Genomic DNA, 57,671 nt, shown 5'->3' with positions numbered 1-57,671 from the left:
CAGTACCGCTATCCCCGCTAACTCCGCATTGAACTCCTCTAGCAAGTTGATCATGCCATTCACGGTACCGCCCGCTTTCATGAAGTCATCGACGATCAGCACCTTCGACCCCTCTGCAAGGCTCCGCTTTGATAGCACCATTGTCTGGATTCTTTTTGATGAACCTGAAACGTAGTTGATGCTTACAGTCGAACCTTCAGTCACTTTGCTATCTCTTCTGACAATCACTACAGGAACATTCAATTGGCTGGCGACTGCATACGCAATTGGTATTCCCTTTGTCGCCACGGTCATGACAACCTCAATATCCTTTTCAGCAAAAGCAGAAGCGAGCAGCCTCCCGACTTCCTGCACAATTACTGGATTGCCAAGGATATCGTTCATGAAAAGATAGCCGCCCGGCAGCAAGCGGTCAGGACTTGCCATGATGGTACACAGTTCATCGATTGCCTTCCGTGCTTTTTCCTCGCTGACATGAACGTGGAACTTCACCCCGCCGGCCGCGCCTGGCACGGTCTGCAGGACACCGATTCCCCGCTGTTCAAATGTTTCTTTGATGATTCCGAGATCTTCACTGATCGAGGACTTAGCTGAACCATACTTCTCGGCAAAATAGGTTAACGGTACCAATTGGCGCGGATGTTCCAGTAAATAAGTCGTCATATCGATCAAACGCTCGCTGCGTCGAAATTTCATTCAAGAACCTCCAAAATCCGAATATTTAAGGTTAATATACCACCATTATACGGATTTAATCAAGGGTATGTCGCTCTCCAAGCATTCTTACTGCAAATACCTGGTCACAAAAACCTCGCAGACCGTTATAAATTCGATGCATTCGCGAATCATGTGCCACAAGGCTGAATACTGTCGGGCCGCTTCCGCTCATCAAGACTGCATCGGCGCCGAATCGCTTCATTTGGTCCTTTATTTGCGCCACTTCAGGATATAGCGATAGCGTCACATCTTCCAAGACATTTCCGACACTATTGCAGACTCCATTGAAATCTCCATTTTCAATAGCGGAAATCATTTGCTTTGTAAGCGGATGCTGAACCTTTTCAACATTAAGGCGGCGATATACCTCCGCAGTCGATACACCGATAAACGGTTTGGCTAATACAACCCAGCACGTCGGTGGTGCTGGCAGTTGCTCGATTATTTCCCCTCTGCCTGTAGCAAGCGCCGTTCCTCCGTACACACAGAAAGAAACATCCGAGCCAATTTCCGCGCCAAGCACTGCCAGCTCGTCCAATGACAGACCAAGCTTCCAAAGCTTATTCAAGCCCCTTAATGTAGCCGCTGCATCACTGCTGCCGCCCGCGAGGCCTGCTGCCACAGGAATGGTCTTCTCGATTCCTATGAGGACTCCTTGCTTCACCTGGAACCTCTCCTTTAACAGATGCGCTGCCTGGTAAGCAAGATTCCGCTGATCATCCGGAACAAAACGATTATGGGAATGGATGACAATCCTGTCTTCTTCTAATAAACTAAGTTCAATGCGATCAGCCAAATCAATCGTCGTCATGACCATTTCCACCTCATGGTAACCGTCCGGACGTTTGTGCAAAACATCCAATGACAAATTGATCTTTGCCGGCGCCTTCACTAAAACCTTCACAACTTCCACCTACTTTAACGAATTCCACATTTTGTCCTATTTTACCACAAAAAGAAAAGAAAAGCGCAAGCACCTTGGTCAGTCCGGACAAGCGCTGGAGGGCCGACCAGTGAAGTCGCTCTTTGACTTCATTGGGCGGACCGAAGCGACTCGAGGGGCTAGGTGCTGGAGCTAGACAAAGAAAAGCGCAAGCGCCTTGGTCAGTCCGGACAAGCGCTGTTTGTCATTTTTTAATAACTCTTCCTTGGGTAAAATAAGTTAGACTCTCCTGCAAGAAACATTCCTTTATTTTATCATTTGCATAATAGCGAATACAGTGATTTCACAAAGAATTAGAAATGCAGAAGGCTACATGGCAGCTCCACTCCGTTTTACCCCATTAAAAAAGGCCGGAGCAATTAGCCCCGGCACCGCGATGGATCTGAATTTTATTGGCAACTGTGTGAAAACAGCTGTGTGGCAGTCTCTAAAGAATTTTTATCTGGGTCAGCGGTTCTGGTTCGCAAGCTGCTGTTCGGCCAGCTCGATCGCTCGCTTCACCATATTTCCTGCATCCTTGGCCTTTATGCCGCCCCATCCCTCATTCTGGACGACATCATAGAAGCCAAGTTCTTTCGCAAGCTCTTCCTTCAACCTTTCAGACATAATCCCTCTTCTTCTGCCCAATGCTACCATCTCCTTTCACCATCGCGGTTACCTTAGTATTTTTGAAAAAGGAGACTTTCATGTGCGCCTTATTTATCCTGTCAGTTCTTAAAAAAGGCAAAATAAAAAGCAGCTAACCCGAAAGTTCACTGCCTGTACCTCATTGAGCCAAAAATCAGCTCAAAGCTATTGATCCTGTTGTATCTTCAAAGAAGGTAATTTCCACTGTTTCAGTTAGAACATCTGCGTAGCTGTACGAAACACGTTCAAAAGCATTTTCATCCTGGTCAAGCTCGATGACGAAAACTGAAGGATAAGTTTCCGCTAACACACCAGAACGTTCAATCGTCTTTCTCCGTCCTCCGTTGGCCTTTAGCATGAGTCTTTTTCCTAAGTTTGAATCAAGCGCTTTTTTGATATCCGATAATGTTTTTGGCATTCGGTCCACCTCACTGTGTAAAGTATAACACGCTGACACTATTTAGTCAAACAAAAACATAAATTATAACAGTACTTAAATTTAAAAGTCAATATATTTCGGTCTTCTTTTTCCTCTAAATTTCAACAATTTTAGAGTAGCCTTTAATGCGTTAAAATATGTACCAAAATAATAAAAAAACGCCAGACCGTATTTTATTCAGTCTGACGAATTTTTATTATATGGCATTCCTGTCCTTAAAACACCCTTTGTTTCTATGCCGCCAAGCCCCTTCTCCCCAGTCAATGTATTGCGAAGTACATCCCACACGTTGATTCGCTCCATGAACGGGGTAAAACTGATTTTAGCGACGATATAGACCGGATCGAGTGCATGTATATTTACTCTTGCAGGAGAACTGGCAAAGTTGGCCCCGGCATGGATCAATGACTCAAAATGGGATTGGCATGCTCCGGCAAAAATGACCAGCTGATCCAGATGGGGAACTTTCTTTCGAGCCTCTCTTACTGTCTGGACGAAATGCTTGGAGTGTCGATAAGCATTGATATCATCCATAGTCCCTTTTGACTTCGAATAAGCATCGTGCCCGGTGATGACCAAAATATCAGGCCGATAATAATCAAGCAGCATCCCGACTTTGTCCGGCATTTCCTTTTCATTGCAATGGAACCCATACACCGGGACCCCGACTTTCTCATATAGGGTCAGGCACTTTTTTAAATAATTCGGATCTCCATCAATATGGAGCACCTTCCCAGGCATCTGAAAGTAGTTATAAGACTTGCTATACCCTTCTGTAGCTTCATATTCTTGTTTTTGCTGCAATAAATCAACATCCTGCCTGAAAAGCTTATATGACTGTTCTTCAAGTGACCGGAATTCCTGTGTCAGCCTCATGCGCATACCCGGATCGATTTTGATTAAATCTTCATAGGGCGCATCCGCAATCAATCGGAAATCCTCACCATATAATATCGCAATTTTTTTTCCATGTTTCTCTCTGATATCGATAACCCGGAACATTATATCGCATTGATGCGAAACCCTGCCGACGATATCCATGAGGTTAATATTCATCATCCTCACTCCAATTGCCCCGCACACAGGCTGCGCTGAATGGTATTCTTACATAAAATATGCAGTTACCCATAGACATGTGCTTTTTGAAGCTGTGGAGGATAGTCACTGTGGTTCATTTGGGAAGGATATTCCTGAGTCCGGCTAATTTAATCCTTAGATTCTTGATATACTCCTGAGTCGCAGGACTATTTTCCGGAAAAATAGATTATATTCCTTAATTCCGCTTTTTATTACCAAACATCAAAAAAAGCCCGGAATTTTCCGGACTTTAATGTTGCCTATTGATCCTCATGGAAAGAGCTTTAATGAAAATATGGATACAACGCATTGCTCAATTGCGCAAATTCATCAATCGTCAGAGTTTCTCCCCTGCGCGATTCTTCCACTCCTGCCTGCTGAAGCGCTGCCTGTATACTTTCTTTCTTCTGCTTTCCGTCCGGCAGCTGGCTGGTCAGGTTATTTAAGATGGTTTTACGGCGCTGGGCAAAACTTGATCTGGTCACTTGGAAGAAAAACTTTTCATCCGTTACTTTTACTGGCGGCTCTTCATGCAATGTCAACCGGATGACAGCCGAGTCCACATTTGGCTGTGGCATGAACACAGTTTTCGGGACAATCATCACAGTTTCGGCTTTCGTATAATACTGGACTGCAATCGACAATGAACCATATTCCTTCGTTCCCGGCTTGGCTGAAATCCTGTCGCCAACTTCCTTTTGCAGCATGCAAACAATCCCTCTGATTGGCAGCCTTTCCTCAAGGAGCTTCATCAAGATAGGCGTTGTGACGTAATATGGCAGGTTGGCCACGACCATGACGTCCTCTTGTTTCCCAAACTCCTCTTTCATCACAGCCTGAACATCTGCTTTCAGTACATCGCTATGGATGACCTTGACGTTTGGGTAGGGGGACAGCGTATCCTCCAATATCGGCAGCAACCGCTGGTCGATTTCGAATGCAACTACCTTTTCGGCTCTTTTCGCCAGCTGCTCTGTCAACGCACCGATTCCAGGTCCAATTTCGATGGCACCGCTATGGTCGGTCAATTCTGCATGGTCGACGATACGGTTCAGGATATTCGTATCGATCAAGAAGTTCTGTCCGAGGCTCTTTTTAAAAGAAAAGCCGTATTTATCAAGTATTTCCTTCGTTCTCACCGGGGTCGCAATATCTTTATGCATTTTGTTCCTCCTTAAGGATTTCTGCCAGTGCCGCTGCGAAATCCTGTCTTTTCACTTGAAACATCATCAAGCGCTTGTGCAGCTGCTTGCCATTTGTATACCCGATCTTCAGCAGCCTGCCAAGCTTTTCCCGTCTTTCCTTCGATCCGGGACCGCCAATGAGCCCAGCTACAAGCAAGTCCTCCTGGGTGATCTCCTCGACGGCCTCTGCATCCATTACCTGGGCATCTTTCAGTGCTTCACGTATCACCTCGGGAGATGCGTGTTCAACACCAAGACCCCTGCCAGATTTAGGCTTGGCCAATTCCTTCGGGATAAAAGCGTGTTTACAGCCAACAACCTGCTCAGAAATCGTTTTGCGAATTTTTTCGCCAGGAAAATCCGGATCAGTAAAAATAATGACCCCCCGCTTTTCATGAGCATTCCGGATTTTCTCGATGGTTTCGGCATTGATCGCCGACCCATTCGTTTCAATTGTATCCGCATCAACGGCGCGCCTGATCGCCGTCGTATCATCCTTACCCTCAACTACAATGATTTCCTTTAATTTCATGGTTCCTCCATTTGAAAGCGTAAGCGCCTTGGTCAGCCCCGACAAGCGCTGGAGGGCCGACCGGTGAAGTCGTTCTTTGACTTCATTGGGCGGACCGAACTCGAAAAGCGAAGGCGACTGCCCAACTCCGACAAGCGTTGGAGGACCTGCCAGTGTAGTCGCTCTTTGACTTCATTGGCAGGGCCGAAACGTCTCGAGGAGTTAGGAGCAGCAGCTAGACAAGCGTCTCGATGGGTTAGGCGCTGGAGCTGGACATTCCTCTAAGTGTAATGTTTATTTATTGATTAGCTCAAACAGTTGAATGGGCTGTATGTAAGGCCCTTCAATTTTTTATTAAAAAACTTAAAAAGAAATAAGTTTTCTTTGAAATAAATGAAACATTTTTGAAATATAATCGTCTATATAGATGTAAACTTTTTTAAGCGATTATGCTTTCTTATTATACCTTAAACGTAAAATGAAAAAACAAAAATGCAGAGGAAGGTTCCCCTGCATCCATGAATTAATTTAGGATTTTAATTTTGACTTTCTTTCGGCCCCATCGATAGGCATCCGATTTAGATGCGAAAAAGACATCGATTTTATTGCCTTTGATAGCTGATCCTTTATCTGCAGCAATTGCATAGCCGTAGCCTTCAACATATACCTTTGTGCCTAAAGGAATGACACTTGGATCCACTGCGATGACCTTTATGTTAGGATTCGCTCTTAGATTGATGCCGGTTGCTGTATAACCGGAGCAGCCGTTGCAGTTAGCAGTGTAGGCTGTGGATGAAACATAGAATTCCTTCCCTGCCGGTTCACTTGAACCACGGGAAACTTGAGCTACGATGACCTTCGTTCCCATTGCCACGACTTTATCCTGTTTTTCTTTCAATTTCTTTTCACTGATCAGTTTTCTTGATACTTCCTTGCCGTTTTCAAGGACGACTTCATATTCCTTGGAAAGTAGGCCTTCCTGACCTTCTGTTACGACTTTCTGTTTCCCTTTTTCCAGTTTGCTGTCATTTTTCGTAACGACTGCATAGCTAATTGGTTCTTCCACTACATCGGTGACTTTTTCAACGCGAATGACATTAATCATGGCATCTTTTGTGACTGTCTGCTTTAATCCAGGTTCAACACGGTCCAATTCGTTCAGTGTGATTCCTTGCTGTGATAAAAAGTCAGCGACCGTAGTCGAAGTCGACCATACATCTTGCTCTTTTCCGCCTACTACAAGCTTGAGCGGGAAAGCTCTTTGAATGGCAATCTTCAAATCTTGCTTTAATTTAGCGTCTGGGTTTGGGTTTAACTTGTCGTGTTCATTTATAGCGATATTCTGTTCTTTCAGGAACTCTTCTACAGTATCGGCTGCTGTCCAATACGTTTTCTTTTCCTGATCTTGTATCAGCTCTACCTGTTTTGCCGGCTTCCACACGATTGATAGGTTGTTTTTCACCTCTGTGTCTGCCGCCAGCGATAAATAATCCTCTGAGCGCAATGAAATTTTGAGATCATTAAATATATCTTGGATTGTATTTGCGTGTGTCTTAATGACTCTTTCTTCGCCATCCAGCGTCAATGCGACTGTCTTTTTGGTCCCTTCATACATGAAGATCCCAAGAGCAGCGGCAAAAACTAGGAAACTAGCAGAAAAAATCACCAGTTTCTTTTTACTCAAAGTCTTGGAAAACAGGTTTTTCATACTATTAATCACGATGAAAAACGCCTCCTCTTCTCGGAGTGATTATAAAGATATTGTTGCCGACTTGTCAACCCAGACACCCTTGCCAAGCGTAGTCCCTATTATGCAAGATGCTCCATAAAAAGAAAAGCAAGAGTTATCGACACGGTTATCCTATGTCGCTAGAGAGACATGTAGAACTTTTTAGAAACATAAAAAGTTTGGACAACCTTGCTGAAAAATCGACAACATTCTTTATCACTTTATGCCGAATAATTTTTTTGCATTTTTGGCAGTTTCGCCTGCAACTTCTTCGAGCGTTAACCCTTTCAGTTCTGCAATCTGTTCGGCCACCAATTTTACATAAGCTGGTTCATTTCTCTTACCGCGATAAGGATGCGGTGTCAGGTAAGGGCAATCTGTTTCAACCAACAGCCGTTCCATTGGAATCGACTCCGCCACTTCCTTCGGTTTTTTTGCATTTTTGAAGGTAACCGGTCCGCCAAGCGAAATATAGAAGTTCATATCGATGCATTCAAGCGCGGTTTCCACACTGCCACTGTAGCAATGCATGATCCCGCCTACTTCACTTGCATTTTCCTCTTTTAAAATTTCAACTATGTCTGCGGTTGCCTCTCGATTATGTATGATGATAGGAAGCTGGACTTCTTTTGCCAGTTTGATTTGCTTGCGGAAGACTTCTTTCTGGATTTCCTTCGGTGACTTGTCCCAGTAATAATCAAGGCCCATTTCACCGAGTGCCACCACTTTCGGATGGCCTGCCAGTTCTCTCAGCCATTCCAGATGTTCCTCTGTCATATCAATTGCATCGACTGGATGCCACCCTACGCTTGCATAGATAAAATCATAGCCTTCAGCGAGTTCTATCGCTTTTTTGATCGTTACCTCATCGAATCCGACAACGACCATGTTCGTCACACCCTCAGCAAGCCCCCGGTCAATGACCTCCTGGAGATCCTCATTGAATTGTTCTGCATTTAAGTGTACATGTGTATCAAAAAGCATTTCAAAACTCCTTTGCTGGTGCCTGCAGCTCCATTCTATCCCTGCATTATGAAGATTTGAATAGATCCACTGCGATGTTCTTATTATTGCGATAAAGTTGTGTCGATATCATAACTTTTTTTCAATGTCCAGGTCAAATTTTTGCATTCGGTTTCATGAAAACCCGTCAATTGTCGGGAATGCTTGCTGTCTAACTTTCTTTCTATCATAAATCACTCTTTTAAAAAAATTGCCTTTTTAACACAAAAAACCTGAAAATGTTACACATGAAACATTTCCAGGTTCGTATTGTATTATTTTACTTTTGCTCCGATTGAGAGTGAATCATCAACTGTTGCTAATGACATGACGCCATCCTTTTCACCTGCAAGAATCATTCCCTCGGAAAGCTCTCCGCGAAGTTTGACAGGCTTCAGATTTGTCACGCAAATCACCTTTTTGCCGACAAGGTCTTCCGGTTTATAATATTTCGCAATCCCGGAAACGACCTGTCGCTTTTCATAACCAAGATCCAATTGAAGCTTCAGCAGCTTATCAGCCTTTTTAACAGGCTCAGCATGTACGACTTGAGCTACTCGCAGATCGACTTTCATAAAGTCATCAATCGTAATCTCATCCTGGACTTCAGGTTTTTCTTCCACAGGTGCAGAAGCTGGAGCCGATCCCTGCATTTTTTCTTTGATGAATTCCACTTCATCCTTCAATTCAAGGCGAGGGAAAATCGGTTCACCTTGAACGACCTTTGTTCCTGCTGGAATCTGGCCGAATTCTTCAAGGCTTTCCCAGGTTTGAAGTGCTTCAGAAGCGACATTCAGCTGGGCAAAGATTTTATCTGGTGTTCTTGTTAAGAATGGTTTCAGAAGGACAGCCACTCTTCTCAATGATTCAGCAAGGTGAACCATTACGTCTGCCAAAACTGCTTTCTTTTCTTCATCCTTCGCCAGCACCCAAGGCTGTGTCTCATCGATGAACTTATTGCAGCGGCTGATCAGCTGCCATACAGACGTAAGCGCCACGGAAAATTCCATCTTCTCCATTGCGTATTCGTACTTCTGGACCGTCTCTTTGTTCATTTCGAGCAGCTGCTTCTCAAACTCGCCTTCAGAGCCATTGTAAGCTGGAATCTCGCCGCCGAAATACTTATTGATCATTGCAACCGTTCTGTTCAGCAAGTTTCCAAGGTCATTCGCAAGGTCAAAATTGATCCTTTCGACAAATCCTTCAGGCGTGAATACTCCATCAGAACCAAATGGAACTTCACGAAGCAGGTAGTAGCGAAGAGCGTCAAGGCCATAACGGTCAATCAGCGTAACTGGGTCGACTACATTTCCCTTGGATTTCGACATCTTTCCATCCTTCATTAAAAGCCAGCCATGGGCAAAAACCTTTTTAGGAAGCGGAAGGTCAAGCGCCATCAGCATGATTGGCCAGTAAATAGTATGGAAGCGGACAATTTCTTTTCCGACAAGATGGACATCCGCAGGCCAATAGTTCAAATACTTGGAATCATCATCCGTACCATAGCCAAGTGCGGTGATATAGTTGGATAACGCATCAATCCATACATAAATGACATGCTTCGGGTCGCCGGGGACCTTCACGCCCCAGTCAAACGTTGTCCGTGAAACGGCCAAATCTTCAAGTCCAGGCTTGATGAAGTTGTTGATCATTTCATTCTTGCGGGATTCCGGCTGTATAAATTCAGGATTCTCTTCATAGTACTTCAGCAGCCTGTCTGCGTATTTACTCATTTTGAAGAAATAAGACTCTTCCTTCACTTTTTCGACAGGACGGCCGCAATCCGGGCAATTGCCATCTTCAAGCTGTCTGTCTGTGTAGAAGGATTCGCATGGAGTACAGTACCAGCCTTCATATTGATCAAGATAGATATCACCCTGCTCCAGAAGCTGAGCAAAAATCTTCTCAACAATTTGCTTATGGCGATCCTGGGTCGTACGGATAAAATCATTATAGGAAATATCCAGCTTGCCCCAAAGCTCCTGGATGCCTTCGACAATTTCATCTACATATTGCTGTGGAGTGATGCCCTTTGCCTCAGCATTACGCTGGATTTTTTGACCATGCTCATCCGTCCCTGTCAAATACATGACATCATAGCCGCGCAGTCTCTTATAGCGCGCCATTGCATCACCAGCTACTGTCGTATACGCATGGCCGATATGTAAATTGCCGCTCGGATAATAGATCGGGGTTGTAAGATAAAAGGTTTTCAATTTCTCTTCCATGAAGATCCTCCTTAACTAAAACTGCTAGTTCATACTAATAGTAGTTATTATACCAGCTAATGCCCTTTGTTTCATAACACTTTAACGATGCTTATGGTTGGTTTTCGCCTTTGTTTTTCACATCATTCTTTTTAAAGGCATAGAAATAAGAAATCTCTTAAAAAAATTTCCTCGACTACGGACATTCTCCCTATAAAGTTTACGTATTTTGTCAGTAGGGAATTTATTTGGCCTAGGATCCTAACAGATTTTATCAAAGGCTACTAAGAATAGACACTTATCAAAAAAGCCCCGCCTCAGAGTTTGGCAGGAGCTGCGATTTTAAAGTGAAAGCCTGATATTCTTCATAATAAAATCATAACCAAATCTACAAATAGAATATACCTGATTACAAAATTATGTACATATTATCAAGAGTATGTCGAATTTGTGACATTTTGTCGAAATGGATTGTAGAAATTTGTCGAATTACGCGGTATTTACTATTCTCCAATAATATTTATTTTGTATCCTCTGATAGAGAAAACCGCATCATTCCTTATCCCCTCTTGTTTTTTTCGTCTATAACCCTTGATATGAAAAGGTTTTCGTTTGGTGTTAAATTTTGTTAATAGAAGAAAAATAAAATAATTGACGGTTATTGGAATCGCTGGTATTATAAAACCAATAAGAGAAAAATGTCGAAAAATGACGAACTTAATATAAGGGAAAATGAGAGGAGATTAGAGATTATGAAATCTACTGGTATTGTACGTAAAGTTGACGAGCTTGGCCGTGTGGTAATTCCAATCGAACTTAGAAGGACTCTTGGCATCGCAGAAAAGGATGCTTTGGAAATTTATGTTGATGATGATCGCATCATCCTTAAAAAATACAAGCCGAACATGACTTGCCACATCACTGGTGAAGTTTCTGATAACAACATCACATTGGCAGGCGGCAAGCTGATTCTTAGCCGTGAAGGTGCTGAACAGCTTCTTAAAGAAATCCAAGGAAACTTCGAACCTGTAAAAGCTTAATTATCATACTCAAGGCCGTGGAGAAATCCACGGCCTTTTTATTTGCTCTATTCATTAATATGATATGCCTGGTAAACTTCCCGCTTTTGCAAGCCTCTATCTTTCGCTGCTTGCTTGATTGCATCTTTAGAGTTCATTTGTTCCTTGGAAATATAATGTTCTACATGTTCTTCAATGCTTAACCTTTCCCACCACTGGTTCTCTTCATCGGCCATTGCATCAGGTGAGGCGCCTTCGATGACCAATACAAATTCCCCGCGGATTTCTTCTGACTCTGCCCATGCCAATGCTTCAGCGATCGTTCCCCTCAAGAACTCCTCATATTTTTTCGTCAGCTCACGACATAGGACGATTTTCCGGTCTCCAAGACCATCAAGCATTAACGAAAGTGTTTCCTTCAGACGGTGGGGAGACTCATAAAGAACGATTGTTGCAGTCTGCTTCCCCAGCAGTTCAAGTTCCTTTTTCTTATCCTTTTTTCCCCTCTGGAGAAATCCATAATAGTAAAACGGCTGAGGAAGAATTCCAGAAGCAATCAAAGCCGTCAACGCTGCATTTGCCCCTGGAAGCGGAACGACAGTCAGCCCCTCGACAATTGCTTCGGCTACCAGCTCCGTGCCTGGATCAGAAATGGTTGGCATACCCGCATCGCTGACAAGCGCCACTTTCGCTCCCTCCCTGATCTTTTCAATCAATTTATATCCGCTGCTTTCCTTATTATGTTCATGATAGCTGGTCACGGGTGTTTCAATCTCAAAATAATTACATAGCTTTTTCGTGTTCCTCGTATCCTCCGCCGCAATCAAATCAGCTTCCTTCATAATCCTGATTGCCCTGAATGTCATATCCTCAAGGTTCCCGATCGGCGTCGGTACGAGATAAAGAATTCCCTTTTCATGTTCCCGTTCGAAGCTTTTCTGCTGTTGCATGCCAAATCACCCGTTTCTGTGCTTATTTGCTTCCATATAACATCTCTTTTATCACTGGCGTATACTCATTATTTTCATCATAAACCGTCAGTGGCTCCAGGATTTTAAGGTCAGGACTTCCGTCTTTAATCGCCTCCACCAACAGTGTATTTGCTTCCTTTCCGGCCTTAGGATATACAAACTGGATTCGCTTAGGCTCAAGGCGGTATTTCCTCATGATTTCAATGATATCGATCAGCCTGCCTGGACGGTGGACAAATGCAACCTTCCCGCCCTGCTTGACCAGCTGGCTCGATGACTTGATTGCATCCTCAAGTGTGCAGAGGATTTCATGGCGTGCAATCGCCAGGTGTTCATTCACATTTATTTCTTCATTTGATGGTGTAGGAAAATAAGGAGGATTGCAGGTGACAACATCATACTTCTCGTAGCCAAGCTCTTTTGGCGCATCCTTAAGATCGCCATGAATCATATGTAATCGTTCTTCCAGATCATTATACTCAATACTCCGGACAGCCATATCATATAGCCGCTCCTGGATTTCCACTCCGGTGATTGTCCCCTTTGTCCTTGCACTTAAAAATAGCGGAATGACCCCATTCCCGCTGCAAAGGTCGACAATCTTTCCTTTTTGGATCGGCACCCAGACAAATCTGGCCAGCAATACAGCATCCAGTGAAAATGAAAATACATTCGGGCTTTGGATGATTCTTAAATCCTCAGCCAATAAGTAATCCAATCGTTCATCTTCCCGTAAGTTAACCATTATAAATCGTTCCTCCATGCATATATGTTCACTGCACCTGCCCCTGTGGCTTTTTCATCTTATAAAAATAGCCTTCCCTATTAAGGAAGGCTGCCAATTATTTTTTATTAAGAAAGGATAGGCAGAACAGACAATCCTCTTTGCGCGGGCTTCCGAAATGCAGGTTGCAGATATGGAAGCCTTCCTGATACAGACGGGCAAGATTATCGTAGCCTTCACCGATATCGACCACGTTTTTATCACCCTGGGGCTGATTGCTGTTTCCCTTACCGTTATTCTTAATGGTTGGATCCTTTTTACCAATAGTTTGATCCAGACGGCGTCTTATATGCTCATTTTCCAACTTTAATGCATTATTCTCTTCCAGAACCTCTGCTAAATGCTGTTTTAACTCACCAAGCTGACGGTATAAATCACCGATCTGCGATTCCATATTACTTACTGAGTCAAAGATATCTTTTTTATCCACCTGTTCCACCTCATTAATCTGTGGATGATTGCAACGATACAGCTCCTGCTTCCTGTATTTCCTCAAGTGTATATTCCAGCACGCGTTCCTGTCCAGGTATATTGACTTGCATGACTCGTTCCAGGATGTTCAACCCGACAACCTTTCCTGTACCATCAGGTGTAACAATCGTTTCACCCAGGTCAGGCAGCTGTTCTTTCGCTGTTTCATATTCGTCGTTCTCATATTTCAAACAGCACATGAGCCTGCCGCAAAGGCCGGAAATCTTCGTTGGATTAAGGGAAAGGTTTTGATCCTTGGCCATCTTGATTGAAACTGGATCAAAGTCCCCGAGGAATGTTGAACAGCAAAGCATTCTGCCGCATGGTCCTATCCCGCCAAGCATTTTCGCTTCATCCCTGACGCCAATCTGACGCAGCTCGATCCTTGTCCGGAAAATGGAGGCCAAGTCCTTGACCAATTCCCGGAAATCAACGCGGCCATCAGCCGTGAAGTAGAAAATGACTTTATTGCGGTCAAATGTATATTCAACATCAACCAGCTTCATATCCAGCTGATGTTCATTCACTTTTTCACTGCAAACATCGTATGCTTCCTTTGCAGCCGTTTTGTTCTCTTCGACAATGAGACGATCCTTCTGATCTGCAATTCTGACTACCTTTTTCAGAGGCAGGACAACATCCTTCTCGCCGACCTGCTTACGGGGAGTTACCACTCTTCCGTACTCAACGCCCCTTACAGTTTCGACAATGACGAATTCGTCCTTTTGAATTGAGAGATCGTCGGGATCAAAATAATAAATCTTTCCCGCTTTCTTGAAGCGGACACCTACTACATCATACAAGTGTAGATCCCTCCTGCAATTTTAACACCAGCTCTTCCATGAGCAGCTGGGGATTCATATTGGCATGCAGCTTCCTCTTCGCCTCCAGAATGGCTGCCATTTGTTCGGTAAGACGCCGTCCGGATGTCTGTAGTGCAAACTGTTCTAAACGTGAGCTTTCGTTTAGATATACAACCTGGTCTTTCTTGCCAAGCTGAATGTATAGTAAATCCTTAAAAATAAGAAGTAATAAATCCAAACCTCGATCGATTTGTTCTTTCTCTTTAAAGTGCATGAACCAGTTCTCCTGAAGCGCGACCATAGCTTCGAGCGGATTCTTTTTCAGCACTTCATATAATTTTAACACTATTTTTTGTGCTTGTGCAAACCAATCATCATGACTTATCTCTAAAGCTTCTTCCAAATTATTGGTTAGCTGTGCCAAAAGCGGTGCCATTTGTGGTTGTATCCCATTGGCGATCAGTTGTTCAGCCATATTTTTCGGTGATAATGGCGTAAAATTGATCAGCTGGCATCTAGATAAAATCGTTGGCAGCATTTGCTGTGCCTGCTCGGTGATCAACACGGCAACAGTCCCCGCATGAGGTTCCTCAAGGAACTTCAGCAAGCTATTCGCTGCATTTGTCGTCATTCGATCAGCATGGACAATCGTGTAGAGCTTATTTTTTGACTCGACACCTGTTTTTGAAAACTCCTCCTGCAGCTGCTGGATCTGCCCTTTTTTGATCGACAGGCCATCAGGTTCGACAAGATGGATATCAGGATGGTTGCCATGGTTGATCCTTTTGCAATTCAAACAGCTTTCACAAGGTTTATAGCCATCGACCGGCGCCTGGCAATTGATGCTCTTTGCAAGAAGAATACTAATCTCCTTTTTGCCAGTGCCCCTCATCCCTTCAAATAGATACGCATGGGCGATTCGATTTTTCTGGATGCTGTTTTTAATCATCTTCAAAACATTCGGCTGAAGTCTTTCCAGCTCGTCCCACGTCTTTGCCAATGGTATCACTCACTTACGTATATAAATTGATCAACAAGCCTTTGATTTCCCCTACTCTCCCTAGGATATCAATCTGTTCATCTTTATTATCCATCAACTCTTCTGTCAACTGTACGAGCTTGTCATCAATGGTTTCTACAAGCTTCAAAGACCTGCCTTCGCCATATTGGTTCCAGCTATGCGAGTGCTTTAGTTCCATTCCAAAGTTGACAGTTTCTTTTACAAATTGCTTAACCAGTGTCTTGAACTTGGCCAGGTCCTTGAAGGTCCTCGACCGGGCAAGCCTCTCACCGGCAGACTCGACTTGCTTCATTAATTGCTGAAGCTGTCCGAGCTGCAATTTATGTTCTTGTTTCTCCACGAGTTCATTGAACCTGATTCCGCCCCCAGGCTGTTGTTTCTGATCCTGGCGAACTTTATCTATATTAAGGCGCATATCCTGATTAATCTTCATCTCTTGCTAGACCTCCGGGCATTCCCGTTAAAATTGATGAAACTGCTCAACAGGCAATACGAATACAGTCGCTCCGCCAACCTCGACTTCCACCGGATAAGGAACATACGAATCCGCATTCCCTCCCATAGGAGAAACAGGCGCTACAAGCTGGTCACGTGACTTACAGTTAACCCTGATGACCTCCAATGCCTTTTCCACTCTGATGTCTTCTGTTCCTATGATAAAAGTGGTGTTTCCGGACTTCAGGAATCCACCCGTACTGGCCATCTTCGTTGCGCGGAAATTATGGTCAACCAATGCATTGGATAGGCGGTTGCTATCCTGGTCCTGGACCACAGCTAATATTAACTTCATTCATTCTCCCCCTAGGCTTTTTTTTATAGACTCGCTGATATGACATCAGCAGTTCATTCCGTAGCTTTTGTATTTTCATTATAACAGGATTCATGTGACAAGACATGATATAAACGTAAAATTCCATAGGCTTCCAATTGAGATCACTTGCTCCTACTATGCTAAAAAACAAGCCTGATCGTAATCAAGGCTTGTTTCGGAATCTTCACGAATTGATTAACTCTTTAATTTGAGCTTCAGCTTGTTCGTAAACTGTATCGAGATCCTTTGAAGCATCGACTTTAACGATTCGCTCGGAGAATCGATCGGCCAGGATCATATAGCCTTCTCTTACTTTTTGGTGAAATTCGAGCTTCTCCAGGTCCAGTCGATTGACTTCGCGTCCCTTATTTTTATTGATTCTTTCCAGCCCGATCTCCGGTGCAACATCAAAGTATAGAGTCATTTCCGGCATCATGTTTTCAATCGCAAACTGGTTAATTGAGTAAACTTCATCAATGCCTAAGCCTCTTGCGTATCCCTGGTAGGCAAGTGAACTATCAACAAAGCGGTCACACAAGACAATTTTTCCGTCTTCCAGAGCAGGCTTCACTTTTTCCGCAAGATGCTGCCTTCTCGCCGCTGCATATAAAAGTGCTTCCGTACGCGGGTCCATCGCTGTATTTTCCGGATCAAGAATCACTTTCCTGATTTGCTCGGCAATCTCGATGCCCCCAGGCTCCCTTGTGGCCACTACTTCATATCCTTCATTCACGAGATTTTGAGCAAGCATCTGAAGAATCGTTGTCTTGCCAGAACCATCCGGGCCTTCTATTGTAATAAAAATTCCCTTTTTCAATTTTAAATCCCCCAACTCTTGAACACTTTTATTTTACCAGCATGCAAATATTCTCCACCCTGGATCTTTGCTTCGTTTTCTTTTAAAAATAGGATTGTTTCAATATCATCTTCTGTCAAAACTTCTCCTGGGAGACTAAGTGGAATTCCCGGCGGATATGGAATGATTTGCTCGGCACTAATTCTTCCCGCAGCATCCTGCAACAGGACAGATTCTGTCTTCTGTTTCTCCATCTCACTGTAGCTGATTTCCAGTTTAGACATACCTTTTTTTATGACCTTGGCCTCAGGTTTATTTTTTCCAACAGGCATGGTCCTTACTGCTTCGGCAATCGTTCGTGCCGCTTCCTGCAAACGATGCTTCATGCCATTCTTAAGCATTGGAAGTACGAGCAGCACATTATAAGGATCAGCTAATTCCGCAAAGATCCCCTTTGACTCAAGTCTTGTTTGCAGTTCGAAACCGGATGATGATTGAATGGTTAGCTTCAATGGATCATCCCCAGGCAAAACTCGAAGGGATTCGATTCCCTCTAGTTTTTCTTTGAATTTTTCCAGTTCTGATTTCAAATATGACAAGTCTTCCTTATTATATGTACCCAGATAGCTTCGGGCCAAATCCAGCGATGCCATCAAAGGATAGGAAGGACTGCTTGATTGCAGAGCCTGCAAGTAAAACTTAAGCTTGCTAAGCGATACCCGATTCGACTGATAATGAAGAAATGCTCCCATTGTCATCGCCGGCAAGGTCTTATGAGCAGACTGGACAACCAGGTCGGCCCCAAGTTCCACGGCCGAAGCAGGGAAATAATCCCCTGCGATAAAATGGACTCCATGAGCCTCGTCCACCATTACCGGAATATGATGAGCATGAGCCAAATCTATAATTCCCTTTAAATCATAAGCCAGCCCATAATAATTAGGATACGTTAAAATAAGTGCTTTTGCATTCGGGTATTGGCTGATTGCCGATTTAACACTATCTCGGTCTAATCCAGCCGCCACTCTGAATTTTTCATTATATTCCGGACTGATGAAAACCGGCTTTGCCTTTGCGAGTTTTAAAGCATTCATGATTGATTTATGACAGTTACGCTGGACAAGGACCACATCATCTTCATCAACCGCAGCAAGGACCATCGCAAGATTTCCAACAGTCGATCCGCCTATTAAGAAAAAGCTTTTATCTGTTCTATATAAATCCCTAAGTAATTCCTCAGCTTCAAATATAACTCCCTCGGGTGAATGAAGATCATCCAATCCCGTTATTTCAGTTGCATCCAATTTTAAGATTTGCTGAAAGAATGCTCGTCCCTCTTCAGGAAAAAAAGCCCCATTTTTGTGTCCCGGTACATGGAACGACAGAGGATTTCCGGTTGAATGCTTCACCAATTGAGAGTACAAGGGTGTTTTCGATTGTTCCATAGTCTCACCTATATATATAAATTCACACCTATCCATTCTAACACTGTTTTTCAGCAAAAAAAATAAAAGCTCAAAATGAGCTTTTAACTGTAAATTCCGGGTTTTGTTACTTTCCTTAACTTTTCTACGTAATATTTATATTTAGGATCACTCGTGTCTGTCTTGATCATGATGCTCTCACAGTCTGCACATATAAAAGAAGTATACAGGTGTATGCCAGCCTTTTTCGTCTGTTCGCAAATCACACAGTTCTCTCCAATTTGATTTTTAGCTAAAAGCGAACCCAAATTCTCCACCTCCGTACACCTATTGTTGCCAGGAACGTTTTTTTGTATACAATTTTCCGAATAATATTTTCGAAAGTTTAGTTGTTTTATATTTTATGATTGACATACGGTTTCCTTGTATGTCTTATAACAATTTAGGTTGGTTTATTCTATAAAATACTTTTGAAGAGAAGGGAATGTTGATCATTAAGGGGGCTGAATAGGATGCTGAAGGCATTCAGGATTGCATTTTGAGTTTTTCTGTATACTGGCTGAAGATGCTGTAGGTTCGGACAACTTTTTGTGCCTTTACCTTAAAACTTGTGCGAAGTTGCACTAGGTTCGAACAGCTTTTTGTTGTTTTCCTATAAACCTGTCTGAAGTTGCCTTTACTTCTGACAACTTTTCCTGCCTTCTTTCTAAACCTGTCCGAAGTTGCATCAAGTTCTGACAACTTTTCTGCTTTTCCCTCCAAACTTGTCCGAAGATGGCTCTACTTCTGACAGCTTTTCCTGCTTTACCTTCAAACCTGTCTTAAGATGGCTCTACTTCTGACTACTTTTCCTGCTTTTCCTCCAAACTTGTCTGAAGTTGCCTCTACTTCTGACAACTTTTCCTGCCTTCTTTCTAAACCTGTCCGAAGTTGCATCAAGTTCTGACAACTTTTCTGCTTTTCCCTCCAAACTTGTCCGAAGATGGCTCTACTTCTGACAGCTTTTCCTGCTTTTCCTCCAAACCTGTCTAAAGACGGCTCTTCTTCTGACAACTTTTCCTGCCTTCTTTCTAAACCTGTCCGAAGTTGCATCAAGTTCTGACAACTTTTCTGCTTTTCCCTCCAAACTTGTCCGAAGATGGCTCTACTTCTGACAGCTTTTCCTGCTTTACCTTCAAACCTGTCTGAAGTTGGCTCTACTTCTGACTACTTTTCCTGCTTTAGCATCAAACCTGTCTGAAGTTGGCTCAGGTTCTGACAACTTTTCCTGGTTTAGCACCAAACCTGTCCGAAGCCAATGCGTATCTGATCAGCCGCTGCACCATTTCCGGCACCTTTTATAAAATCGCACAAAAAAAAGAACAGCCATTACAGCTGTTCTTTCGTTTGCCCGGCGGCGTCCTACTCTCACAGGGGGAAACCCCCAACTACCATCGGCGCTGAGAAGCTTAACTTCCGTGTTCGGTATGGGAACGGGTGTGACCTTCTCGCCATCGCCACCAGACTATTTGATTGAAAGAAAAGTATTTATTCCTTCAAAACTAGATAATGTTGTAAGAAGAATTCAAGAAGAACGAATGATCAATTTGGTTAAGTCCTCGAACGATTAGTATCAGTCAGCTCCACACGTCACCGCGCTTCCACCTCTGACCTATCAACCTGATCATCTTTCAGGGTTCTTACTAGCTTGCGCTATGGGAAATCTCATCTTGAGGGGGGCTTCATGCTTAGATGCTTTCAGCACTTATCCCGTCCGCACATAGCTACCCAGCGATGCCTTTGGCAAGACAACTGGTACACCAGCGGTGCGTCCATCCCGGTCCTCTCGTACTAAGGACAGCTCCTCTCAAATTTCCTGCGCCCACGACGGATAGGGACCGAACTGTCTCACGACGTTCTGAACCCAGCTCGCGTACCGCTTTAATGGGCGAACAGCCCAACCCTTGGGACCGACTACAGCCCCAGGATGCGATGAGCCGACATCGAGGTGCCAAACCTCCCCGTCGATGTGGACTCTTGGGGGAGATAAGCCTGTTATCCCCGGGGTAGCTTTTATCCGTTGAGCGATGGCCCTTCCATGCGGAACCACCGGATCACTAAGCCCGACTTTCGTCCCTGCTCGACTTGTAGGTCTCGCAGTCAAGCTCCCTTGTGCCTTTACACTCTGCGAATGATTTCCAACCATTCTGAGGGAACCTTTGGGCGCCTCCGTTACTCTTTAGGAGGCGACCGCCCCAGTCAAACTGCCCACCTGACACTGTCTCCCGCCCCGATCAGGGGCGCGGGTTAGAATTTCAATACAGCCAGGGTAGTATCCCACCGACGCCTCCACCGAAGCTGGCGCTCCGGTTTCTCAGGCTCCTACCTATCCTGTACAAGCTGTACCAAAATTCAATATCAGGCTACAGTAAAGCTCCACGGGGTCTTTCCGTCCTGTCGCGGGTAACCTGCATCTTCACAGGTACTATAATTTCACCGAGTCTCTCGTTGAGACAGTGCCCAGATCGTTACGCCTTTCGTGCGGGTCGGAACTTACCCGACAAGGAATTTCGCTACCTTAGGACCGTTATAGTTACGGCCGCCGTTTACTGGGGCTTCGATTCAGAGCTTCGCGTGAGCTAACCCCTCCTCTTAACCTTCCAGCACCGGGCAGGCGTCAGCCCCTATACTTCGCCTTGCGGCTTCGCAGAGACCTGTGTTTTTGCTAAACAGTCGCCTGGGCCTATTCACTGCGGCTCATCCGGGCTATTCACCCAAATGAGCACCCCTTCTCCCGAAGTTACGGGGTCATTTTGCCGAGTTCCTTAACGAGAGTTCTCTCGCTCACCTTAGGATTCTCTCCTCGCCTACCTGTGTCGGTTTGCGGTACGGGCACCATTTATCTCGCTAGAGGCTTTTCTTGGCAGTGTGGAATCAGGAACTTCGGTACTATATTTCCCTCGCTGTCACAGCTCAGCCTTCACGCAAGCGGGATTTGCCTCACTTGCAGCCTAACTGCTTAGACGCGCATATCCAACAGCGCGCTTACCCTATCCTCCTGCGTCCCCCCGTCGCTCAAACGATAAAGAGGTGGTACAGGAATATCAACCTGTTGTCCATCGCCTACGCCTTTCGGCCTCGGCTTAGGTCCCGACTAACCCTGAGAGGACGAGCCTTCCTCAGGAAACCTTAGGCATTCGGTGGATGGGATTCTCACCCATCTTTCGCTACTCATACCGGCATTCTCACTTCTAAGCGCTCCACCAGTCCTTACGGTCTGACTTCAACGCCCTTAGAACGCTCTCCTACCACTGACATCTAAGATGTCAATCCACAGCTTCGGTGATACGTTTAGCCCCGGTACATTTTCGGCGCAGAGTCACTCGACCAGTGAGCTATTACGCACTCTTTAAATGGTGGCTGCTTCTAAGCCAACATCCTGGTTGTCTAAGCAACTCCACATCCTTTTCCACTTAACGTATACTTTGGGACCTTAGCTGGTGGTCTGGGCTGTTTCCCTTTTGACTACGGATCTTATCACTCGCAGTCTGACTCCCACGGATAAGTCTTTGGCATTCGGAGTTTGTCTGAATTCGGTAACCCGATGAGGGCCCCTAGTCCAAACAGTGCTCTACCTCCAAGACTCTTACAACGTGAGGCTAGCCCTAAAGCTATTTCGGAGAGAACCAGCTATCTCCAAGTTCGATTGGAATTTCTCCGCTACCCACACCTCATCCCCGCACTTTTCAACGTGCGTGGGTTCGGGCCTCCAGTTGGTGTTACCCAACCTTCACCCTGGACATGGGTAGATCACCTGGTTTCGGGTCTACGACCACATACTCATTCGCCCTATTCAGACTCGCTTTCGCTGCGGCTCCGTCTTCTCAACTTAACCTTGCATGTAATCGTAACTCGCCGGTTCATTCTACAAAAGGCACGCCATCACCCATGAACGGGCTCTGACTACTTGTAGGCACACGGTTTCAGGATCTCTTTCACTCCCCTTCCGGGGTGCTTTTCACCTTTCCCTCACGGTACTGGTTCACTATCGGTCACTAGGGAGTATTTAGCCTTGGGAGATGGTCCTCCCAGCTTCCGACGGGATTTCACGTGTCCCGCCGTACTCAGGATCCACTCAGGAGGGAACGAAGTTTCAACTACAGGGTTTTTACCTTCTCTGACGGGCCTTTCCAGACCACTTCATCTACCCCGTTCCTTTGTAACTCCATGTAGAGTGTCCTACAACCCCAAGAGGCAAGCCTCTTGGTTTGGGCTATGTCCCGTTTCGCTCGCCGCTACTCAGGGAATCGCGTTTGCTTTCTCTTCCTCCGGGTACTTAGATGTTTCAGTTCCCCGGGTCTGCCTTCAATACCCTATGTATTCAGGTAAAGATACTGTTCCATTACGAACAGTGGGTTTCCCCATTCGGAAATCTCCGGATCAAAGCTTACTTACAGCTCCCCGAAGCATATCGGTGTTAGTCCCGTCCTTCATCGGCTCCTAGTGCCAAGGCATCCACCGTGCGCCCTTTCTAACTTAACCTAAAAGGTCATTTCTCTAATTTAATAGAGAGAAAACTAAAATGGCGATCACTCGGTTTTTCTTGGTTCTTCTTACTTACGATTATCTAGTTTTCAAGGAACAAATATGCACTTTGAAAGCGACATGGTGGAGCCTAGCGGGATCGAACCGCTGACCTCCTGCGTGCAAGGCAGGCGCTCTCCCAGCTGAGCTAAGGCCCCGTTATGAAAGATATATGGTGGGCCTAAGTGGACTCGAACCACCGACCTCACGCTTATCAGGCGTGCGCTCTAACCAGCTGAGCTATAGGCCCATATATCATATATAGAGGAATTACTCCCTCAAAACTAAACAAACAAGCTAATCAACAGTACGAATCGTAAGATTCGCATTCCGATTGCCATTACGGCAATATCCTTAGAAAGGAGGTGATCCAGCCGCACCTTCCGATACGGCTACCTTGTTACGACTTCACCCCAATCATCTGTCCCACCTTAGGCGGCTGGCTCCAAAAGGTTACCCCACCGACTTCGGGTGTTACAAACTCTCGTGGTGTGACGGGCGGTGTGTACAAGGCCCGGGAACGTATTCACCGCGGCATGCTGATCCGCGATTACTAGCGATTCCGGCTTCATGCAGGCGAGTTGCAGCCTGCAATCCGAACTGAGAATGGATTTATGGGATTGGCTCGACCTCGCGGCTTCGCGACCCTTTGTTCCATCCATTGTAGCACGTGTGTAGCCCAGGTCATAAGGGGCATGATGATTTGACGTCATCCCCACCTTCCTCCGGTTTGTCACCGGCAGTCACCTTAGAGTGCCCAACTGAATGCTGGCAACTAAGATCAAGGGTTGCGCTCGTTGCGGGACTTAACCCAACATCTCACGACACGAGCTGACGACAACCATGCACCACCTGTCACTCTGTCCCCCGAAGGGGAACGCCCTATCTCTAGGGTTGTCAGAGGATGTCAAGACCTGGTAAGGTTCTTCGCGTTGCTTCGAATTAAACCACATGCTCCACCGCTTGTGCGGGCCCCCGTCAATTCCTTTGAGTTTCAGCCTTGCGGCCGTACTCCCCAGGCGGAGTGCTTAATGCGTTTGCTGCAGCACTAAAGGGCGGAAACCCTCTAACACTTAGCACTCATCGTTTACGGCGTGGACTACCAGGGTATCTAATCCTGTTCGCTCCCCACGCTTTCGCGCCTCAGCGTCAGTTACAGACCAGAGAGCCGCCTTCGCCACTGGTGTTCCTCCACATCTCTACGCATTTCACCGCTACACGTGGAATTCCGCTCTCCTCTTCTGCACTCAAGTTCCCCAGTTTCCAATGACCCTCCCCGGTTGAGCCGGGGGCTTTCACATCAGACTTAAGGAACCGCCTGCGCGCGCTTTACGCCCAATAATTCCGGACAACGCTTGCCACCTACGTATTACCGCGGCTGCTGGCACGTAGTTAGCCGTGGCTTTCTGGTCAGGTACCGTCAAGGTACCGGCAGTTACTCCGGTACTTGTTCTTCCCTGACAACAGAGCTTTACGACCCGAAGGCCTTCATCGCTCACGCGGCGTTGCTCCGTCAGACTTTCGTCCATTGCGGAAGATTCCCTACTGCTGCCTCCCGTAGGAGTCTGGGCCGTGTCTCAGTCCCAGTGTGGCCGATCACCCTCTCAGGTCGGCTACGCATCGTTGCCTTGGTGAGCCGTTACCTCACCAACTAGCTAATGCGCCGCGGGCCCATCTGTAAGTGACAGCCGAAACCGTCTTTCAGCTTTCCTTCATGTGAGGGAAAGGATTATCCGGTATTAGCTCCGGTTTCCCGAAGTTATCCCAGTCTTACAGGCAGGTTGCCCACGTGTTACTCACCCGTCCGCCGCTGATCTTCAAAAGCAAGCTAATGAAGATCCGCTCGACTTGCATGTATTAGGCACGCCGCCAGCGTTCGTCCTGAGCCAGGATCAAACTCTCCAAGAAAGAGTTATGAGTTAGCTCATAAAGTTAAAACGTTGGCTCATGATCTTCTATAATAGAAGCCATGAAAATTTATTGTTTGTTGACGCTTGTTTGTTTAGTTTTCAAAGAGCAATTTTTCGTGTCACCCGTAGGCGACTTAAATAATATATCATGTTGTCGTTGTTTCGTCAACACTTTTTTAAAAAGTCATTAACAGCTGTCCAACAGCAACGTTTAATATAATAACAACTTCTGCTTGCTTGGTCAATAGCTTTTTAGAAAAAAATAAAACGCCGCTTCAAAAGCGGCGTTCTCTCATTCTTCTTTCTTTATATAATCCACATCTGGACGGCAACAAGTGCAAACACACCAGGTATTCCTAATAGTCCGGAGACAGCTGCGGTCGCGATGTTGATCGGCACATAAATCCCGAAACTGGTTCCGAAGGCGTTAAGAAAAAATAAAAAGATGGCTCCAATCAAAATCTTCACAGCACTCTGGCCGATAAAACGGAGCGGTTTTGTCGGCGCACCTATGATGAGCAGCAGAAAAATCAACCCGCCGAGGATCGATATGACAACTATAGGATCCATACTCTTCCTCCTTACTTCGAATGTCTTGTACATTTTTATGTACAAGTTATCGAAATAAGACCTTATTGTACGGAAAAAACATCACTTCGTCTTAATCGTGATTTTCCTGTGCTTGGCTTCCTTAAAAAGAAAGAAGTACTTGGCTTCGGCAATTTTTGCTTCAGTGATGAACTCTTCTGAGGGGTCGAAGCTTCTTTCAACCAATAGCTTTTGATTATTCCAGTTCCTCTTCATGCTGTCCAGCTGTTCCAATAGTTTATGGTCGAATTCTTTTCTAAGCCATTTCTTTTTACGAAATAACATGACTTTCCTCCAGTAGAGTTTCTTCTTATATAATGGAGTTAAACTTCCCTGCGGCCTTCCAGCGCTTTCGACAGCGTGACTTCATCCGCATATTCAAGATCCCCGCCGACCGGGAGACCATGTGCGATCCTTGTGATCTTGATTCCTGACGGCTTCAACAGCCTTGAGATATACATGGCCGTTGCTTCCCCTTCGATATTCGGGTTAGTCGCAAGAATGACCTCCTGGACCGTCTCATCCTGCAATCTCTTCAATAAGTCCGGGATATTGATATCTTCAGGCCCAATCCCATCCATAGGAGAAATCGCACCATGAAGGACGTGATAAAGGCCATTGAATTCCTTCATTTTTTCCATCGCGATAACATCCTTAGGATCCTGTACAACGCAAACCACACTGCGGTCGCGACGCTGGTCTTCACATATATAGCAAGGGTCCTGGTCGGTTATATGGCCGCAGACGGAGCAATAAGTCAGGTTTCGTTTTGCGTTGACCAATGCCTTAGCGAAATCCAATACAGTTTCTTCTTTCATGCTTAAAATGAAAAAAGCCAGACGAGCAGCCGTTTTTGGGCCGATACCTGGCAATTTCATAAAGCTGTCGATCAGCTTTGATATTGGTTCAGGATAATGCATTCTGTTATATTCCTCCTAGAACATTCCCCCAGGAAGGTTCATTCCTTTTGTGAATTGTCCCATTGTTTTACTTGAAAGTTCTTCTGCTTTTTTCAGTGCATCGTTGGTTGCAGCAAGCACTAGGTCCTGCAGCATTTCAACATCATCAGGATCTACAACTTCCGGTTTGATTTGAACGTCGACAATTTCCTTATGGCCAGTGACAATAACTGTTACCATGCCACCGCCGGCAGTACCTTCGATTTTCTCTTCTCCAAGCTGGACTTGAGCTTCTTCCATTTTCTTTTGCATCTTTTGCATTTGCTTCATCATGTTTTGCATATTACCCATTCCACGCATCATATTAACGTCCTCCATTACTAGTCTTGTATTTGTATTAATTCATCGCCAAATAATTTTTTAGCTTCAGCAATCAGCGGGTCTTCTGCCGCAGCAGCTTGCCCCTCCGATGCTCCGTCGCCTCTCTGGCTGATAAAGTTTTCCCTTATTTTAAGCCACTGGTCTTCAGGCACACCAATCACCTGTATTCTTTTTCCGGTGTAGTCATTCATCGCACCGCTGACAGTTTCAGTGAATCTGGTGTTTTCCATTGCCATCTGACAGTGAATTTCATATTTGAATTTAATCACGACTGCCTCATCCGAAGCAGCAACCGGTTCCGCTTCATTCAACAACGCAGCCTGCGAACGCATTTGGTTTGCAGCCAGCATTTCAAGAAGGTCTCCCCAGCGTCCCTTAATTGTATGGAGATTTGTCTTGGTAGCACTTTTCAGTACCTCGTTAATCTTGCCTGTCGGAGCCTGGAAGCCTTTACGATTGGTACGAGGCGCTTTTTTAGCAGCTGCAGCCGGTTCACCTGCTGCCGCCATACCAGGATTTTGCTGGAACTGTGCGAGTTTTTCCTCAAGCTGCTCGATCCTTCTAAGTAAAGGCTCAACCTGTACATTACTGGAAGGTTGCTGAGTTTCCAGCTGACAGAGCTTGACGATTGCTACCTCTAGGAAGATACGAGGATGGTTTGTCCAACGCATCTCTTGCTGTGCTTTATTCAAGACTTCGATCAATTCATAGATTTGAGCAGGTTCAACTTGATTGGCAAGTTCCTGGAAATCGTCATCCAGCATCACTCGCTCCATTGATTCTTCCAATGCCGGCGCTGCTTTATACAGGAGCATATCACGGTAAAAGAAAATCAGGTCCTCTATGAACCTTGCCGGATCCTTCCCTTGTAAAAGAAGTTCTTCTAAAGCTTCCAGTCCAGCTGCCGCATTCCGTTCATGAATCGCCCTGGCCAGCTGGTTCAGGAAATTCTGTGATACGGTACCCGTGACCGTTAATGCATCTTCAATCGTCACTCGATCCTGGCTGAATGAGATAGCCTGGTCAAGCAGGCTCAATGCATCACGCATTCCGCCTTCCGCAGCCCTGGAAATAATCTGCAGGGCTTTATCATCGCAATCCACTCCAGATTCCTCAACAATTTGCTTCATCCTGCCAACGATTGCCTGCGCAGTGATCCTCTTAAAATCAAATCGCTGGCATCGTGAAATGATTGTGAGTGGAATCTTATGGGGCTCGGTCGTAGCGAGGATAAAGATGACATGCTTTGGAGGCTCTTCAAGGGTTTTCAGCAAAGCGTTGAACGCTCCGATGGAAAGCATATGCACTTCGTCTATGATATATACTTTATACTTCACGACGTTCGGTGCGTATTTCACCTTATCACGAATATCCCGGATTTCTTCGACACCGTTATTGGAAGCAGCATCTATTTCAATCACATCAGGAATCGATCCATCGGTTATCCCACGGCAAGCGTCGCATTCATTGCAAGGCTCAGCCGTTGGAGCTTTTTCGCAGTTAACCGCTTTTGCCAAAATTTTCGCAGCACTCGTCTTTCCAGTTCCCCTGGGGCCGGAAAAAAGATAGGCATGTGATATTTTTTGTTGAAGCAGAGCGTTTTGCAGTGTCGTTGTGACATGTTCCTGCCCGACCACATCAATGAACTGCTGTGGACGCCAGACACGATATAAAGCTTGATAGGCCAATGACACCGCTCCCTTCGGTTATATTATCTTTCCTATTATAACGCAAATATCTCTCAATTTCACTTTTACAAGTGGAAGTTTTTATTGTATTAAACGACAAAAAACTCATCTCCGTATAAGAGATGAGTTGAATGTATCATATTTAACTGCCGCGCACCTTCCGTCGACTGAATACCATAAGCGTTACTTAAGCAGTTAGCTCGGCCCAGGCAACCCTGCGGCACATGGGAGCGTCCACTTAATGCTGCTTCCTTCCGGACCTGACATGGTTCATGGATTCCCATTGCGCAGGACCCGGGCGTCAACACCACTTGCTTAAGGCAGACCCTACAGTAAATCAGCCTCAGGAAGGGATTCATCCCCGCTAGAGCGGATTGCGGGTACAGGGCACCGCTACCTCCCCGACTAGCACGGCAAAATTGAAACCTTATTTAGGTGTGTCTCAAGGACACATACATAGTATACTAACTCACGAAGCAAAAAGCAATGCTTATCCCCTGTCAATTCCTGTCTGTTGTTCCAATTCCTCTTTTACCTGCTTCTTTTTCAGCTTCTTTTTTTCCCGCAGCTTCCTGAAAAAGTCGGACAACAATGCTCCGCATTCTTCTTCCAGTACGCCAGTCACCACTTCACTTTGGTGGTTGAATCGCTCATCCTGGAGAATGTTCATGAAGGTGCCGGCACAACCGCCTTTCGGGTCACTTGCTCCATAAACCACTTTCTTCACCCGTGACAGCATGATTGCGCCGGCACACATCGGACAGGGTTCGAGGGTCACGTACAAAACGGCTTCCTCCAGCCTCCATGTACCGAGCTTCTTGCAGGCCTCGTCGATCGCGAGAACCTCTGCATGGGCAATCGAGCTTTGCTTCGTTTCGCGAAGATTATGGGCCCGGGCAATAATCTCGCCTTCCAGGACAATCACCGCACCGATCGGCACCTCATCCATCTGGCCAGCTTTTTTCGCTTCTTCAATTGCTTCTAACATATATCGTTCATCTGGAGTATGTTCCATCTTTCCCTCCACTTTAGTGTTTTATATTTCCAATTGGTTTAAGAATCCCCCGCCGGTAAAAATATAAAGGGAAAAGGAGAGGATTTATCATGGCAAAAACTGCTCTATTGATCATCGATATGATCAATGATTTTAATTTTGATGCAGGGGAAGCCCTGGCAAGAAACACAAAAGAAATCATCGATCCTATTTTAAAGTTAAAGAAATCATTCAATGAAAAGGACATGCCTGTCATCTATATTAATGACCATTATAATCTATGGCAGGCGGATTTTGAAAAAATCATGGACTTTTGCTCAAATGAAACGAGCAAGGACATCATTAAGAAAATCGCACCTAAAAAAAATCAGGATTATTTTTTAATTAAACCAAAGCACTCCGCTTTTTATGGAACGGCCCTTCATACCCTGCTTCAGCAATTAAAGGTCGATACATTGATTCTGTCAGGAATCGCAGGCAACATTTGTGTGCTTTTCACCGCAAATGATGCGTATATGCGTGAATACAACCTGGTCATTCCCGAGGACTTCATTGCCTCCAATGATGAACAAGATAATAAATACGCACTGACCATGATGAAAAACGTCCTGTCCGCCGATACAAGACCCTCCAGGGAGCTTGATTTATAACATACTGTTTTTTCTTCCTTCATACAATGGTTGTAGCGCTAAAAATGCCAGGGAGGGAAGAAAATGCAAATTCATGTGGTACAGCAAGGAGAGACACTGACACAGATTGCCCAGAGGTACGGGTCAACTGTTGCGGATATAAACGAGGCTAATGAACTGCCTAATCCTAATAATCTTGTAATCGGCCAGGCGATGGTCATCCCCATTGTCGGAAGCTTTTACTTTGTCCAGCCAGGCGACAGCCTCTGGGCCATTTCAAGAAGGTTCGGTACCACTCCGCAAGAACTTGCAAGGATCAACGGAATATCGGTCAACCAGCCGTTGTCAGTCGGTTTCCGTCTATATATTCCGCAGCGGCCGAAAACAAATGCGGAATTCAATGCGTATGTTGAACCGCGAGGGAACACCGTGGCACCTGCTCTGGAAACAGCAGCACGAGAAGCTGCCCCTTATTTAACCTATCTTGCCCCGTTCAGCTTCCAGGCCTTGCGTGATGGTTCATTGAAGGAGCCGCTGCTGAACAATTTCCCGGCCATTGCCGAGGCAAACAACAATATATTGATGATGGTCATCACCAATCAGGAAAATGACCAGTTCAGTGATGAACTCGGCCGTATCATCCTGAATGACATGGCCGTCCAGGACAAATTCCTGAACAATATCGTTGCCACAGCCAAAAAATATGGATTCCGCGATATCCACTTTGATTTTGAATTCCTCCGCCCTGCCGACCGTGAAGCCTATAACACCTTCCTGCGAAAAGCAAGGGATCGTTTTAAACAGGAAGGCTGGTTCATTTCCACTGCACTTGCCCCTAAAACTAGTGCAGCCCAAGAAGGTGCGTGGTATACGGCGCATGATTATAAAGCGCATGGAGAAATTGTCGATTTCGTCGTCATCATGACCTATGAATGGGGTTATAGCGGCGGGCCTGCACAGGCAGTCTCCCCCATCGGACCTGTCCGCCAGGTGCTGGAGTATGCCATCAGTGAAATGCCATCACAAAAAATCATGATGGGCCAGAATCTTTATGGCTATGATTGGACGCTTCCATTTGTCGAAGGATCCATCGCAAGGGCCGTCAGTCCACAGCAGGCGATCCAGATTGCAGCCGATAATAATGTACCGATCCAGTACAATACAAAATCTCAGGCGCCGACCTTCCGATATACAGCGCAAGATGGAAAACAACATGAAGTCTGGTTTGAGGACGCAAGGTCCATCCAGGCAAAATTCGATCTGATAAAAGAATTGAACCTAAGGGGAATGAGCTACTGGAAGCTCGGACTGTCCTTCCCGCAAAACTGGCTGCTCATCCAGGATAATTTCAATGTGGTAAAAAGATAAAATTTTCTGTTAAAATAATATTACAAATTCCGATAATATATGACAGGCGCAGTATTTCTGCGGCTGTCTTATTTTTTGCTAAAATTGCCTCTTAATATTCCATACCCATACCATACTGTGTGTGATAAAATGGACTTTGCGTGATTTAACTGACAGAAATGTAAAAAAGAGATAGATACAACAGAGAGGGAGGACATGTTGTGGAAGGAACACCTTTTATAACGGTTGAAGGACCAATCGGTATTGGTAAAACGTCATTAGCACGTGCTATCTCCGAGCGGTTTCAATTTGCACTTTTAAAGGAAATTGTCGATGAAAATCCATTTTTGGGGAAGTTTTACGATAACATAGAAGAATGGAGTTTCCAGACAGAAATGTTTTTCCTCTGCAATCGATATAAGCAGCTTGGAGATATTAATGAACATTACCTCAGCAAAGACAAATCAGTCGTAGCTGATTATCATATCATGAAAAACCTCATTTTCGCCCAGCGCACATTAAATGAACAGGAATACAAAAAATATCTAGATATTTATCAAATCCTGACAAAAGATATGCCTAAACCGAATGTCATCATTTACTTGAATGCAAGTCTTGATACATTGCTGAAGCGAATCAAAATGCGCGGCCGCGAAGTCGAAAAAAACATCAGCCCTTTATATTTAGAGCAATTATCTCTTGATTATGAACAAGCCATGCTTCAGTTCGAGAAAGACCACCCTGAAATCCCTGTTCTTCGTTTCAGCGGCGATGACCTGGATTTTGTTAAAAATGAAGAAGATCTCCAGCTGATCATTGACCAGCTTACCGCATCATTAAGAAAAAGGAGCGTACAACCATGAATCTGAGAACAAAATACGACATCCCGGCTAATGCGGTCATCACGATTGCCGGAACAGTTGGAGTCGGCAAATCGACAATGACGAATGCCCTGGCGGATGCCCTTCGGTTCCGTACATCCTTTGAAAAAGTAGATACAAATCCTTATCTTGATAAGTTCTACGCTGATTTCGAACGCTGGAGCTTCCACTTGCAAATCTACTTCCTTGCTGAGCGCTTCAAGGAGCAGAAAAGGATTTTTGAATACGGCGGCGGCTTTATCCAGGACCGTTCCATTTACGAAGATACAGGCATCTTCGCAAAAATGCATTATGAAAAAGGCACAATGTCCCCAGTGGATTACGAAACTTACAAAAGCCTATTCGAAGCAATGGTGATGACACCATACTTCCCTCATCCAGACCTGTTGATCTATCTCGAAGGTTCACTTGATGACATCCTTGAGCGCATCAAGCTAAGAGGACGTCCAATGGAACAGCAGACACCGATCACCTATTGGGAAGAAATGCACGGCCGTTATGAAAACTGGATCAATAACTTCAACGCATGCCCAGTCCTGCGCTTGAACATCAATGATTATGACTTGTTCAACAATCCTGAATCAATCGAACCGATTGTTGAGAAAATCGCTACACACATCAAGCAAACTCAATTATTGAAGAAATAAAACCGCCGATTGGCGGTTTTTTGTTTGGAGGAGGAACAGGGTTTCTAAACTTCATATGGTGCTTATTAGTTAGCATTAATAACATCACTTCGAAAAGCACAATTCGATTGATCACACGAGATAAAAATACAAATAAAAAAACCCGCTACATAGTAACGAGTTTTTCTACACAATCTCCAAATTGTTTTTATGCGTTAATGCTTAATATTAATATTATGGAGGAGGTAGAGGGATTCGAACCCCCGCGCGGTGTTACCCGCCTGTCGGTTTTCAAGACCGATCCCTTCAGCCGGACTTGGGTATACCTCCGAGACAAGAAATATAATATCATGTATTCAAAAACGAGTCAACACTTCTTTAAAAGTTTTTTTCGGACAGGGTTGAATCCTGTCCGAATATGAAAAGCGAAAACGCCTTGGTCAGCTCCGACAAGCGCTGGAGGGCCGCCCGATGAAGTCGTTCTTTGACTTCATTGGGCGGACTGAAGCGACTCGAGGAGCTAGGCGTTGGAGCTAGACACTAATCAGAGTTCAAACTCACTTACCCATGACACTTATTCCGGTGCAATAACTTCCCTATTGCCCATGTATGGACGCAATACTTCCGGAATGATGACACTTCCGTCAGCCTGCTGGTAATTCTCAAGTATGGCAGCAACCGTACGGCCGATCGCAAGGCCAGATCCGTTCAGTGTATGCACATGCTCTGGCTTCGCCTTGGCTTCGCGGCGGAACCGGATATTCGCACGTCTTGCCTGGAATCCTTCAAAGTTACTGCAAGAAGAGATTTCTCTGTATGTGCCGTAGCTTGGAATCCAGACTTCAATGTCATATTTCTTCGCAGCCGTAAAGCCAAGGTCTGCAGAACACATGCTCAGCACACGGTATGGAAGGCCTAATAGCTGTAGCACTTTCTCAGCATGCCCTGTCAGCTTTTCGAGCTCATCATAAGAATCCTCAGGCTTCACGAACTTCACTAATTCTACTTTGTTGAACTGATGCTGGCGGATCAAGCCACGAGTATCGCGGCCTGCAGAGCCTGCTTCAGAACGGAAACATGCGCTGTATGCTGCATAATTGATTGGAAGCTCATCTGCAGTCAGGATTTCATCACGGTGCATATTCGTAACAGGTACTTCCGCAGTCGGAATCAGGAAGTAATCTTCGCTCTCGATTCGGAATGCATCTTCTTCGAACTTAGGAAGCTGTCCTGTTCCTGTCATGCTTGCACGATTGACCATATACGGAGGAAGGACTTCCTTGTAGCCATGCTCGTCAACATGAAGGTCAAGCATGAAGCTGATCAACGCGCGCTCCAGGCGTGCTCCCAAGCCCTTGTAAAAAACAAATCGGCTGCCGGTTACTTTTCCTGCACGTTCAAAATCAAGGATCTTCAAATGGTCTGCGACATCCCAGTGCGGCTTAGCTTCGAAATCAAAATCACGGATTTCTCCCCATTTGCGAACTTCCACATTATCGTCTTCTGTTTCACCAATCGGAACACTTTCGTGCGGGATATTCGGAATGCTGAGCATCAGGTTTTCCAGCTCTTCTTCGACCTCACGCAGCTGGTCATCCAGAACCTTGATTTTGTCGCCTACCTCGCGCATCTCAGCGATCAAGTGGTCTGCATCCTGCTTCTCACGCTTAAGCTGAGCAACCTGCTGGGACACTTCATTCCTTCTGCTCTTCAGCTGTTCAGCCTGAAGGATCAATTCCCTGCGTTTCACATCCAGGTCCTCAAACTTGCCGAAATCAGTCATGTCTTCGCCACGGTGCTGGAGCTTCTGTTTTACATCTTCAAAATTCGCTCTTAAATACTTTACATCTAACACTGCGATTCCTCCTTTTGATATACAGTAAAAAGCCTTGGATAAAATAAAAAACTCCCGTCCCCAAAAAGGGACGAGAGTTAACCCGCGTTGCCACCCTAGTTGAAAGCAAAAAATGCTTTCCACTCATAAAATAACGGTTTTTACCGAAAGTATTTACTGGCCATTCCAGGCGTTCCATACTCTGCTCGAGGGCGGATTCATTTGCTCCAGACACCGGTTTGCACCAACCACCGGCTCTCTTCGGAATGGACACAAGCTACTATTCCCTCTCATCGCTTTTTACTATCGAATTTTAATTCATAATTTACTACAATTATGTTCACCATGCAAGCAGTTTATGCAAAATTTTTACTCTTAGTCTCCTCGACCATTTTCACAAAGTAGCTCATGAGTCTATAATCATCTGTCAACTCCGGATGGAAGGAACAGCCGAGGAACTGCCCGTCACGAGCAGCGACAATCCGGTCATTATGCTTCGCCAGCACTTCGACATTCTCTCCAGCCTCCACAATATGAGGTGCCCTGATAAACACGGCAGAGAAATTTTCAGCAACTCCTGAAATATCTATATCAGCTTCAAAGCTTTCACGCTGGCGCCCAAATGAATTCCGCTCAACCTTCACATCCATGACACCGATGTGCGGCTCATCATAGCCTACCAGGTCATTCGCAAGCAGAATCAGTCCGGCACAAGTCCCGAACATTGCTTTGCCTTCCGCAGCAAACTTTTTCAACTCTTCCATGAAGCCGTACTTATCAATCAGCCGGCGAATTGTGGTGCTTTCCCCTCCAGGGATGATCAGTCCATCGACTTCGGCAAGCTGGTCAGGACGCTTAATGACAATACCTTCCGCCCCGGATGCCTCAATTGCCCATATATGCTCTCGTACGGCACCCTGAAGGCCAAGTACTCCAATTTTCACCATAGACATTCCCCTTACCAGCCGCGGTCCTGCATGCGGGCTTCAGGTGCCAATGATGAAATCTCCATGCCCTTCATCGGGATGCCAAGGCCTTTCGAAATGTTCGCAATCAGTTCGTAATCCTGATAATGAGTAGTCGCTTCGACGATTGCCTTTGCGAACTTCGCCGGATTATCAGATTTAAAGATGCCACTGCCTACAAATACTCCGTCAGCTCCCAGCTGCATCATCAAGGCTGCGTCAGCCGGTGTGGCTACACCGCCTGCTGCAAAGTTCACAACTGGAAGGCGTCCAAGCTGCTTGATTTCAAGCAGAAGCTCATATGGTGCACCTAGAAGCTTTGCTTCTGTCATTAGCTCATCCATATCCATCGCGACTACCTTACGCACCTGGGCATTTACCTTGCGGATATGACGTACAGCTTCTACGATATTGCCCGTACCAGGCTCTCCCTTTGTACGAAGCATGGAGGCTCCTTCTCCAATCCTTCTTGCTGCCTCGCCAAGGTCACGGCATCCGCATACAAAAGGAACTGTATAATCTCTTTTATTCAGGTGAAATTCTTCATCGGCAGGAGTCAGAACTTCACTTTCATCGATATAGTCAACACCCATCGCTTCGAGCACGCGCGCTTCAACGATGTGGCCAATTCGTGCTTTTGCCATAACGGGAATTGTGACAGCACCCATTACTTCTTCAACGATCCTTGGGTCAGCCATTCTTGCTACTCCACCCGCAGCACGGATATCTGAAGGAACACGTTCCAGTGCCATTACCGCCACTGCACCAGCTTCTTCAGCAATCTTTGCCTGCTCGGCATTGACAACATCCATTATGACGCCGCCCTTTTGCATTTCTGCCATACCACGTTTAACACGATCAGTACCTGTCTTCATTCCTTTTCCCCCTTATCCCTATAAAAGGATTACTATGTAAGCACTTGAAAATAACTAAAAAACCAGACTTGATTAGTCGGAATTAAGTTATCCCTATTGAAAATAAACAATAAAAAAGGTTTCCTGTCAAGACAGGAAACCCAAACATTATTTAAAACCAGCCCTTGACTGTATCCGCTACTCCACCGAACAGATCTCCGAAGAAACCGCCGATTCCGCGCATCATCAGCACGAACCAGTTTGCCTTTTCGACACTTTCAGCAGCGACAACTGGTACCTGGACTTGCTTTTGTCCTTCTTCTGTTAAAAAGCTGATGTTTTCATCCTTCTTGGACTTAACAGTCATATAGCCAACTTGTTCACCTTTCTTGATCGGAGCAGTCAGTTCGCCATTTTTATTCAGCTTCTTCTTATCCAGTACAAGTACTGGTTCATATTGATCCTTTTCACCATTCCTGATTGTCATCGTAATGGCATCTTTAGATTGGATCTTCACGCTGTCTTCCTTCCCTTTTGTAACCGGAAGGGTCTTCTTGCCTTTGATCTGGTGATTCTTTTTCACAAGCTCTTCTTCTGTAAAATTACTGAAAGCAAAGTCGAGGATTTTGCGCGTTTCAGAAAAACGGCTGTCCTTGGAGTCTGCCTTCATGACAACAGAAATGACTCTTTGGTCATTTCTCATTGCAGTAGCTGTAAAGCCATAGCCTGCAAAATCAGTCGATCCTGTCTTTAAACCATCGACACCTTCGTATTGGTAGATAAGACCTGGAAGCATCCAGTTAAAGTTCTTATATTCACGTCCGTCGCGGAACTTCAAGGAAGGCATGCTTGCTGTATCCAATACTTCCGGGTAATCATTCAATAAATGGAAAGCAAGCTTCGCCAATGAGCGGGCAGACATGACATTCTCTTCATCCGGATTGCCCGCAGGATGCTGTCCTAAAAGATCGCTATTGTTCAATCCTGAAGAGTTAACAAATTTATAATCCTTCAAGCCGAGCTCAGCAGCTTTTTTGTTCATTTTTTCGACATGGTTCTTTTCTGTTCCAGAAAGGACCTCTGCTAGTGCGACGGTAGCAGCATTTCCGGAATGGATTGCCATCGCTTCATATAGTTCTTTTACTGTATAGTCTTCACCTTGAGTTAACCCAACATTGGATAGTCCAGGTGCAGCAGATAATTTATGGACATACTCATTGATTTTTACCTTTTGGTCCCATTTCAGCTTTCCTTCTTTAACTGCTTCGAGAACCATATATTCTGTCATCATTTTTGCCATGGAAGCTACGCCAAGAACGACATCTGAATTTTTCTCATATAAAACTCGGCCTGTATCTGCATCAATCAGCATGGCTGCCTCGGCATCGATGCCTAGTTGACCTTCTGCTGCTTCAGCTTCCGTTGAGAATCCTGAAAAGACGGTTGTAATCGTTAAAATAAATGCAACAAAGAACATTGAAAGCTGTTTCTGTTTACGAATCAAGATGACTTTCCCTCCAAATTTTTCAATATAATGATTGTTTTCGCTTCGGATGCTGCGGTCCGACAAGCCTCGTTTGCAGGAAAGCCTGCAGTCGTGCAAGCAGCAAATTTCACGAAAAAAACCTAAATAATCTATAAAACTAACATATTTTTCACTCTCAAAAAAATCACACCCGTATAGTTTAACATAAAAAAAATGAAAAAAATAGACAGAGAATAGTCACTCTGTCTAATGTAAAATCAGGAAAAAACGGCTGATATGCAGGTAAAAAGTCGTAGTTCCTTCTATATTCAACTATAAAAATCAGCTCATGGAGTAATTCGGTGCTTCTTTCGTGATCTGGACGTCATGCGGGTGACTTTCCCTTAAACCCGCTCCTGTCATCTTGATGAATTGGGCATTCTCTCTCAATTCCTCGAGATTAGCTGTTCCACAGTATCCCATTCCTGAACGAATGCCACCAACGAGTTGATAGATTGTATCTGTAAGTGGCCCTTTATACGGTATCCTGCCCTCTATACCTTCTGGAACGAACTTCTTATTGTCTTCCTGGAAGTAACGATCCTTAGATCCCTTTTCCATTGCTCCAACAGATCCCATTCCGCGGTATACTTTGAAGCGTCTTCCTTGATAGATTTCAGTTTCTCCCGGACTTTCACTGACACCCGCAAGCAAGCTTCCGAGCATCACAGCGTGGCCTCCGGCTGCAAGTGCCTTAACGATATCTCCTGAATATTTGATCCCGCCGTCTGCAATGATTGCCTTGCCGTGCTTTCGAGCTTCTGTCGCACAATCATATACTGCGGTAATTTGCGGAACACCAACACCTGCCACAACCCTCGTTGTACAGATAGAACCTGGTCCGATCCCAACCTTTACGATATCGGCACCTGCTTCTATCAAGTCTCTAGTGGCTTCAGCTGTAGCAACATTTCCGGCAATAATATTCAAGTCCGGATAGCTTTCACGTATCTGCCTTACCGTATCAATTACACCCTTTGAGTGACCATGCGCGGTATCGACAACGATTACATCTACATGAGATTTCACAAGCATTTCAACACGTTTCATCGTATCGCCTGTTACACCGACTGCTGCACCGCACAACAAGCGACCTTTTGAATCCTTCGAAGAGTTCGGAAACTCGATTACTTTTTCAATATCTTTAATGGTGATGAGCCCTTTCAATACGCCTTCGTCATTTACTAGTGGGAGCTTTTCAATCTTATGGCGCTGAAGGATCTTCTCTGCTTCTTCAAGGGTAGTTCCCACCGAAGCAGTCACCAGTTCAGTCTTCGTCATGACATCTTCGATTTTAATGGAGTAATCCTGGATAAAACGCATATCACGGTTGGTGATGATTCCAACAAGCTTCTGTTCTTCCTCATTGTTGACGATTGGGACACCCGAGATCCGGTATTTCCCCATCAAATGTTCAGCATCAAATACTTGATGCTCAGGAGTTAAAAAGAACGGATCCGTTATGACTCCACTTTCAGAACGCTTCACTTTATCGACCTGGTCTGCCTGCTGCTCTATCGACATGTTTTTATGTATGACCCCAAGGCCGCCCTGCCTAGCAATCGAGATGGCTAGTTCAGATTCTGTTACAGTATCCATGCCAGCACTGATGATTGGTATATTCAACTTCAGAGTCTCAGTCAGGTTGACCTGCAGGCTCACATCTTTTGGCAATACCTCGGATTTGGCAGGCACCAACAGCACATCATCAAACGTTAATCCTTCTTTTGCAAATTTACTTTCCCACATAGTAAATGACCCCCTTTAAGAAAATATTATTTGTAGGTTATCAATTGGTTAAAATACTGTCAAGAAGGTTATTATTTGTTAGACTTTTCAAATAACTTGGAGGTTTTTCATGTGTCTAAGCCTTATAAAGAATGGAACAGCTATACTCTCTTTTTTTCAGCAGAGTATGCACAAGCCTATCTGAAAAAATGCTATCGTAAAATCAACATCGAACAGCCTGACATGAAAAGCTTCGAAAACTGTTATCCCTTTATGTATTATCTCGAACATGGGAAGCTTTACTACGAACAGGCAGAAAAAGCTCCTCTGGCCATCCAGCCTATCCTGCTCTTTTATGGACTTGTCCATCTTATAAAAGCGTGCATCCTGACAGTTGAACCTGATTACCCTGAAACCACATCTGTTCTTGCGCATGGCGTTTCTACAAGGAAACGGAAAAAACAACAATACAGCTTCACAGAGGATGAAGTGAAATTCCAAAAGAATGGATTGTTCTCATTAATGGCAGAAAAAATGTTCCACATGAAACAATTGGAAGGTGAAAAAGCCACAATGGGAGATGTGATGGAACTGATTCCGGAATTGTCCGGGATCTATTCCGACTTGAGAGGAAAGCAAAATTTTGAAATCATCACAGCTGCCAATTCAGGTTTTTCTATGCCTAAATCGATCATCGACCATTTTCATATGACAGAGAATCGCTTTAAAGAATTCTTTCAAACGAAATCCTCTGCTCCGTTGACTTTTATAGAGGATCCCAATCTAATCAGATTTGAAGGGAACCTAAATGGTACAACTGAGCCTATAAAGTACAATCTTGAAGAACAGCATTACGTATTCCCTTTAAAAAAAAGCGACCTGTTTCTATTTCCAGAACTGCTTCTGCACTATCTATTGCTTTATAATCTTGGAATGATCGCCCGCTATGAAACAGAATGGTGGAGTGAGTTAATCAAGATGATGCCCAATGAAGACTATCCACTGATCCAGTCCTTTTTAAAATCGACACTGAAAAAGGGTCCTTACTTAATTTACCAGTACCTAATGAATAAGTAATAATATCAAGGGATAAAGACTTTTGGTGAGATTCAGGAAGAAGATAAAATGTTTAGTTAAGCCTGCATCGGGAATTCCATAAACATGGACACCAATAACCAGAGGAGGTTTTAATATGGATAGAAAAAAACTAATGATGACTACAGTGGCTCTAGGAACAGCATACTTGCTAAAAGACCAAAAGTCACGCGCGAAGGTCATGGACCAACTGCAATCCTTGGGCAAGAAAAAGAAATAATAAGCAGCAAACCCTCTGAACGGATCAGAGGGTTTTAGTTATATGGGCTAATGGAGAAAAAGGTACTTTTTCTTTTATAGGAAATCTAGTTCGGACAGCTTTTGGTTAGTTTCATCTAAACCTGTCTGAAGCTGCTTCTAATTCGGACAACTTTTCCTGCTTTTCCACCAAACCTGTCTAAAGTTGGCTCTTCTTCTGACAACTTTTCCTGCTTTTTCTCCAAACCTGTCTGAAGTTGGCTCTTCTTCTGACAACTTTTTGTGCTTTACCTACAAACCTGTCTGAAGTTGGCTCTTCTTTTGACAACTTTTTCTGCTTTACCTTCAAACCTGTCTGAAGTTGGATCAGGTTCTGACAACTTTTCTTTGTTTGCCTACAAACCTGTCTGAAGTCGCCTCTACTTCTGACAACTTTTTGTGCATTACCTCCAAACCTGTCTAAAGACGGCTCTTCTTCTGACAACTTTTCCTGCTTTTTCTCCAAACCTGTCTGAAGTTGGATCAGGTTCTGACAACTTTTCCTGCTTTCCCACCAAACCTGTCTAAAGCCAATCGCATATTATCATCTGCTGGACTATTTCCGGTATCTTTTATAAATCTGCACACAAAAAAAGAACAGCCATTACAGCTGTTCTTTTGCGTGCCCGGCGGCGTCCTACTCTCACAGGGGGAAACCCCCAACTACCATCGGCGCTGAGAAGCTTAACTTCCGTGTTCGGTATGGGAACGGGTGTGACCTTCTCGCCATCGCCACCAGACTATTTGATTGGAAGGAAAGTATTTATTCCTTCAAAACTAGATAATGTTGTAAGAAGAATTCAAGAAGAACGAATGATCAATTTGGTTAAGTCCTCGAACGATTAGTATCAGTCAGCTCCACACGTCACCGCGCTTCCACCTCTGACCTATCAACCTGATCATCTTTCAGGGTTCTTACTAGCTTGCGCTATGGGAAATCTCATCTTGAGGGGGGCTTCATGCTTAGATGCTTTCAGCACTTATCCCGTCCGCACATAGCTACCCAGCGATGCCTTTGGCAAGACAACTGGTACACCAGCGGTGCGTCCATCCCGGTCCTCTCGTACTAAGGACAGCTCCTCTCAAATTTCCTGCGCCCACGACGGATAGGGACCGAACTGTCTCACGACGTTCTGAACCCAGCTCGCGTACCGCTTTAATGGGCGAACAGCCCAACCCTTGGGACCGACTACAGCCCCAGGATGCGATGAGCCGACATCGAGGTGCCAAACCTCCCCGTCGATGTGGACTCTTGGGGGAGATAAGCCTGTTATCCCCGGGGTAGCTTTTATCCGTTGAGCGATGGCCCTTCCATGCGGAACCACCGGATCACTAAGCCCGACTTTCGTCCCTGCTCGACTTGTAGGTCTCGCAGTCAAGCTCCCTTGTGCCTTTACACTCTGCGAATGATTTCCAACCATTCTGAGGGAACCTTTGGGCGCCTCCGTTACTCTTTAGGAGGCGACCGCCCCAGTCAAACTGCCCACCTGACACTGTCTCCCGCCCCGATCAGGGGCGCGGGTTAGAATTTCAATACAGCCAGGGTAGTATCCCACCGACGCCTCCACCGAAGCTGGCGCTCCGGTTTCTCAGGCTCCTACCTATCCTGTACAAGCTGTACCAAAATTCAATATCAGGCTACAGTAAAGCTCCACGGGGTCTTTCCGTCCTGTCGCGGGTAACCTGCATCTTCACAGGTACTATAATTTCACCGAGTCTCTCGTTGAGACAGTGCCCAGATCGTTACGCCTTTCGTGCGGGTCGGAACTTACCCGACAAGGAATTTCGCTACCTTAGGACCGTTATAGTTACGGCCGCCGTTTACTGGGGCTTCGATTCAGAGCTTCGCGTGAGCTAACCCCTCCTCTTAACCTTCCAGCACCGGGCAGGCGTCAGCCCCTATACTTCGCCTTGCGGCTTCGCAGAGACCTGTGTTTTTGCTAAACAGTCGCCTGGGCCTATTCACTGCGGCTCATCCGGGCTATTCACCCAAATGAGCACCCCTTCTCCCGAAGTTACGGGGTCATTTTGCCGAGTTCCTTAACGAGAGTTCTCTCGCTCACCTTAGGATTCTCTCCTCGCCTACCTGTGTCGGTTTGCGGTACGGGCACCATTTATCTCGCTAGAGGCTTTTCTTGGCAGTGTGGAATCAGGAACTTCGGTACTATATTTCCCTCGCTGTCACAGCTCAGCCTTCACGCAAGCGGGATTTGCCTCACTTGCAGCCTAACTGCTTAGACGCGCATATCCAACAGCGCGCTTACCCTATCCTCCTGCGTCCCCCCGTCGCTCAAACGATAAAGAGGTGGTACAGGAATATCAACCTGTTGTCCATCGCCTACGCCTTTCGGCCTCGGCTTAGGTCCCGACTAACCCTGAGAGGACGAGCCTTCCTCAGGAAACCTTAGGCATTCGGTGGATGGGATTCTCACCCATCTTTCGCTACTCATACCGGCATTCTCACTTCTAAGCGCTCCACCAGTCCTTACGGTCTGACTTCAACGCCCTTAGAACGCTCTCCTACCACTGACATCTAAGATGTCAATCCACAGCTTCGGTGATACGTTTAGCCCCGGTACATTTTCGGCGCAGAGTCACTCGACCAGTGAGCTATTACGCACTCTTTAAATGGTGGCTGCTTCTAAGCCAACATCCTGGTTGTCTAAGCAACTCCACATCCTTTTCCACTTAACGTATACTTTGGGACCTTAGCTGGTGGTCTGGGCTGTTTCCCTTTTGACTACGGATCTTATCACTCGCAGTCTGACTCCCACGGATAAGTCTTTGGCATTCGGAGTTTGTCTGAATTCGGTAACCCGATGAGGGCCCCTAGTCCAAACAGTGCTCTACCTCCAAGACTCTTACAACGTGAGGCTAGCCCTAAAGCTATTTCGGAGAGAACCAGCTATCTCCAAGTTCGATTGGAATTTCTCCGCTACCCACACCTCATCCCCGCACTTTTCAACGTGCGTGGGTTCGGGCCTCCAGTTGGTGTTACCCAACCTTCACCCTGGACATGGGTAGATCACCTGGTTTCGGGTCTACGACCACATACTCATTCGCCCTATTCAGACTCGCTTTCGCTGCGGCTCCGTCTTCTCAACTTAACCTTGCATGTAATCGTAACTCGCCGGTTCATTCTACAAAAGGCACGCCATCACCCATGAACGGGCTCTGACTACTTGTAGGCACACGGTTTCAGGATCTCTTTCACTCCCCTTCCGGGGTGCTTTTCACCTTTCCCTCACGGTACTGGTTCACTATCGGTCACTAGGGAGTATTTAGCCTTGGGAGATGGTCCTCCCAGCTTCCGACGGGATTTCACGTGTCCCGCCGTACTCAGGATCCACTCAGGAGGGAACGAAGTTTCAACTACAGGGTTTTTACCTTCTCTGACGGGCCTTTCCAGACCACTTCATCTACCCCGTTCCTTTGTAACTCCATGTAGAGTGTCCTACAACCCCAAGAGGCAAGCCTCTTGGTTTGGGCTATGTCCCGTTTCGCTCGCCGCTACTCAGGGAATCGCGTTTGCTTTCTCTTCCTCCGGGTACTTAGATGTTTCAGTTCCCCGGGTCTGCCTTCAATACCCTATGTATTCAGGTAAAGATACTGTTCCATTACGAACAGTGGGTTTCCCCATTCGGAAATCTCCGGATCAAAGCTTACTTACAGCTCCCCGAAGCATATCGGTGTTAGTCCCGTCCTTCATCGGCTCCTAGTGCCAAGGCATCCACCGTGCGCCCTTTCTAACTTAACCTAAAAGGTCATTTCTCTATTGAATAGAGAGAAAACTAAAATGGCGATCACTCGGTTTTTCTTGGTTCTTCTTACTTACGATTATCTAGTTTTCAAGGAACAAAGTATGCGCTATAAAAGCGACATGGTGGAGCCTAGCGGGATCGAACCGCTGACCTCCTGCGTGCAAGGCAGGCGCTCTCCCAGCTGAGCTAAGGCCCCGTTATGAAAGATATATGGTGGGCCTAAGTGGACTCGAACCACCGACCTCACGCTTATCAGGCGTGCGCTCTAACCAGCTGAGCTATAGGCCCATATATCATATATAGAGGAATTACTCCCTCAAAACTAAACAAACAAGCTAATCAACAAGTACGAATCGTAAGATTCGCATTCCGATTGCCATTACGGCAATATCCTTAGAAAGGAGGTGATCCAGCCGCACCTTCCGATACGGCTACCTTGTTACGACTTCACCCCAATCATCTGTCCCACCTTAGGCGGCTGGCTCCAAAAGGTTACCCCACCGACTTCGGGTGTTACAAACTCTCGTGGTGTGACGGGCGGTGTGTACAAGGCCCGGGAACGTATTCACCGCGGCATGCTGATCCGCGATTACTAGCGATTCCGGCTTCATGCAGGCGAGTTGCAGCCTGCAATCCGAACTGAGAATGGATTTATGGGATTGGCTCGACCTCGCGGCTTCGCGACCCTTTGTTCCATCCATTGTAGCACGTGTGTAGCCCAGGTCATAAGGGGCATGATGATTTGACGTCATCCCCACCTTCCTCCGGTTTGTCACCGGCAGTCACCTTAGAGTGCCCAACTGAATGCTGGCAACTAAGATCAAGGGTTGCGCTCGTTGCGGGACTTAACCCAACATCTCACGACACGAGCTGACGACAACCATGCACCACCTGTCACTCTGTCCCCCGAAGGGGAACGCCCTATCTCTAGGGTTGTCAGAGGATGTCAAGACCTGGTAAGGTTCTTCGCGTTGCTTCGAATTAAACCACATGCTCCACCGCTTGTGCGGGCCCCCGTCAATTCCTTTGAGTTTCAGCCTTGCGGCCGTACTCCCCAGGCGGAGTGCTTAATGCGTTTGCTGCAGCACTAAAGGGCGGAAACCCTCTAACACTTAGCACTCATCGTTTACGGCGTGGACTACCAGGGTATCTAATCCTGTTCGCTCCCCACGCTTTCGCGCCTCAGCGTCAGTTACAGACCAGAGAGCCGCCTTCGCCACTGGTGTTCCTCCACATCTCTACGCATTTCACCGCTACACGTGGAATTCCGCTCTCCTCTTCTGCACTCAAGTTCCCCAGTTTCCAATGACCCTCCCCGGTTGAGCCGGGGGCTTTCACATCAGACTTAAGGAACCGCCTGCGCGCGCTTTACGCCCAATAATTCCGGACAACGCTTGCCACCTACGTATTACCGCGGCTGCTGGCACGTAGTTAGCCGTGGCTTTCTGGTCAGGTACCGTCAAGGTACCGGCAGTTACTCCGGTACTTGTTCTTCCCTGACAACAGAGCTTTACGACCCGAAGGCCTTCATCGCTCACGCGGCGTTGCTCCGTCAGACTTTCGTCCATTGCGGAAGATTCCCTACTGCTGCCTCCCGTAGGAGTCTGGGCCGTGTCTCAGTCCCAGTGTGGCCGATCACCCTCTCAGGTCGGCTACGCATCGTTGCCTTGGTGAGCCGTTACCTCACCAACTAGCTAATGCGCCGCGGGCCCATCTGTAAGTGACAGCCGAAACCGTCTTTCAGCTTTCCCTCATGTGAGGGAAAGGATTATCCGGTATTAGCTCCGGTTTCCCGAAGTTATCCCAGTCTTACAGGCAGGTTGCCCACGTGTTACTCACCCGTCCGCCGCTGATCTTCAAAAGCAAGCTAATGAAGATCCGCTCGACTTGCATGTATTAGGCACGCCGCCAGCGTTCGTCCTGAGCCAGGATCAAACTCTCCAAGAAAGAGTTATGAGTTAGCTCATAAAGTTAAAACGTTGGCTCATGATCTTCTATAATAGAAGCCATGAAAATTTATTGTTTGTTGACGCTTGTTTGTTTAGTTTTCAAAGAGCAAATCATGCGCGCCGCTCAGAAGCGACTTTAATAATATAACATTTGCTTGCGGTATAAGTCAATAACTTTTTTCAAAAACTATTAAGTTCATGCTGTTGTCTCGTTACTGACTTTGAAGATTATATCAGGCAATTTATATGAATGCAACACTTTCAAACCATTTTATTAAAATTATCGAGTTGATGTTTAAAACATTATAGGGAAAAACAAAAGCCGGCTTGTAAATAGCCGGCTACTGAATGAACTCCTCAATATGTAAGTACCTGTTCTTTTCCAATGCAAGAATCTGGTCTGTCTCCAGTAATTTAACCATCGGCCTTGCTGGATTCTTTTCCTCCACAAAGATGATTTCAGCTGCCTGTCCATCAGAAAGGCGAATCTTTGTGCCAACTGAATAATTCATAATCGCAGAACTCAATGCTTTCAGTGCAGTAATGTCAAATTCCCCGAATAGCTCCTCATTGATCATCTCTAGCACTTTAAACGGAGAATGCTTCGGCTTATAGATCCTTTCCGAAGTCATCGCATGGAAAGAATCGGCTACGGCAAGGATTTTTGCAAAAGGATGAATCCTGTTTGCCCTTTCGCCAAATGGATAGCCGCTTCCATCCATTCTTTCGTGATGATGAAGAATCGCAATTTTCGTTCCGTCCTTAAGCAAGGGACTGTTCTTTACCATCTGATAGCTATATGTAGGATGCTTTTTAATCTCTTCAAATTCATCTACTGTTAAGGTAGTAGTTTTATTCAGGAGAGTAGGACTGATTTTTGCCATCCCGCAATCAGATAAACATCCTGCAAGTGCGATTTGTGTGATATCCCCTTTGCTGTAATTCAGCTTTTTTGCAATGAAGGCACTGATAATCCCTACAGCCAATGGATGATCATATATGTATTCATTCTTGGTAGAATAATGATGAAGATTGAATATATCTGAAGAAGTCATCTCTGACTGCTCGATCAGTGGGACAATAATTGTTCTTAGTTTAGCAATATCTATTTGCATCCCTGATTGCCATGAGATAAATTCCTTCTTGAAATTCTGCCTGGCCTGTAAGAACATGTCGAGGAAAGCTTCTCCGCCTTCATTAGAATTCATGTTCGCTTTCTTATCGCTGCCAGTCGATGGCGCCAGAAAAGGCAATCCATTCACCAATGTTTTTTCAACATCCACTTCTTTTATCAGAAAAACTTTCAGGATTTCTATTAGATGTTCTGACAATACTGTTTTTTTGTTCATGATGGGTCTATTCGTTTTACTTAAAACATCTTCAGCAAGGATACAGCCCTCTTTGAGGTTGTCTGTTAGTACGCGCAAGGCTATCCACCCCAGAATTTTAATTTTCTTACAATTATTTTACTTTATTTTACCAAAAAAGAGGAACACATTTTTGTGTTCCTCTCAAAAAGTTTATTCTTCATCCTCATCAGCTGGCGCTGTATCTTCACTGCCTACTTCTTCAGGATCAACTGGTGCTTCTGCATTCTCACTGCTTACTTCTTCAGGATTATCTGAAGCCTCTGCATTCTCATCCAGTTCTAAGTCTTCTGGCTTTTCTTCTTCTTTATCAACCTTAGCCACTGTCGCCACATATTCATTTTCTGCTTTGTTAAGGCTGATCAGTTTTACCCCTTGCGTGTTACGTCCTGTCATGGAGATAGAACTTACAGGTATTCGGATCAGAACACCGCCTGTTGTGATAAGCATGAGGTCTTCCTCACCAGTGACAACTTTCATCGTCACAAGGTCGCCGTTTTTATCGGTGATGTTACAAGTCTTTATTCCTTTACCGCCGCGTCCTTGCCTTCTGTATTCTTCAGAAGGTGTTCTTTTACCGTAACCGTTCTTCGTTACAACGAGGATTTCGGCACTTTCTTCAAGGACTTCCATTCCAACAACTTCATCGTCATCAGACAGCGTGATCCCCTTTACACCAGTGGCAGTACGGCCCATAGAGCGGACATCGGTTTCAGGGAAACGGATCAGTAAGCCGTTTTTCGTGCCGATGATCATTTCCTTGCTGCCGTCTGTCAGTCGGACAGAGATCAACTCATCGCCTTCACGCAGGTTCAGGGCAATCAGTCCATTGTTGCGGATATTCGCAAACGATGAAAGCGGTGAACGTTTTGAGATTCCTTCTTTGGTTGTGAAGAACAGGAACCAGTCATCCACGAATTCTGAAACAGGAATGATGGCGTTGACCCATTCGCCTTTCTCGATTTCCAATAGGTTGATGATTGGAATACCCTTCGCTGTACGGCTGAATTCAGGGATTTCGTAACCCTTCGAACGATATACCTTACCCTTGTTTGTAAAGAACAGGATGGTATCGTGCGTCGAAGTGGTGATTAAATGTTCAACGAAATCATCTTCATTCGTTCCCATACCCTGGATGCCGCGCCCTCCGCGACGCTGTGCTCTGTATGTAGATACAGGCAGGCGCTTGACGTAGCCATTATGTGTCAGGGTAATAACGATGTTTTCACGAGGAATCAAGTCTTCATCCTCGATCATTTCCAAACCGCCTGAAACGATTTCCGTACGGCGCTCATCGTTAAAGCGCTCTTTGATTTCAGTAAGCTCTTCACGGATGATTTCAAGCACTTTTTCATTATCAGCAAGTATCGCTTTTAATTCTGAGATCAGCTGCATAAGATTTTGGAATTCTTCTTCGATCTTTTCGCGCTCCAAGCCCGTAAGCCTCTGCAGTCGCATATCAAGGATAGCCTGTGCTTGCTTTTCAGATAGCTTGAACTGTGTCATCAATCCTTCTCTAGCAATATCCGTCGTACGTGAGCTTCTGATCAGACTGATGACCGCATCAAGGTTATCCAGCGCGATTCGCAGCCCTTCAAGAATATGGGCACGTGCTTCTGCCTTCCTAAGTTCAAACTCTGTGCGGCGTCGAATGACGACTACCTGATGGTCAAGATAATAGGTCAGACATTGTTTGAGGTTAAGGACCTTCGGCTGTCCATCCACTAACGCAAGGAGGTTGATACCAAAGCTTGTCTGCAATGCAGTTTGTTTATAAAGGTTGTTTAAAAGGACATTGGCATTGGCATCCTTGCGAACTTCAATGACAATTCTCATACCCTTGCGGTCAGATTCATCCCGCAGGTCTGTAATGCCGTCAAGTTTCTTATCACGGACTAATTCAGCGATTTTCTCGATCAGCTTGGCTTTATTGACCTGGTAAGGAAGTTCCCTGACGATAATGACTTCCTTGCCGTTTGATTTCTGTTCGATTTCAACCTTCGCACGCAGGGTAATTGAACCTCGGCCAGTCTCATAAGCTTTACGGATGCCACTGCGTCCTAATATCAATCCCGCTGTCGGGAAATCAGGTCCTGTGATGATCTCCATCAGTTCCATGATAGTCATGTCAGGATCTTTACTGATTGCCAATACGCCATCTATAACCTCGCCAAGCTGGTGGGGAGGGATATTGGTAGCCATTCCGACCGCGATACCGGAAGTACCGTTTACGAGCAGGTTCGGGAACCTTGAAGGCATGACAATCGGTTCTCTTTCAGAACCGTCATAGTTGTCCTGATAGTCAATTGTATCTTTATTGATGTCACGCAAAAGTTCCATCGAAATCTTCGACATACGTGCTTCTGTATAACGCATCGCCGCTGCTGCGTCGCCATCGACAGAACCAAAGTTTCCATGTCCATCTACAAGCATATAACGGTAGTTGAAATCCTGTGCCATACGGACCATTGTGTCGTATACAGCAGAGTCACCATGCGGGTGATACTTACCGATGACTTCACCGACGATTCTCGCTGATTTTTTGTAGGCCTTATCCGAATGCATACCAAGGTCATGCATCGCGTACAGAATCCTTCTATGTACCGGCTTCAAACCGTCACGGACATCCGGAAGCGCACGTGCCACGATAACACTCATGGCATAATCCAGGAAGGATGACCGCATTTCGGTACTAATATTTATCTCTTTTACACGTGGATTTGGTGTTTCAGACATTTAAGAGAGACCTCCTTTAGGAACTCTGTTCAGCATGGCCATTTAGGGGCAAAGCGCTCTGCGCGGCCCCATGGCCACTTCAGAAAAAGCAGGATAGAGGCAAAACCTACTATCCTGAGCATATATATTATTAAATATCCAGGTTCTTTACATAAAGTGCATTCTGCTCGATGAAATTTCGTCGAGGCTCGACTTTATCACCCATGAGGATTTCAAAAGTTTCATCCGACTCGATTGCATCTTCAAGGCTAACCTGAAGCAGTGTCCTTGTTTCAGGATTCATCGTTGTCTCCCATAACTGCTCAGGATTCATCTCACCAAGACCCTTATAGCGCTGGATGCCCGGCTTCGGCTGCTGTGGAAGCTCCGCGAGAATCTGTTCGAGCTGTTTGTCATTATAAGCATATTCGATTTTTTTGCCCTGCTGGATTTTGTATAAAGGCGGCTGGGCAATATAAATGTATCCTGCTTCAAGGATTTTTCTCATATATCGGTAGAAGAACGTCAATAATAGAGTTCGGATATGGGCACCGTCGACATCGGCATCTGTCATGATGACGATTTTTTGGTAACGAGCTTTTGAAAGATCGAAGTCCTCGCCGATTCCTGTACCGATTGCTGTAATGATCGCTCTTACTTCATTATTGGATAAAATTTTATCAAGACGTGATTTTTCAACGTTCAGGATTTTTCCGCGCAGTGGCAGGATCGCCTGGAAGTGGCGGTCACGTCCCTGCTTGGCTGATCCGCCCGCAGAGTCACCCTCAACGACGTAAATTTCACTGATTGATGGGTCTTTTGAAGAGCAGTCTGCCAGTTTGCCCGGCAAGCTTGAAATTTCAAGTGCGCTCTTTCTTCTGGTCAGCTCACGTGCCTTTTTAGCCGCAAGTCTTGCTCTTGCTGCCATGAGTCCTTTGTCAACAATCTTTCTGGCAACATTCGGGTTCTCAAGCATGAATTTTTCAAAGTGGTCGGAAAAGAGTGTGTCAGTTACCGTACGGACCTCTGAATTCCCGAGCTTTGTTTTCGTCTGTCCCTCAAACTGTGGATCAGGGTGCTTGACTGACACGATTGCTGTCAGGCCTTCACGCACGTCTTCTCCTGAAAGGTTTGAATCACTTTCCTTGAAGATTCCGTGTTTACGGGCATAATCATTAATCACACGAGTCAAAGCGGTTTTGAAGCCAAATTCGTGTGTACCGCCTTCATAGGTATGGATATTATTCGCGAAAGAATAGATGTTCCCTGTATAGCTGTCGTTATATTGAAGTGCTACCTCTACGGTAATGCCTTCTTTTTCACCCTCAATGTAGATCGGCTCCTCATGAAGGACCTCTCTGGTACGGTTTAAATGCTCAACATAGGATTTAATCCCGCCCTCGTAATAATACTCATTCTTTTTACCTTCTGGTCGCTTATCCTCAATCGTGATCTTGATCGATCTGTTCAGGAAGGCAAGCTCACGAAGACGATTTGCGAGTGTATCGTAATCATATTCTAATGTCTCTGTGAAAATTTCCGGGTCAGGCTTGAAGTGGACGGTCGTTCCCGTCCGGTCAGTTTCATCAATGACCTTCAGCGGGTCGCCAACAGCGCCCCGTTCGAACTTTTGATAATGGACTTTTCCATCACGGTGGACGAATACTTCAAGATACGTTGACAGGGCATTAACAACAGATGCACCAACACCATGGAGACCTCCGGAAACCTTATAGCCTCCGCCGCCAAATTTTCCGCCTGCGTGGAGTACTGTCATGATGACCTCAACCGCTGGCCTTCCCATTTTTTCATGGATGCCGACAGGGATTCCGCGGCCATTATCCTGAACAGTGATACTGTTATCTTCTTCGATGAAGACATTAATCTCATCACAGTATCCGGCAAGTGCTTCATCTATACTGTTATCAACGATTTCCCATACAAGATGGTGCAAGCCTTTTCCACTCGTTGATCCGATATACATCCCTGGACGTTTGCGTACAGCTTCCAGGCCCTCAAGCACTTGTATCTGGTTTTCATCATACGCTTGTCCTTGCATGGATTGTTCCTCCATAGCCATATCGATCACCTACACTTTCATTTTCAATCAACTTTTTGAAAACTTATCTATTGACTATTTTCGCATATATCGTTGTTTTTCGACATTTTTTGCGAATACGCCGATCTATTAAAATTCCTGAACGGATAGTTTTTGGGAGCGTTTCTTTAATGTTCCTGATGCTAATGGGGAATAGTATATATGATTTCCAGTTACCACGATTGACTTGACCGTTCCCTTGGCCAAGTGAATGATCTCCTGATCCTGGCGGGTTATGAACTCCTCCATGAATGGAGAAGAACTGGCGCTTTCAATATCTAATATTGCGATAATATCTTTTGTCCTCACTAGGACTTCTTCACCAACATGCAAATACATGTAGTCCACCTCATTGGATTCTTGACATTTCGCCGGTTTTCACTTTATAAGTGGCTGCTTCCCTCAATGTCTGATGGTCGATCCCATCCACACTAGTGGTCGTGACGAAGGTTTGAACTTTCCCCTGGATGGTATTTAATAAGTGGGATTGGCGATAATCATCTAACTCAGAAAGGACATCATCTAGCAGCAGGATTGGATATTCACCAATCTCTGAATTGATCAATTCAATTTCTGCCAATTTTACCGACAGTGCTGTTGTCCGCTGCTGTCCCTGTGATCCGAATGTCTGGACATCACGGCAATTTACGAAAAATTGCAGATCATCCCGGTGCGGCCCGAACATGGTGGTCCCCCGGTCAATCTCTCTAATCTTTATTTTAGCAAATTTTTCTTCATACACTGCTATCATTTTCGACAAATCGTCATCTTCTGATACCTCTGCTGAGGGTTTATAGACTATTTTTAAGTCTTCCAGCCCTCTGGATATCCCCTGATGGATCGGCAATGCCCACTGTTCGAGCAAATTCAGGAATTCGAAGCGCTTCACGATGATCCTGGCAGCCGCCTGGATAAATTGTTCAGTCAGGATATCGAGCATTGTATGGTCTGTTGCCTTTTTGATCTGCAGCTGTTTGAGATAATGATTCCTTTGCTGGAGAATCTTATTGTACTGGCTGATATCATGCAAATAAACAGCGGATACTTGCCCTATTTCCATATCGACAAATCGTCTTCTCACCTGAGGACTCCCTTTTACAAGGTTAAGATCCTCTGGAGCAAACATGACGACATTCATATTGCCGACATACTGGCTTAGCTTCCTCTGTTCAAGATGATTGACTTTAGCCTTCTTGCCTTTTTTTGAAATGACAAGCTGCATTGGCAACGATCCGTTATTTTTTTTAATCCGTCCCTCTATTTTAGCATATTCCTCGTCCCAGCGAATCAAATCTTTATCATTGGAGGTCCGATGCGATTTTGCCATCGCCAGCACGTAGATGGACTCCATGACATTCGTCTTCCCCTGGGCATTCTCACCAAGGATGACATTGACCTTGTTTTCAAATGTTGCTTCTAACCCCTGGTAATTGCGGTAATTTCTTAATTGCAGTTCCTCTATATACATGAACAGTTCATCCTCTGGGTTATTGCGTTATGCTGAACTCGCCAAAACCAGGAATCGATACCTGATCTCCGGAACGAAGCTTCCTTCCTCTTCTTTGGTCTTGTTCACCATTGATAAAAACATCATGTTCACTTAAAAACCACTTCGCCATTCCGCCTGATTGGATTACATCGGCAAGTTTCAGGAATTGGCCAAGCGTGATATATTCCGTATCAATTTTTATTTCCTCATTCACGTTTCTCACCCTTTTCTTCCAAAAGGACTTAATACTTTATTTTACTAAATTTTTTCCATAGAAACAAATTTTCTTATTTTTTCGCTATATAAGAAAAAAACCACCAGCAATAAAACTGGTGGCGTTATGGAGTTAATAAGTTCTAACCGGCAGGATTAGCTGCAGGATGGAATCGTCGTGCAGTGGTCTAATGACGAATGGTCTCATTGCGCCTGTGAAGCTGATTTGGATTTCTGTTCCTTCCAAAGCTTTCAGGGCATCCATCATATACTTCGCGCTGAATGAAATTTTCAAGTCCTCGCCATCGATTGATTGGCTTTGGATTTCCTCGACAACGGTACCGATTTCCGGTGTATTGGACGAAACTTCGATTGCACCGCCTTCGATCGTGGAAAACTTGACGACATTGTTTCTTCCCTCTCTTGCAAGCAGGGATGCACGATCGATCGCATGAAGGAATTCCTTTGTGTTCACGACTACATCTGTTTTGCTTTCAGTGGGAATCAATCGTCCTGTGTCAGGATAATTGCCTTCCAGCAGTCTTGAGAAGAATAGTAAATGCTTTGCTTTGAACAGTACCTGGTTTTCAGTAATGACGATATCCACTGATTCTGAGCTGTCATCAAGAATCTTGCTCAATTCGGTCAAACTTTTACCTGGGATGACTACATTATAGTTGCCAGTGTTCTCTGCTTCGAGCTTCGCTTTTCTCAATGCCAGCCTGTGGCTATCTGTTGCAATACAGATTAATTCGTTGTTTTCGACCTTCCAGTTTACACCTGTCAAGATGGGGCGTGTTTCTGAGGTGGACACTGAAAAGACAGTCTGGCGGATCAGGCCTTTCAATAGGTCCGTAGGGATCTTGAATACATGCTCTTCCGAAATTTGCGGAAGATGCGGATATTCTTCAGCATCCAGTCCATTTAGGTTGAATTCTGATTTCCCAGAACGGATAACGGTCTGCAGATTATTATGGACTTCAATTTCTACTGTGTCTGTAGGAAGCTTTTTAACGATTTCACTAAAGAAACGCGCCTGCAAAACAATGGATCCTGGCTGTTTGATTTCAACGATTTCATCCCCAGCTTCTTCTTTAGGAATGAAAGATTCGATTGAGATATCAGAATCGCTGCCTGTAAGAGTTACTCCCTCTTCATTCGCAACAATCTTAATACCTGTCAAAATAGGAATTGTTGTTCTGCTTGTCACTGCCTTCATTACGTCCTGGACGCTTTGAAGCAATGAATCACGCTGGATAATAAATCTCATTTTTTAGCCTCCGTTTAGGAATAATTTTTTCTTAAATGCATATATTAATATGTTTTAAAAAAATAGTAGAAGTACTAGTAGGGCCTGTGGATTTGTGGATAAGTGGGTTTCTTCAAAGGAAACACAGCCTATCCACATGTGGACAGACTGTGCGTAACCAATGGAGAGTTATTCACACTTTCCTAAACCCTTAATTGTTCATTTATATCTTTCAGCTGCTTTTGCAGGCTCGCGTCAACGGAAATCATCTTAGATATTTTTTCATGTGCGTGGATGACCGTTGTATGGTCACGGCCTCCAAATTCCTCGCCAATCTTAGGAAGAGAGAAATCTGTCAGCTCTCTGGACAAGTACATAGCGATTTGCCTAGGGAATGCGACGGATTTAGTCCGTTTCTTCGCTTTAAAATCCTCGAGCTTCACATTGAAATGCTGCCCGACTACCCTTTGGATGTCGAGAATTGTAATCACCTTAGGCTTGGAGCTAGGAATAATATCTTTTAGCGCTTCAGCTGCCAGGTCTGCATTGATATCCTTGTTGATCAGTGAAGAATAAGCGACGACACGGATCAACGCTCCTTCCAATTCACGGATGTTGGAGTCGATTTGATTTGCGATATAAAGCATAACCTCATTCGGAATATCAAGGCCTTCTGCTTTCGCCTTTTTACGGAGAATCGCAATCCTCGTCTCAAGATCTGGAGGTGTAATATCTGTAATCAGCCCCCATTCAAAGCGGGATCTCAACCTGTCTTCAAGCGTAGGAATCTCTTTTGGCGGACGGTCACTGGAGATGACGATCTGCTTGCTTTCCTCATGCAATGTATTGAAAGTATGAAAGAATTCTTCCTGAGTTTGTTCTTTTCCAGCCAAGAATTGAATATCATCAATGAGCAGAACATCGACATTTCGGTACTTATTGCGGAAATCTCCCGCTTTATTGTCCCTGATTGAATTGATGAACTCATTCGTGAATTTTTCAGATGACAAATAAACCACTTTTGCATTCGGATTATGATCCTGAACATAGTGACCGATTGCATGCATCAAGTGGGTTTTACCAAGACCTACGCCCCCGTAAATGAATAAAGGGTTATAGGCTTTTGCCGGTGCTTCAGCTACTGCAAGCGATGCCGCATGGGCGAAACGGTTGCCTGAACCAATGACAAAAGTATCGAATGTATACTTTGGATTCAGCATGCTGACAGGTAAATCCGGAATATCATCTTCCTTCTTCACGCGTTTAGGCGGCAAAGGAATGTCGAGATCTTCTTCGTTCTGGTTCTGGGGAATGATGAACTTTACAGAGAGTTCTTCACCAGTGATCTCATACAAAATTCCGCTGATTAACTGGGAATAACGTTCCTCCAGCCAGTCACGGGCAAACTCATTCGGGGCTGTAATCGTAAGCACATCACCCTGCAAGGAATGTGCCTTCGTAGATTTGAGCCATGTGTCGAAACTTGGCTTGCTGATCTTTTTCTCGATTTTAGCGAGAGCGTTGTTCCAGAGATCTGAAATGTTCTCCAA

Annotated in this window: 48 protein-coding genes, 5 tRNA genes, 6 rRNA genes, 1 other RNA gene and 1 other annotated feature (1 of these 61 running past the window's edge); of the genes, 7 read left to right on the top strand and 53 right to left on the bottom strand. The window is 45.3% G+C overall.

Annotated elements, in window-relative coordinates:
• The 10 genes from purR to metG all read right to left on the bottom strand — a co-directional run.
• Positions 1-696, bottom strand: the 5' portion of a protein-coding gene (gene purR / locus RH061_RS00300; RefSeq protein WP_311073193.1) for a pur operon repressor. Its footprint begins 129 nt before the window's first position; the window shows 696 of its 825 coding nt (coding positions 1-696); it begins with the start codon at positions 694-696; the stop codon falls past the left edge of the window.
• A gap of 55 nt (positions 697-751) precedes the next feature.
• Positions 752-1,621: a 4-(cytidine 5'-diphospho)-2-C-methyl-D-erythritol kinase gene (gene ispE, locus RH061_RS00295; RefSeq protein ID WP_396654841.1), complete on the bottom strand. Its 870-nt coding sequence runs from the start codon at positions 1,619-1,621 to the stop codon at positions 752-754.
• A gap of 486 nt (positions 1,622-2,107) precedes the next feature.
• Entirely contained in the window at positions 2,108-2,287 is a 180-nt protein-coding gene (locus RH061_RS00290; protein ID WP_041967995.1) for a small, acid-soluble spore protein, alpha/beta type, read from the bottom strand.
• 154 nt (positions 2,288-2,441) lie between these two features.
• Positions 2,442-2,705 carry a biofilm formation stimulator Veg gene (veg, locus tag RH061_RS00285; protein ID WP_023613322.1) on the bottom strand — a complete coding sequence of 88 codons (264 nt, stop codon included), beginning with the start codon at positions 2,703-2,705 and terminating at the stop codon, positions 2,442-2,444.
• 198 nt (positions 2,706-2,903) lie between these two features.
• Complete coding sequence (gene yabG, locus RH061_RS00280) at positions 2,904-3,782, bottom strand: sporulation peptidase YabG (protein ID WP_311076220.1); 879 nt, start codon at positions 3,780-3,782, stop codon at positions 2,904-2,906.
• Positions 3,783-4,087: 305 nt separating this feature from the next.
• Positions 4,088-4,966 (bottom strand): 16S rRNA (adenine(1518)-N(6)/adenine(1519)-N(6))-dimethyltransferase RsmA, encoded by an 879-nt coding sequence (gene rsmA, locus RH061_RS00275; protein WP_311073188.1) that lies wholly within the window; start codon positions 4,964-4,966, stop codon positions 4,088-4,090.
• Positions 4,959-5,519, bottom strand: coding sequence for a ribonuclease M5 (gene rnmV, locus RH061_RS00270; RefSeq protein ID WP_311073186.1), 561 nt, complete (start codon positions 5,517-5,519; stop codon positions 4,959-4,961). Before rnmV ends, rsmA begins: the two co-directional genes overlap by 8 nt.
• A gap of 502 nt (positions 5,520-6,021) precedes the next feature.
• Entirely contained in the window at positions 6,022-7,206 is a 1,185-nt protein-coding gene (locus tag RH061_RS00265; RefSeq protein WP_311076219.1) for a resuscitation-promoting factor, read from the bottom strand.
• 237 nt (positions 7,207-7,443) lie between these two features.
• Positions 7,444-8,211, bottom strand: a complete 768-nt coding sequence (locus tag RH061_RS00260) for a TatD family hydrolase (protein WP_311073185.1) — start codon at positions 8,209-8,211, stop codon at positions 7,444-7,446.
• Positions 8,212-8,504: 293 nt separating this feature from the next.
• Positions 8,505-10,457 (bottom strand): methionine--tRNA ligase, encoded by a 1,953-nt coding sequence (metG, locus tag RH061_RS00255; protein WP_311073184.1) that lies wholly within the window; start codon positions 10,455-10,457, stop codon positions 8,505-8,507.
• Positions 10,458-11,188: 731 nt separating this feature from the next.
• Between metG and RH061_RS00250 the strand changes: the two genes are divergently transcribed.
• Positions 11,189-11,476, top strand: coding sequence for a transition state genes transcriptional regulator AbrB (locus tag RH061_RS00250; RefSeq protein WP_125481637.1), 288 nt, complete (start codon positions 11,189-11,191; stop codon positions 11,474-11,476).
• A 47-nt stretch (positions 11,477-11,523) separates the two neighbouring features.
• Here RH061_RS00250 and rsmI read toward each other — a convergent pair whose 3' ends face one another.
• From rsmI to tadA, 23 genes are all read right to left on the bottom strand, one after another.
• The gene (gene rsmI / locus RH061_RS00245; RefSeq protein ID WP_311073182.1) at positions 11,524-12,405 is read right to left on the bottom strand and encodes a 16S rRNA (cytidine(1402)-2'-O)-methyltransferase; all 882 of its coding nucleotides are present in this window, start codon (positions 12,403-12,405) and stop codon (positions 11,524-11,526) included.
• Positions 12,406-12,427: 22 nt separating this feature from the next.
• Complete coding sequence (locus RH061_RS00240; RefSeq protein WP_311073181.1) at positions 12,428-13,171, bottom strand: tRNA1(Val) (adenine(37)-N6)-methyltransferase; 744 nt, start codon at positions 13,169-13,171, stop codon at positions 12,428-12,430.
• A gap of 97 nt (positions 13,172-13,268) precedes the next feature.
• Positions 13,269-13,640 carry a DNA replication initiation control protein YabA gene (gene yabA, locus RH061_RS00235; RefSeq protein WP_311073180.1) on the bottom strand — a complete coding sequence of 124 codons (372 nt, stop codon included), beginning with the start codon at positions 13,638-13,640 and terminating at the stop codon, positions 13,269-13,271.
• A gap of 13 nt (positions 13,641-13,653) precedes the next feature.
• The gene (locus tag RH061_RS00230; protein WP_311073179.1) at positions 13,654-14,484 is read right to left on the bottom strand and encodes a PSP1 domain-containing protein; all 831 of its coding nucleotides are present in this window, start codon (positions 14,482-14,484) and stop codon (positions 13,654-13,656) included.
• The gene (holB, locus tag RH061_RS00225; RefSeq protein ID WP_311073178.1) at positions 14,477-15,484 is read right to left on the bottom strand and encodes a DNA polymerase III subunit delta'; all 1,008 of its coding nucleotides are present in this window, start codon (positions 15,482-15,484) and stop codon (positions 14,477-14,479) included. The genes RH061_RS00230 and holB overlap by 8 nt, the downstream gene beginning before the upstream one ends.
• 13 nt (positions 15,485-15,497) lie before the next feature.
• Positions 15,498-15,938 carry a YaaR family protein gene (locus RH061_RS00220; protein ID WP_311073176.1) on the bottom strand — a complete coding sequence of 147 codons (441 nt, stop codon included), beginning with the start codon at positions 15,936-15,938 and terminating at the stop codon, positions 15,498-15,500.
• Positions 15,939-15,965: 27 nt separating this feature from the next.
• Positions 15,966-16,295, bottom strand: coding sequence for a cyclic di-AMP receptor DarA (locus RH061_RS00215; protein WP_311073175.1), 330 nt, complete (start codon positions 16,293-16,295; stop codon positions 15,966-15,968).
• A gap of 205 nt (positions 16,296-16,500) precedes the next feature.
• On the bottom strand, positions 16,501-17,133 hold the full coding sequence (gene tmk / locus RH061_RS00210) for a dTMP kinase (RefSeq protein ID WP_311073174.1): 633 nt from the start codon (positions 17,131-17,133) through the stop codon (positions 16,501-16,503).
• Positions 17,134-17,135: 2 nt separating this feature from the next.
• On the bottom strand, positions 17,136-18,557 hold the full coding sequence (locus RH061_RS00205; protein ID WP_311073173.1) for an aminotransferase class I/II-fold pyridoxal phosphate-dependent enzyme: 1,422 nt from the start codon (positions 18,555-18,557) through the stop codon (positions 17,136-17,138).
• A gap of 83 nt (positions 18,558-18,640) precedes the next feature.
• Complete coding sequence (locus tag RH061_RS00200; protein WP_396654878.1) at positions 18,641-18,802, bottom strand: sigma factor G inhibitor Gin; 162 nt, start codon at positions 18,800-18,802, stop codon at positions 18,641-18,643.
• Between the two features lie 544 nt (positions 18,803-19,346).
• Positions 19,347-19,589: a hypothetical protein gene (locus RH061_RS00195; RefSeq protein WP_311073170.1), complete on the bottom strand. Its 243-nt coding sequence runs from the start codon at positions 19,587-19,589 to the stop codon at positions 19,347-19,349.
• Positions 19,590-19,924: 335 nt separating this feature from the next.
• Positions 19,925-20,040: ribosomal RNA gene (gene rrf, locus RH061_RS00190) — 5S ribosomal RNA — on the bottom strand.
• 82 nt (positions 20,041-20,122) lie between these two features.
• Positions 20,123-23,057, bottom strand: a 23S ribosomal RNA gene (locus tag RH061_RS00185).
• Positions 23,058-23,181: 124 nt separating this feature from the next.
• A tRNA-Ala gene (locus tag RH061_RS00180) sits at positions 23,182-23,257 on the bottom strand.
• Between the two features lie 15 nt (positions 23,258-23,272).
• A tRNA-Ile gene (locus RH061_RS00175) sits at positions 23,273-23,349 on the bottom strand.
• A 108-nt stretch (positions 23,350-23,457) separates the two neighbouring features.
• A 16S ribosomal RNA gene (locus RH061_RS00170) occupies positions 23,458-25,007 on the bottom strand.
• Together the 16S, 23S and 5S rRNA genes with 2 tRNA genes alongside form the textbook arrangement of a ribosomal RNA operon.
• Positions 25,008-25,315: 308 nt before the next feature.
• The gene (locus tag RH061_RS00165; protein WP_167834691.1) at positions 25,316-25,579 is read right to left on the bottom strand and encodes a pro-sigmaK processing inhibitor BofA family protein; all 264 of its coding nucleotides are present in this window, start codon (positions 25,577-25,579) and stop codon (positions 25,316-25,318) included.
• An 81-nt stretch (positions 25,580-25,660) separates the two neighbouring features.
• Positions 25,661-25,882, bottom strand: a complete 222-nt coding sequence (locus tag RH061_RS00160; protein ID WP_102264773.1) for a YaaL family protein — start codon at positions 25,880-25,882, stop codon at positions 25,661-25,663.
• Positions 25,883-25,920: 38 nt separating this feature from the next.
• Positions 25,921-26,517 (bottom strand): recombination mediator RecR, encoded by a 597-nt coding sequence (recR, locus tag RH061_RS00155; RefSeq protein ID WP_311073167.1) that lies wholly within the window; start codon positions 26,515-26,517, stop codon positions 25,921-25,923.
• Between the two features lie 15 nt (positions 26,518-26,532).
• Positions 26,533-26,859 carry a YbaB/EbfC family nucleoid-associated protein gene (locus tag RH061_RS00150; RefSeq protein ID WP_023613345.1) on the bottom strand — a complete coding sequence of 109 codons (327 nt, stop codon included), beginning with the start codon at positions 26,857-26,859 and terminating at the stop codon, positions 26,533-26,535.
• Between the two features lie 17 nt (positions 26,860-26,876).
• The gene (gene dnaX, locus RH061_RS00145) at positions 26,877-28,565 is read right to left on the bottom strand and encodes a DNA polymerase III subunit gamma/tau (RefSeq protein ID WP_311073165.1); all 1,689 of its coding nucleotides are present in this window, start codon (positions 28,563-28,565) and stop codon (positions 26,877-26,879) included.
• 149 nt (positions 28,566-28,714) lie between these two features.
• An RNA gene (gene ffs / locus RH061_RS00140) (signal recognition particle sRNA large type) lies at positions 28,715-28,979 on the bottom strand.
• Positions 28,980-29,055: 76 nt separating this feature from the next.
• On the bottom strand, positions 29,056-29,580 hold the full coding sequence (tadA, locus tag RH061_RS00135) for a tRNA adenosine(34) deaminase TadA (protein WP_311073163.1): 525 nt from the start codon (positions 29,578-29,580) through the stop codon (positions 29,056-29,058).
• Between the two features lie 89 nt (positions 29,581-29,669).
• On the opposite strand from tadA, the gene RH061_RS00130 reads away from it, so the two are divergent.
• From RH061_RS00130 to RH061_RS00115, 4 genes are all read left to right on the top strand, one after another.
• Positions 29,670-30,209 carry a cysteine hydrolase family protein gene (locus RH061_RS00130; protein ID WP_311073161.1) on the top strand — a complete coding sequence of 180 codons (540 nt, stop codon included), beginning with the start codon at positions 29,670-29,672 and terminating at the stop codon, positions 30,207-30,209.
• Positions 30,210-30,272: 63 nt separating this feature from the next.
• Positions 30,273-31,556 (top strand): glycoside hydrolase family 18 protein, encoded by a 1,284-nt coding sequence (locus RH061_RS00125; protein WP_311073160.1) that lies wholly within the window; start codon positions 30,273-30,275, stop codon positions 31,554-31,556.
• 200 nt (positions 31,557-31,756) lie between these two features.
• Positions 31,757-32,398 (top strand): deoxynucleoside kinase, encoded by a 642-nt coding sequence (locus RH061_RS00120; RefSeq protein ID WP_192473668.1) that lies wholly within the window; start codon positions 31,757-31,759, stop codon positions 32,396-32,398.
• Entirely contained in the window at positions 32,395-33,063 is a 669-nt protein-coding gene (locus RH061_RS00115) for a deoxynucleoside kinase (RefSeq protein WP_192473667.1), read from the top strand. The genes RH061_RS00120 and RH061_RS00115 overlap by 4 nt, the downstream gene beginning before the upstream one ends.
• A gap of 216 nt (positions 33,064-33,279) precedes the next feature.
• Here the strand turns inward: RH061_RS00115 and RH061_RS00110 are convergent.
• The 6 genes from RH061_RS00110 to guaB form a co-directional block, all read right to left on the bottom strand.
• Positions 33,280-33,372: transfer RNA gene (locus tag RH061_RS00110), tRNA-Ser, on the bottom strand.
• 244 nt (positions 33,373-33,616) lie between these two features.
• Positions 33,617-34,897: a serine--tRNA ligase gene (serS, locus tag RH061_RS00105; protein WP_311073158.1), complete on the bottom strand. Its 1,281-nt coding sequence runs from the start codon at positions 34,895-34,897 to the stop codon at positions 33,617-33,619.
• Positions 34,898-34,960: 63 nt separating this feature from the next.
• Positions 34,961-35,179, bottom strand: a binding site (T-box leader).
• Between the two features lie 53 nt (positions 35,180-35,232).
• A complete protein-coding gene (gene pdxT, locus RH061_RS00100; RefSeq protein WP_311073157.1) occupies positions 35,233-35,823 on the bottom strand; it encodes a pyridoxal 5'-phosphate synthase glutaminase subunit PdxT in 591 nt (196 codons plus the stop codon).
• Positions 35,824-35,834: 11 nt separating this feature from the next.
• Positions 35,835-36,716 carry a pyridoxal 5'-phosphate synthase lyase subunit PdxS gene (pdxS, locus tag RH061_RS00095; protein WP_167834694.1) on the bottom strand — a complete coding sequence of 294 codons (882 nt, stop codon included), beginning with the start codon at positions 36,714-36,716 and terminating at the stop codon, positions 35,835-35,837.
• 151 nt (positions 36,717-36,867) lie between these two features.
• On the bottom strand, positions 36,868-38,196 hold the full coding sequence (locus RH061_RS00090) for a serine hydrolase (protein ID WP_311076218.1): 1,329 nt from the start codon (positions 38,194-38,196) through the stop codon (positions 36,868-36,870).
• Positions 38,197-38,502: 306 nt separating this feature from the next.
• Entirely contained in the window at positions 38,503-39,969 is a 1,467-nt protein-coding gene (gene guaB, locus RH061_RS00085; protein WP_311073155.1) for an IMP dehydrogenase, read from the bottom strand.
• Positions 39,970-40,080: 111 nt separating this feature from the next.
• Between guaB and RH061_RS00080 the strand changes: the two genes are divergently transcribed.
• Positions 40,081-41,025 carry a YaaC family protein gene (locus tag RH061_RS00080; RefSeq protein WP_311073153.1) on the top strand — a complete coding sequence of 315 codons (945 nt, stop codon included), beginning with the start codon at positions 40,081-40,083 and terminating at the stop codon, positions 41,023-41,025.
• 115 nt (positions 41,026-41,140) lie between these two features.
• Entirely contained in the window at positions 41,141-41,263 is a 123-nt protein-coding gene (locus tag RH061_RS00075) for a hypothetical protein (RefSeq protein ID WP_023613358.1), read from the top strand.
• Between the two features lie 177 nt (positions 41,264-41,440).
• Here RH061_RS00075 and RH061_RS00070 read toward each other — a convergent pair whose 3' ends face one another.
• The 14 genes from RH061_RS00070 to dnaA form a co-directional block, all read right to left on the bottom strand.
• Positions 41,441-41,725: a hypothetical protein gene (locus RH061_RS00070; RefSeq protein WP_311073152.1), complete on the bottom strand. Its 285-nt coding sequence runs from the start codon at positions 41,723-41,725 to the stop codon at positions 41,441-41,443.
• 179 nt (positions 41,726-41,904) lie between these two features.
• Positions 41,905-42,020: ribosomal RNA gene (gene rrf / locus RH061_RS00065) — 5S ribosomal RNA — on the bottom strand.
• Positions 42,021-42,102: 82 nt separating this feature from the next.
• Positions 42,103-45,037, bottom strand: a 23S ribosomal RNA gene (locus tag RH061_RS00060).
• A gap of 124 nt (positions 45,038-45,161) precedes the next feature.
• A tRNA-Ala gene (locus RH061_RS00055) sits at positions 45,162-45,237 on the bottom strand.
• 15 nt (positions 45,238-45,252) lie between these two features.
• Positions 45,253-45,329 (bottom strand) — tRNA-Ile (locus RH061_RS00050).
• Between the two features lie 109 nt (positions 45,330-45,438).
• Positions 45,439-46,988, bottom strand: a 16S ribosomal RNA gene (locus RH061_RS00045).
• 343 nt (positions 46,989-47,331) lie between these two features.
• Positions 47,332-48,417: an HD-GYP domain-containing protein gene (locus tag RH061_RS00040; protein WP_311073151.1), complete on the bottom strand. Its 1,086-nt coding sequence runs from the start codon at positions 48,415-48,417 to the stop codon at positions 47,332-47,334.
• A gap of 93 nt (positions 48,418-48,510) precedes the next feature.
• Entirely contained in the window at positions 48,511-51,093 is a 2,583-nt protein-coding gene (gyrA, locus tag RH061_RS00035; RefSeq protein WP_311073150.1) for a DNA gyrase subunit A, read from the bottom strand.
• A 130-nt stretch (positions 51,094-51,223) separates the two neighbouring features.
• Positions 51,224-53,152, bottom strand: coding sequence for a DNA topoisomerase (ATP-hydrolyzing) subunit B (gene gyrB, locus RH061_RS00030; protein WP_396654839.1), 1,929 nt, complete (start codon positions 53,150-53,152; stop codon positions 51,224-51,226).
• A gap of 108 nt (positions 53,153-53,260) precedes the next feature.
• Complete coding sequence (remB, locus tag RH061_RS00025; protein WP_167830950.1) at positions 53,261-53,509, bottom strand: extracellular matrix regulator RemB; 249 nt, start codon at positions 53,507-53,509, stop codon at positions 53,261-53,263.
• A 10-nt stretch (positions 53,510-53,519) separates the two neighbouring features.
• Entirely contained in the window at positions 53,520-54,638 is a 1,119-nt protein-coding gene (gene recF / locus RH061_RS00020; RefSeq protein ID WP_311073147.1) for a DNA replication/repair protein RecF, read from the bottom strand.
• 19 nt (positions 54,639-54,657) lie between these two features.
• Positions 54,658-54,873, bottom strand: coding sequence for a S4 domain-containing protein YaaA (yaaA, locus tag RH061_RS00015; RefSeq protein WP_023613365.1), 216 nt, complete (start codon positions 54,871-54,873; stop codon positions 54,658-54,660).
• A gap of 132 nt (positions 54,874-55,005) precedes the next feature.
• Positions 55,006-56,142: a DNA polymerase III subunit beta gene (dnaN, locus tag RH061_RS00010; protein ID WP_311073145.1), complete on the bottom strand. Its 1,137-nt coding sequence runs from the start codon at positions 56,140-56,142 to the stop codon at positions 55,006-55,008.
• A gap of 182 nt (positions 56,143-56,324) precedes the next feature.
• Positions 56,325-57,671 carry a chromosomal replication initiator protein DnaA gene (gene dnaA, locus RH061_RS00005; RefSeq protein ID WP_311073144.1) on the bottom strand — a complete coding sequence of 449 codons (1,347 nt, stop codon included), beginning with the start codon at positions 57,669-57,671 and terminating at the stop codon, positions 56,325-56,327.

It is taken from the genome of Mesobacillus jeotgali, from assembly GCF_031759225.1.
Classification (GTDB): domain Bacteria; phylum Bacillota; class Bacilli; order Bacillales; family Cytobacillaceae; genus Mesobacillus; species Mesobacillus jeotgali_B.
This window is presented reverse-complemented; position numbering and strand designations above follow the sequence as displayed.

Excerpts from the sequence above, each read along its gene's own strand:
- veg (WP_023613322.1), bottom strand. The coding sequence starts at position 2,705 with ATGCCAAAAACATTATCGGATATCAAAAAAGCGCTTGATTCAAACTTA.
- yabG (WP_311076220.1), bottom strand. The coding sequence starts at position 3,782 with ATGAATATTAACCTCATGGATATCGTCGGCAGGGTTTCGCATCAATGC.
- rsmA (WP_311073188.1), bottom strand. The coding sequence starts at position 4,966 with ATGCATAAAGATATTGCGACCCCGGTGAGAACGAAGGAAATACTTGAT.
- rnmV (WP_311073186.1), bottom strand. The coding sequence starts at position 5,519 with ATGAAATTAAAGGAAATCATTGTAGTTGAGGGTAAGGATGATACGACG.
- RH061_RS00265 (WP_311076219.1), bottom strand. The coding sequence starts at position 7,206 with ATGAAAAACCTGTTTTCCAAGACTTTGAGTAAAAAGAAACTGGTGATT.
- RH061_RS00260 (WP_311073185.1), bottom strand. The coding sequence starts at position 8,211 with ATGCTTTTTGATACACATGTACACTTAAATGCAGAACAATTCAATGAG.
- metG (WP_311073184.1), bottom strand. The coding sequence starts at position 10,457 with ATGGAAGAGAAATTGAAAACCTTTTATCTTACAACCCCGATCTATTAT.
- RH061_RS00250 (WP_125481637.1), top strand. The coding sequence starts at position 11,189 with ATGAAATCTACTGGTATTGTACGTAAAGTTGACGAGCTTGGCCGTGTG.
- rsmI (WP_311073182.1), bottom strand. The coding sequence starts at position 12,405 with ATGCAACAGCAGAAAAGCTTCGAACGGGAACATGAAAAGGGAATTCTT.
- RH061_RS00240 (WP_311073181.1), bottom strand. The coding sequence starts at position 13,171 with ATGGTTAACTTACGGGAAGATGAACGATTGGATTACTTATTGGCTGAG.
- RH061_RS00220 (WP_311073176.1), bottom strand. The coding sequence starts at position 15,938 with ATGAAGATTAATCAGGATATGCGCCTTAATATAGATAAAGTTCGCCAG.
- RH061_RS00215 (WP_311073175.1), bottom strand. The coding sequence starts at position 16,295 with ATGAAGTTAATATTAGCTGTGGTCCAGGACCAGGATAGCAACCGCCTA.
- RH061_RS00205 (WP_311073173.1), bottom strand. The coding sequence starts at position 18,557 with ATGGAACAATCGAAAACACCCTTGTACTCTCAATTGGTGAAGCATTCA.
- RH061_RS00165 (WP_167834691.1), bottom strand. The coding sequence starts at position 25,579 with ATGGATCCTATAGTTGTCATATCGATCCTCGGCGGGTTGATTTTTCTG.
- RH061_RS00160 (WP_102264773.1), bottom strand. The coding sequence starts at position 25,882 with ATGTTATTTCGTAAAAAGAAATGGCTTAGAAAAGAATTCGACCATAAA.
- recR (WP_311073167.1), bottom strand. The coding sequence starts at position 26,517 with ATGCATTATCCTGAACCAATATCAAAGCTGATCGACAGCTTTATGAAA.
- RH061_RS00150 (WP_023613345.1), bottom strand. The coding sequence starts at position 26,859 with ATGATGCGTGGAATGGGTAATATGCAAAACATGATGAAGCAAATGCAA.
- tadA (WP_311073163.1), bottom strand. The coding sequence starts at position 29,580 with ATGGAACATACTCCAGATGAACGATATATGTTAGAAGCAATTGAAGAA.
- RH061_RS00130 (WP_311073161.1), top strand. The coding sequence starts at position 29,670 with ATGGCAAAAACTGCTCTATTGATCATCGATATGATCAATGATTTTAAT.
- RH061_RS00125 (WP_311073160.1), top strand. The coding sequence starts at position 30,273 with ATGCAAATTCATGTGGTACAGCAAGGAGAGACACTGACACAGATTGCC.
- RH061_RS00115 (WP_192473667.1), top strand. The coding sequence starts at position 32,395 with ATGAATCTGAGAACAAAATACGACATCCCGGCTAATGCGGTCATCACG.
- pdxT (WP_311073157.1), bottom strand. The coding sequence starts at position 35,823 with ATGGTGAAAATTGGAGTACTTGGCCTTCAGGGTGCCGTACGAGAGCAT.
- pdxS (WP_167834694.1), bottom strand. The coding sequence starts at position 36,716 with ATGAAGACAGGTACTGATCGTGTTAAACGTGGTATGGCAGAAATGCAA.
- guaB (WP_311073155.1), bottom strand. The coding sequence starts at position 39,969 with ATGTGGGAAAGTAAATTTGCAAAAGAAGGATTAACGTTTGATGATGTG.
- RH061_RS00075 (WP_023613358.1), top strand. The coding sequence starts at position 41,141 with ATGGATAGAAAAAAACTAATGATGACTACAGTGGCTCTAGGAACAGCA.
- gyrA (WP_311073150.1), bottom strand. The coding sequence starts at position 51,093 with ATGTCTGAAACACCAAATCCACGTGTAAAAGAGATAAATATTAGTACC.
- gyrB (WP_396654839.1), bottom strand. The coding sequence starts at position 53,152 with ATGGCTATGGAGGAACAATCCATGCAAGGACAAGCGTATGATGAAAAC.
- remB (WP_167830950.1), bottom strand. The coding sequence starts at position 53,509 with ATGTATTTGCATGTTGGTGAAGAAGTCCTAGTGAGGACAAAAGATATT.
- recF (WP_311073147.1), bottom strand. The coding sequence starts at position 54,638 with ATGTATATAGAGGAACTGCAATTAAGAAATTACCGCAATTACCAGGGG.
- dnaN (WP_311073145.1), bottom strand. The coding sequence starts at position 56,142 with ATGAGATTTATTATCCAGCGTGATTCATTGCTTCAAAGCGTCCAGGAC.